The following is a 57,671-nucleotide window of genomic DNA, read 5'->3' on the forward strand; positions in this document are numbered from 1 at the left end:
TCGGCAGCATAATGAATGTCATCGCTAAAAGCATAAACGCCATAACTACCTGCATTGCATAAGATGAAAATACTACCATATCACTGAATAAACTGATTCTATCCACTCCACCTGCATTCATAATCAAATGAGCACCAATCCAATAGATAGAAAGAGTTAAACCTGACATAATTAGACTCATACCCGGTTGCATAATGGCCATCAGGCGATTCACCAAAAGATTTGTATCTGTTAAATCTTTATTTGCTTTTTCAAACTTTTCTTCCTGATACTCTTGTGCGTTATAGGCATGAACAACACGAATACCTGTTAAACCTTCTCTAGTCACTCGGTTAAGATTATCTGTCATTTTTTGGACTACTTTAAATTTTGGTAGTACAAAGATGATAATGCTACCTATCATAATTAGTAAAACAACTACAGCTACTCCTGTTGCCGCTGACCACTGCCAACTTTTCTCTGTAATCTTCAAAATAGCCCAAACTGCAAGGATAGGGGCTTTAATCATAACTTGAAGACCCATTGCAACAGTCTGCTGTATTTGCGTTATATCATTGGTAGAACGAGTAATAAGGCTTGCTGTTGAAAAACCATTAATTTCTTCCATTGAAAAAGATAATGTTTTTTCAAACACGCCCTTTCGTAATTCCTTTGAAAGAGACGTTGCAACTCTTGCCGCAAAATAACCAACAATAACTGACAATACCATACTACCAAGAGCACATAAAAGCATCTTTCCTCCAGCTACCCATATGTCGCTCGTTTCGCTCCCCTTTGTCTGCACAAGGGTAGTAATTTCAGACATAAAATCCGGTAGCTTCAAATCTAACCAGACTTGTCCTACAATGAACACGATGCTGGCTACAATAAGCATCCATTCTTTTTGTTTTAAGTATTTAAATATTTTTAACATATTTATATATCTCCTCATTTTCCGTTAGTATCCCAATGATATAGTGAAAAAATAATTCAATATAGGATCCTTTACGACCTTATGAATTTCAATTATTTATCCACCTTTTTATAGAGCCCTTTTTTAAGTAATGAAAGTTCTAAAGTATAGTTTTTCACCGACTCATCGAAGGATATTTCCTTCGCGAAATTTTGAATAAGATTGTGAAAAGTCACCGCCATGATAATCTTCATGACATGGAATATTTCTCGTTCATCTGCAATATTTAATTTTTCTTTATTTATTAGGGTAACGATTTCAGACCATCTATTTTTATGATCCTCCGCATTCATATTTCGAGTAAATGTATTTTCAACTTTATAATTCATATTCAAAAAGGCATTTCTAAAAAAGTTTCTTTTTTCTAAGTTTTGAAATTTCCTCAACAAATATTGGTACAACTCGATATACGAGTTAAATAAATCACCTTCATTTTCTTTTAATATTGAAATAAACTTTTCATTATCTCTTTTAGAGTGCTCATTTAATAAAAAGAAGAAGACATCTTCTTTATCCTCAAAGTATTGATAAAAACTTCCTCTCGGTATTCCAGCATCTTTAATAATATTGGAAATCGATGCTTCAAATAATGGAACTCTTGAAAATTCTTTCATCGCTGCCTGAATTAATACTTCTTTTTTTTCCCTTTCTAAATTAAAAAATGTTTGTTTAGGCATCCTTCTTCCTCCGATCAAATATGTGACAACGTGTTATGCCTTTTTATACATATTGCTCTTTTTCATTCGTACTATTCTAAAAACGCAAGAGATGATTTAGATAATCTTCATTATTCTATTGAATTCAGCTTTACAGCTTGAACACTGGCATAATTCCTTTTATCGCTATTAGCATGGACACGTAATTATCTTCTTTTTCCTTTGTAGGCAAATACATCATTCCCTCCAAGCTAAGCAGCATATGACAACGTGTCACAATCAAGTATAAGCCATTATCACATGACAACGTGTCATACGTCAAAGGAAAAATATGACACGTTGTCATACTTATTTAACTATTGTTTATTGGGAAGCGATCCAACTTTTTCTTGATACATGGAGTACAAAATGAAAAAGAGGTATATCCTAAAATATAATATCTGACACCACGAAGATTTAATGTATATATAAATGTAAACATTTCTAACTTAGTTCTGCGTTAAAAATTCTAATAAAAAAGAGGCCCCCCATATAGAGACAGCCCCTTTCCCACTTACGCTTCCACTTTCAAATCTTTTAATGCAACAACATCAGCAAACGCTCCAAACACTGCGTTATGATGCTTAACAATATCTTCAGCACGCAATACTTCTGTATCAAACGTACTATGCGCATCACTCACTAACGTTACTTTATATCCTTCACTAAATGCTCTGCGCGTTGTCGTATCTACACAATACTCTGTTTGCATTCCTGAAATCATAACGTGCTCAATTCCCATTTCTTGCAACACTTCGTTTAAGTTTGTTTTATGAAATGAATCTGGCGTCGTCTTTTCAACGATACTATCACCCTCTTGTGGTGCTATTGCCGCATGCACTTTCCAACCATCTGTACCTTTTTCCAAAGGATGATCTTTCGGCCCGTTATGTTGTACATAAATAATCGGAATATCATTTGAACGGCACTCCCCAATAAGTTCTTGTAATGTTTCTAAAAACTTTTCCCCATTATGTACTGGTATTCCCGCTGTATACATACCCGCTTGCACATCAATAACTATTAATGCTTTTTTCATTTCACACGGCTCCCTTGTAACTATTTATATTCCATCATCCAACAATCTTCTAATTTCCCCTCATGTAACTCATGTTCCTTTAAAATCTTCACCTTTTTAAATCCGCATTTTTCATAACACTTTATCGCACGTTCATTATTTACTTTCGGATCCATCGCAATTGCCTCTGCGCCTATTTTCTCCATAATGTATGTAATCGCTTTTTGAACGAGGTTTGTTCCAATCCCCTTTCCCCAATAAGTTGGTTCACCGATAAATTGATCCATTCCCCATACATTTTGTGATTCTTCATATCCATATAACGCTTTCCATTCAGAATCAACTGGATACATTTGAATGTAACCAATTGGCACTTCATCAAATTCTATTAAACATCTTTTTTCATGACCGTTTGGATTATGTATAAAATGATCCAGTACCATTTCTACAGACTGAGGATTATCTCGTCCTTCGTAATGCTGCAATACTTCTGGATCTGTCAACCATTTGGAAATGATCGGTGCATCGTTTTCTATTATGTATCTAACCAATAAACTGTCTTTTTGAAATAACATGTAGTACCTCTTTCTAATTAATTATTTATATTTTTTCTTAATGTTAAATCTTTAATTGCACCAATTAGTGCGTAAGGTAGTAATATTATCGTAAAAAAAGCTGTAAATACATTAAATTGAGGGACTTTATATGGAGTAAACCATTCCGTGAAAAATTGAGAATTTAAAACTCTACTGAAAAATTCTCCGCCAGGTCTAAAGTTTGGTGCCCATTCAGTAACATCACATATAACAAATAGCAGTTGAACAATTAAAAATACCCCTAAATAACGAAACCAATCCCGCTTCCAAATCGGCTGCGCCTTATTTAATTTATCTTCCATCTATCTCCCGCCTTTTTATTTCCATCAAATTGATTATACACTTTCCCTGCTTTATTTGTTAAAATTTTCTATATAATCAAAGGTGTTGGGGGAAATATATTATGTCTAATCCTATACAAAAATCAACTTTAATTATCCTTAGGGGAAACTCCGCAAGTGGAAAAACAACAATCGCAAAGGAACTGCAAGAACATTTCGGACAAGGAACACTTTTAGTCTCACAAGACGTTGTGCGCAGAGATATGCTAAAAGTACACGACACGATAGGTAATTTATCACATGATTTACTATTTGAAATTACGAAATACGGAAAAGGAAAATGTGAGTTTGTTATTTTAGAAGGTATACTGAACAGTTGTAGGTATGGTGATATGTTGAAAGAATTAATACATTACTTTGAAGGAAACTCGTATACATATTACTTTGATTTATCGTTAGACGAAACGATTCGACGACATAATACAAGGGAAAAGCGGCATGAATTTGGTGAGGATTCCCTACAAAAATGGTATAATCCGCACGATACAATCGAAGTGAAAAAAGAAACTGTTTTTACAGATGATTTCACACAAAAAGAAATATTTCATGCAATTCTTCATGATGTTACACCGTAAAAATAAGACTGACATTATGAGTCAGTCTTATTTTTATTATGTACTTTGTATTTCAGTTTTCATTACAGAACAATCTTTACACAAGTAAAAATAGATGTGCATATCCCCGAACTGAAAATCAACTACTGAAATAAGTTTCCGTTCCTCAATATCTTGTGTAACGGTAGCAACATACTTCATCTCTTTAGAACAAGTTGGACATGCCAAATCTTCTGGAAAATCATTATATAAAGGTGCTCCTAATAACCTACATACATATTCTGAACCGAACAAGTCAAAAGCTTCCCAGTAGCTATCTTCATCAGTAGGTATATCTTCATTTGTCATATTTATAAGCTTTACGTTTGTTTTTTGGAGGGGCACCGGTAGCTTATATTCTTCTTCCATTCCCCACTCTTCTGTATTATCTTGCCTTATAATTTGAACTGTTTTACCTCCGTCACTTAACTGAAAATATTGCGGTGCCCACACCATTGCACAGTTCAAGCATGAAACGAATGGTAAAATGTCCAGTGCACCACTTTTAAGTTCAGCAAGCCTCTCATCTTTCAAATCTAAACAAATGATTTGGTGCACCTTCTCACCGCATAGCTTACATATTGGTAAATTACAATCTTGGCCGCCAAAGTAATGAGTATATGAATCGCTTCCTTCAATTACTCTATAGCCTTTCCATTCATTGCAATGCGCACCATATAATTCTGTTGTCATATTCCACCCTCGCTTTATATGAATCTAATCCACCTTATTATAAGAAAGTTAACATTAAAAGCCGTCATCTTCCTGAGTGATTTCCATTTAAAAGCAAACTAATATTTAAATGTTTATTTTGTTTCACTAGTTCATTTATTGATAACTTGTTTAGGAATGTCCACAGTTATCTTTCTTGGTTATCATAATATGTTTTATCTGCGTATTTTTTATCGTTTCCTTTTAAATACGCTAAGATTATTTTTGGGTTTTTAAGCAAAGCCCAGTCACCATATGTATCAAATCTTCTGCATGAAGTTATCATTCCATTTTTAATTGTACCGAATTTCTTATTTTTTTGCTTGCCCCATTCTTTTAACCTTTTTGCAAAATCTGCGTCTTCTGCCATAAGCATGTTTTCATTAAATCCATTAATCGCCATAAAGTCTTTTCTATAGCACCAAAAAATCCCTACAGATATAGCTCCATACTTAAAAAGTATGGGGATTATTATTAACATTGCGGAAAGGAATATTCCTAAAGATATTCTTTCAAACTTCCCAGTTACCCCACCGCCAATGTATTTACCTGAAACTAAATATTTGTCTACATTAGTCAACATTGACTCTGTCATTTGGGTATCAGCGTCTATAGTAATGATGATGTCACCGCTAGCTATTTTGGCTCCCGTATTTCGGATTTTGGATAAGTTTTTATCATTATTTTTTAACGTAATACAGTTATACGATTTTGCTATTTCCTCTGTTTTATCTGTACAACGATTTAAAACAACTATAACTTCAGTTTGATCTTTATATGCCTCCGCTGCCTTTGAAATTGAATCTAAACATTTCCTAATGTACTTTTCTTCATTGTGCGCAGGGATTATAATAGAAAACTTTACATCTTTCTTTAAATCGACTCTTGAAGATTCATTTGTTTCAGTCATACTATTTCCCCCTTTTTATAAAGTGAAACATTATCTATTAATAGTTTGATTAAAACCACTTAAGATTCTTCAACCGAAAAGAAATAAAAAGAAAACTTTACATTTGGCGTTACATTCTTTTTAAAATTAAATAGTTGTCGCGATTCCTGCCAAAAATAAACTTACGATCGCTAAAAACAGAGTACCTACTATAGCCCCTCTTAAATGAAACTTGTAATCTTTATATCCCTTCATCCCTTCCGTGCTAGGAATAACAACAAACCTTGGGGTAATCCAGCAAAAAATAAGCCAATCCATTATAAATAAATCTACTAAATTAAAAATCATTAAAATACCTAAAGTATGTAAATAAGCATCCATGTACAATAGTTTTTCTTGTTGATGCAATATATACGTAGAAATAAAAGGAGTACCGAAGAGAATCGTATTGTATACAACATTAAAATAAATCGTTTGCTTTTTTTCATTGATTGTTTTCGGAAAAACTACCTTCTGGATATCTTTCGGATAATCAGTTAACGAAAGACGAGGATTATAATATAAAGATCCCAAAATCAATACGGATAACACAATAGACATGATGATACCAACATATATCATTTGCTCCAATGAACTCATAAGCATCATTCACCCTTTTCTGTATTTACTCCATAGTGCACGCACTTAATTACCAATTGTATGTACTCTTTCCACCAAAGATTAACAATTGTCTTTGTTAATCTTTTATAATTGAAATTATGATTTATCTTTTCTGAAGAACAATTAAAAATTAGTTTGGAGGAATATTATGAAGATGCTATATTTCAATAAATTTGAACCAACAGATTTCAACTTATATTTCCAGCTCGTTTCAAACGAAGAAGTAATGGCGCAAATTACAGAGCGTTCTATTCCGTTAGAAGAGGCGCAAGCTAACTTTCAACAATTGTTAAAGCGCAATAAAAAACATCAACTATTCGGCTCTTATAAAGTGTATGACTCTATTACAAATGAATACATTGGTCTTAGCCATGTAACGGTAAATGAGGAAAATGTAAAAGAAGCTGAAATTGGATATATGCTGTTGCCGAAGCACTGGGGGAAAAGATACGGAAGTACAATTGCCAAGGAATTAATGAATATTGCGAAACAGACAGATGTAAGCGTACTAAAAGCAATTATTGATCCGAACAATATCCCCTCTCGAAAAATTTTACTAAACGTCGGTTTTACATCTGAAATAGTTTGTGAGATTGATGGATTGCCTGGGGAGATTTTAAGTACATATATTTAACTATAAAAAAAAGAAATGCTACATTTGAACTAAAAGTAGTATTTCTTTACATATTAAGGCCTATTCAACCATCGAAAGTAAAACTTTCTCAAGCTCTTTTTTAGAAAGCATACTATCATTTATATAGATTTGATATGCATTTTCTCCCTTTTTTGCAGGTACCACTATTTTCATAGCCCTTACATTCGATTCTTTATACTCACCGAATGTAACGGCATAGCCATTTAATTTATATTTCTTTATATCTCCAGTAAAATTAGGTCCTCTTTCAGATGGTTTATCAAATGGTCTATCAATAAAGTAATCTTTATATTCTCCTTCAACAATTTCTAATTGATGAATTGTAAAACCTAATTCTGCCTCTGAAGTATGTGGCTCTTTTTTTACATTGCGATTTTCATATCTCATCGTAATAAGCGGCATAGGTTTTCCTAGTGTTGCTTCAGCTTTTACCTCTTCAAATACTAATTGATGTCCAACCGGAATATATGTTGGATGCTTGATTGGAAAATCAGTTATTTTTTCAGCTTGTTCAAATGTATAGGTAAAATGTTGATCTATTCTTTCTTCATATATATGTAATTGTTCCATTACTTCTCTATCTCTCGTTTCTTCATCAGCATTTAGACGATTAGTTACTGTATATTGTCTTTTTCCATTCTCTACGACACTTACTTTCTTATAAAAATGGTACGTTTCCTGTAATAAAGCTACATACTTTTCAAAGTCCTCTTCTGTAAATATACTTTTAGCAATTTCTATACGTTCCATTACGCCATTATAACCATCCTCAGTCATTCCCATATCTTGTCTTGCTTTTTCTGGTGTCCCTACAATTTTATCCATTATTGTTGTACCTGCAAAAGTACCAGTCGGTATTAAAATAGCCGCAGCTATAAAGCCAAGTAATAACTTTTTCTTCATAGAAATCTTCTCTTTATTTTTCATCTTTTGGTATTTATAAAAAGAGGCTTGTACTTTATCTTCCAGATTAGGAGAAGGCTCTATATTCGCTGCCTTTCTTTTCAATTCATTCGTTACACTTTTTTCAAAATCCATTTATTTCTCCCTCTCTTATATCTGGCATATGCTCCATTTCAGCTCTTAATCGTTTTAGCGCAGTATGTAATCGGGATTTCACTGTACCAATAGGAATTTGAAGAAGTGCAGCAATTTCCTCCATGCTATATTCATGGAAGTAACGCATAATTATTACTTCACGATGCTTATAAGATAATTTTTGTACAATCTCCACCAATTCATTACGTGTTTCCTTATGTAAAATATCTTCATGCATAATGTAAGGGCGATCTTGCTCATACATTTTTTTCCTTTCAAAAATTCGAAACCTTCGCCACGATTTACGACGCCAATCCTGTACTTGCTTCACAACTAGTCCATGTAACCAAAAACGAAAGGAACGATTCATATCATAGTTTGTTACGGACTTCCACATTTGTATGTACACTTCATTCACTATATCGTCTACATCTTCATTTTGACTTCCTACTAAAAATACTACTGTTTTATAAATATCTTTACATGTGTGCTCATAAATAAATCGAAAGGCTTCTTGCTCCCCAGATTCCATTTTATATAGCCATTCTTTTAATTGTACTTCATCCAAAATTACGTTCCCCTCTCATAATCTTTCACACTATATTCGCCCGTTTCTCACAAAAGGTTCATTTTACATGGAAATTTATTTATTACAATAAAAATATAAAGTATATTTTTAAGGAAAGGAGGATTTCATGAATGAATATAGAGAATAAAACTTACGCTGAAAACGTGTTAAAAAATCTCTTCATAGGAGCGCAAGTTGATGGATTGGAATTTGGGATTTCTCCAGACACTATAAAAATTGATTTTACAAACTTTTATGATTTTGTTCACTATGAGGGGCAATTATATATCAATATCGAAACGAAATGGTGTTTATTCAATAATCCCCCAAAAAAATACCCATCTAATGAAGATGAATTTGACGATTATACTGAGGATGAAGAATATAAGAGAATATTTGAAATGAGAAGACAAAAAGTTATAGATATACAACTCGGCATAGAAAGTCCTCATTTAATGATTACATTAGAGAACGGGCAAATTATTTATGTAAATGGGTTTCATGAAGATTACGAATGTTGGCAAGCTGGTGTTCAATGTGAGGCTTGGCTTGTTGTTGCTACACCTGGTAATGAAATTGCCACTTGGATTCCCGATGAATTTAATAAAAAATAGCTAATGGCATATTCCCATTAGCTATTTTTTATTTTGAAGAAACACTATCTAGCATAACGTCTCATTCCCAAGCTTCCAACTAAACCATCTACCATGACCTTCTGTTTCTCCAACCGTTTCACGATATTCTTTTCCGTTAATATAATAATCAATATGAAGGTCACGATCCCACATGTTGTTATAGAGGTGGAATACATCACGATTTGCGCCAATTTCTTGAATGTGTTTTTCTAACTTACGTTTTACTTGTTCAGGTATTTGATTTGCGACGTGTGTATGGAAAATGCAGATTACAGCATCTTCACTTATTTGTTCAATAATAGATGGCAACAGTTCTACACCGTCTCCTTCTATTAATTGGACAGATTCATTTTTTACTAATGATGTTGCTTGATCAAACATTTCAAGCCTTTCTTTATGCTCTGGCCAAATTAAAGCGCGTAACCATAAATAATCTTCCTCATTATGTAAATCATTTACATGTAAATCCAGTCCGATTCTTTCTGTGACAGATGGACTTTCTTTTAGAAAACGAGGTACATTCTCCCCTTTTATTTCAGTAGTTAAATGTACACTTGAATGTATATTTCCATACATTTCATCTGTTCCATACGAATAGCGATATTGATCCCAGAACAGTTGTAATCCAGAGCTTGTACCAATTTCAATTATCGCTAGCGGTTTCTTTACTTTGTTAAATATGTAGCAGAAACTTGGGTATAGGTACGCACATCGTCTTACTTCATTCGTTTGAACGAGTTTCGTTTGTAATAAAGTAATGATTTCTTCTCGATACTCCTTACAAAAATCTTTAAAGTGATCAAAAGCTTTATCTAAATTTGTAGTAACATTTTCAACTAAGCTACTATAATACGTTTTTAAATGATGGTCTTTACCGGCTAGCAATAAATAATGTACTGCGCCTAATAATAAGTTTGGGATTGGTTGGCCTGTTTGAGCATAAGAAGATAGTGTAAGTACTTCCTCATCTTCAGCAATGTTTATTGATAAATATTCGTATAAATCACTTGATCCTTTACATTCCTTTATTGAAAAGTTTCGAAATAAATTTGCGATTTGTTCTTGTTTAGGCATTGGTATCCCTCCTTTTTATTTTTCTGAATAATCTTATCATTCGTAGGAATAAAATTCTATTATAAGGTATCCCCCTAACCACTTAGAGGGATGTAAGCTTTTTTAAGATAATTTCAAACCGTGATTTTTTTCTATTCATTAACTGAAAAGTGCTTGTTAAATAAGAATTTTGGCAAATATAGCGTTAAATAGTTTAAAATTATCAGATAACACTAGATATTTTAGTCTATTAATTATTATAATAGAGTATGAGATGGTTATACAATTGAGACAAAAAAGGTAAATACCTAGGTGGGGCCTAGGCGGTGTTTCTTTTTTACGGCTTAGACATAGAAGACACCTACTCTTTTTTGCCAATATAGGGGATGGAGAGATTATCATGAGCAACATGCAGCAGAAAACAGACGTTATCTTAATTGGTGCAGGAATTATGAGTGCAACGTTAGGCTCATTACTAAAAGAATTAGCACCAGAATGGGAAATTAAAGTTTTTGAAAAACTCGCAAGTGCCGGGGAAGAAAGCTCAAACGAATGGAATAATGCAGGTACAGGGCATTCTGCGCTTTGCGAACTGAACTATACATCAGAAAAGGCTGACGGATCTGTAGATATTGCTAAAGCTATTAAAGTTAATGAACAATTCCAACTTTCAAGACAGTTTTGGGCATATCTTGTTAAAAGTAATTTAATTCGTAATCCGCAAGATTTTATTATGCCGATACCTCACATGAGTTTAGTACAAGGTGAAAAAAATGTTGAGTTTCTAAAAAATCGTTTTGAAGCGCTTTCAAAAAATCCGTTATTCCAAGGAATGGAATATTCTGATGCTCCTGAAACATTAAAAAAATGGCTTCCACTCATTATGGATGGCCGTGCATCTAATGAACCGATGGCTGCAACAAAAATTGATTCTGGAACAGATGTTAACTTCGGTGCGTTAACGCGCATGTTGTTTGATTACTTAAAAACTAAAAATGTCGAGCTAAACTACAAACATAGTGTTGAAAATATTAAACGCACAAAGAACGGTTTGTGGGATGTAAAAGTACATGATATGAACAGTGGAAAAATCGAGCATCATACTGCAAAATTCGTCTTTATTGGCGGCGGTGGCGGTAGTCTACCTCTACTACAAAAGACGGGTATTCCTGAATCAAAACATATCGGTGGATTCCCAGTAAGTGGACTATTTATGGTATGTAAAAATCAAAAAGTTGTTGAGCAACATCATGCAAAAGTATACGGTAAAGCTAAAGTTGGCGCTCCGCCAATGTCTGTTCCTCATCTGGATACGAGATATATAGACAATAAAAAAGCTTTACTGTTTGGACCGTTTGCAGGGTTCTCACCTAAATTCTTAAAAACTGGTTCAAACCTTGATTTAATTGGCTCTGTAAAGCCAAATAACGTCTTAACGATGTTAGCAGCTGGTGTAAAAGAAATGGGACTAACAAAATACTTAATCCAACAAGTTATGTTGTCACAAGAAAAACGTATGGAAGAATTACGTGAGTTTATTCCAAGTGCGAAAAGTGAAGATTGGGATATTGTAGTTGCTGGTCAACGTGTGCAAGTAATTAAAGATACTGATGCAGGTGGTAAAGGCACACTTCAATTCGGTACAGAAGTTGTTAGTGCGGCTGACGGATCAATCGCTGCGTTACTTGGCGCTTCTCCAGGTGCTTCTACTGCCGTTCACGTTATGCTTGAAGTATTAGAAAAATGCTTCCCAAGCCGTATGGTAGAATGGGAAACAAAAATAAAAGAAATGGTTCCTTCTTATGGCATTTCACTAACTGAAAATCCAAGATTGTTCCAAGATCTACACACTTCGACTGGACGTACACTTGGATTAAATGAAAAAGAAACTGTTCATAATTAATGAAGAGATCAAAAAACGTCCGATATATTCGGACGTTTTTTCGTTTCTAGAAATTATACTTATCAATATTATCCTTCGTAAATACGACTCGTTCTGGTAATACGATAATTCCGTTGCCTTCCGCTTCATAGTCATATCCTTGAATAGAGTTTGGTTCTACCTTCACTTTGCCGATTCCTTTTACTCCGAAGCTATCCCCTACTTTTAACTTCTTCCCTTTTACAACAATTTCATTTGCAACATACGTAGCGAGAGCACCTTGTTGTTTTACATCCCATAAAACGAACAGTCTTTTGGGTTCACATCAGAATTCCAAGTTAACACCGTCATTCTTTTTTTAATATCTAGAACACTTTTTTCTACGTACTATTAATCGTTTCAACTGGAATAAACAAAATATATGGCACATATGTTTAAGCAGTAGTCAATTGTTGAAAGGGATGAAGAGTATGACTCAGCTGTACTTTGAAGAGAATTTATTAACTAAAGTAGCTTGGTACTATTATCAACTACCCCCACTGAGATAAAGCGTTTCAGTGGGGCTTGAGTTAGAATGCTAGGTCTTTTCGTCTATCGTTAGACAGGTTGACGCTCTAGCATTCATGCCACATTCATCGGAATGATCCCATATCCGTTCTCATCCACTTTTGGCACTTGATAGATTTCAATAATTCGTTTGTCAGTGGAGCGAGAATAATTTGGAAACTTAGGACGACCTGTGAACTTCTCAGGATTTTTCTCCCACTGTTCCAACGCTTTAAAAAAGCTCTTCACTCCTGTAAATAAGGCTCTACGAATCGCTTGAACAGAGTTTGATTGAACTCCCAGGTAGTTTATATAGGCTTTCATGGCAGTGTCCACTTCTTTTACAGTAGCCATCCTGTTATTGTTCAAGTAAATTTGTTTCATCGTATACAATCCAGCATTTCGCAATGCTTTTGAACTATGTGACATGCGTTGCAGTAAGCGAAATTCTTTAGCTGTGAGACAAGCTCGTCCGATATGCTGTTTCTGAGTGAATCTTTGCATGTTTTCCCTTTTCTTTTGTTTACGCAATACTTTCATTATCCCTACCCCAATAGACGATTATGCCGCTTCTCTCGGAAAAGCTGCTGCACAATATTTAGAAACTCAGCTCCAGCAAGGCGATTTACTCGGTATTGGATGGGGTGAAACCATTAACAAAATGCTAGAAAACATTCATTTTGAAAGTTCTATAAACCTTTCAATCGTAACGCTAACAGGCGGAGTAAATCACTATCTTCCGAGAAAACAAAACTATTTACACTACATGCAAGGTGATCTGCACATTATTCCTACCCCTTTCCTAGCATCTACAACCGAAATGGCACAAAGTATTCTATCAGAACCGAGTGTAAAAGCTATGCTTCCTGTCGCTTCACTTGCTCATACGGCAGTTGTTGGTATTGGTGGACTATCTCAAGATGCAACTATTGTAAAAGAAGAAAAGTTAACGCTACGTGAAATGACATATATTCGTAGCCAAAACGGTGCTGGTGATATTTTAGGACAGTTTTATAATACGAACGGTGATTTATTACATCTTCCGCATCACAACCGCCTTATTGGCACGCCGCTCTCGATTCTGCGCAAAATGAAGCATGTCGTTGGTGTTGCTGGGGGAATAGAAAAAATTGATGCTATTTACGGTGCCTTAAAAGGAAAATACATTCATACATTAATTACTGATAAAGATACTGCGCTCTCTTTATTACAAAAGGACGGTGATTGTTAATGTCTACTTTATTAGCTTTCGATGCTGGTACAGGGAGCATTCGAGCAGTTCTTTTTGATTTACATGGCAATCAAATTGCAGTAAGTCAAAAAGAATGGATTCATAAATCGGATCCTCGTTACCCGGGTTCTATGAATTTTGATGTGAAAGAAAACTGGCAGCTTGTACAAGAGTGTACGAAAGAAGTTCTGCAAAAAGCTAATATACCCCCCTCTTCTATTCAAGCTATTAGCGCAACGAGTATGCGGGAAGGATTTGTTTTATACGATAAAAATGGGCAAGAAATATGGGCCTGTGCAAATGTTGATGGGCGCGCATCCGCTGAAGTTAGTGAACTAAAAGAAATCCGGACGCATCTTGAAGAAGATTTATATAGAAAGTCTGGTCAAACTTTTTCATTAGGTGCTTTACCTCGCCTACTTTGGATTAAAAAGCAAGAGCCAGACGTCTATAGCAATATTCATTCTTTTACGATGTTAAATGATTGGATTTTATATAAATTAAGCGGCGTACTGCAAATCGATCCTTCAAACGGATGTACGTCCGGTATTTTTGATTTACAAAATAGAAATTGGGATAACGATGTCGCTAAAGAGTGCGGGATAACTTTGCCATTTTCACCAAATGTAAATGAAGCTGGTACAGTGATCGGTAATGTTACAAAAGATTGCGCAGCATTAACTGGATTACGTGAAGGAATTCCTGTCGTTGCTGGTGGCGGAGATGCTCAAATGGCATCACTCGGAACTGGAGTCGTTAAGCCAAGTCAAACACTCATATGCGGAGGCAGCTTTTGGCAACAAGAAGTTAACATTACAGAGCCAATAACGGATTCACACGCTGCGATTCGCGTAAATTGTCACGTCGTTCCGAACCTATGGCAATATGAAACGATCGCCTTTTTCCCTGGTCTTGTTATGCGCTGGTTTCGCGATGCTTTTTGCCAAGAAGAAAAGAAATTCGCTGAAAAACTCGGTGTAGATGCATATGAATTATTAGAAGAACAAGCGAAAGACGTTCCGGTCGGATCACATGGCATTATCCCTACTTTTTCAAACGTCATGAACTACATTTCTTGGCGTCATGCTGCACCTTCTTTTTTAAATTTAAGTTTGGATGCTGACAAATGCGGAAAGAAAGAAATGTTCCGTGCTATTGAAGAAAATGCCGCCTTTGTTACACTTGGCAATTTAAAACTAATTGAAAATCTCACAGGTACATTCCCTTCTGAAATCGTTTTTGCTGGCGGTGCCGCTAAAGGAAAACTATGGCCTCAAATTCTTTCAGACGTACTCGGTATCCCTGTAAAAGTACCAGTTGTGAAAGAAGCAGCTGCTTTAGGAACTGCGATTGCTGCTGGAGTCGGGGCTGGCATATATTCATCTATGGAAGAAACTGCCGAACAGTTTGTACAGTGGGAAAATACATTCGAACCAGTTACTGAAAATCACGAACTATATAAAGAGTTCTATGAAACATGGAAAACTGTGTATGACAGTCAGCTCGCTTTAGCTGATAAAGGGCTCACCTCACATATGTGGATTGCGCCTGGTGCTCTGTAACATATTACATAGAGGAGTGAAATGTATGTTAAAAGCGAATGAAAATGACTTCTCCTATCGCTTCTGTGATAACGGGCCGAAATATTTAATACAAGGACCAAATATTGATTTAGGCCTTGTTGTTATTCAGCCTGGGCAAGAATTTCAAAATCACTACCATACAACGTGTGAAGAAGTCTTTTATGCATTAGAAGGCGAAATCGACTTCTATGTAAATAACGAAAGAGTTCCAATTAAACAAGGTGATGTCCTGCAAGTTCGCCCTCATGAATCTCACTATCTTATTAACCATTCTGACAAACCTTTTAAAGCTGTTTTTATCAAATCACCACATTTACCAAATAAAGATACTGTACAAACGGAAAATCCAACATTAACGAAGGAGTGATTTTGAATGACTTGGGGATTTAAAAATCGATTAAACACAATTTTACCTGATGGCAGAGCGGTAATGTTAGCCATCGATCACGGTTACTTCCTAGGACCCATTCACGGGCTAGAGCAACCACTTGAGACAGTTAAAAACTTACTTCCTTATACAGATTCCCTCTTTTTAACGCGAGGTGTACTTAGCTCCTGCATTCCTGAAAACTGCAGCACACCGATGGTAATGCGTATATCCGGCGGAGCTACTGTCGTCGGTAAAGATTTAGCGAATGAAACAATCGTTACACCTGTAAAAGAAGCAGTAAAACAAAACGCAATTGGCGTCGGCGTTTCTGTTTTCGTCGGATCAGACTATGAAACACAAACTGTTACGAATCTCGCAAACGTAGTTTCAGAAGCTCATGATTACGGATTACCAGTTCTCGGCATTACCGCAGTTGCCAAAGAACTACAAAAACGAGAGGCACGCTTCCTTGCACTTGCTTCCCGCGTATGTGTTGAAATGGGCGCTGACATTATTAAAACGTATTACTGCGAAGGATTCGAAAAAATAACGAGCACATGCCCTGCCCCAGTCGTCATCGCCGGTGGACCGAAACTAGATTCAATCGAAGACGCATTAAACATTACGTACAATGCACTGCAGGAAGGTGCAATTGGAGTAGATATGGGCCGAAACATATGGCAATCTGAACACCCAGCTGCGATGATTCAAGCGATACATGGTATTGTTAAAAATAGATTAAATGTGAAAGAAGCGCTGGAATTATATGATGATGTAAAGAACTAAGGTAAAAGTTAGACTATTACACTTAAATAAATACAAAATCAATATTTACTATAAGGAAAAGCCCATATCTAACATATGGGCTTTCTTTTACATTTTATTGTTCCTAATTTGGTCAGGTTTCTACAGATCGCGTACATTCCAAACAATCTCACCGCGTTCACCAAACGTACTGTGATGCCGCTTAAATCCTATCTTTTCTAATACCCGAAAAGACGCAGTATTCCAAGCGCCTACAGTAGACCAAAGTCTATGGCGACCCGTAGCAATCGCAGCCTCCAGCACAGCGGATGCTGCCTCAGTCGCATAGCCATTACCATGAACACTGCGGAACAACTCGTATGCAATCTCCGGCTCTTCAAGCGTGGAACGACCGATAATTAAGCCACAGTATCCGATGAAATCGCCTTCGTCTCGTCTACGAATAGTGAGCAGAGAAATACCATTTTCAGCTGCTTTCTTGCGCATCTTGATAAGATCGCTACCAACGGAGTCTAGGGATGGCATGTCCACACCACGTTCGGCAATTAATTTTCTCAGCCAGACTGCATCGGATTCCTCCCACATATTCAGGTCGAGTCGTTCCGTTTTTAGCTGGAACGCCATATCTTTAAATAAAGCTGTCATAGCGGCAACCTCCTAGTTATGTCACTGTACTACATATAATAGTTTCGTACTGTACCATATGGGAAACCTGCTTGATTCTCTTAATTTTCTAGCAACAATATACAAAAAAATAGAGTTCTTTTATGCATAAGCAATTCCTCTGCAAAATAGACCTTGTTATCACAACTTCATTTTACGTCTACAATATTTGATTTATGAATGATTTTAGATTTACACTTAATTTTTATATTAAAAAATGTATCTTCCTTTCTTTTTTGTTAAAATAAAGAAATTGAGGAACGATTATGCAACGAATGACTTTTGAACGCCCTACTGATTATTACGATGAAAGATTATATACTATCGATGAAAAAATTTGTGCACTATTAAAAGAACGAAAAGAACTTTCAGATGGTGACCCTGGTTTTCCACATGATGAAGCGATTTATAAATGGGCAAAGCAATACGGATTTTATCCAGACTATCTAAATTCACTATTCTCTTCGATGATGGACGAAGGTGAATTTAAACCTCGTGTCGAACCGACTAAATTCAAAAAACATATACCCGTTTTTAAAACTTATGAACATAAAGGCATCATGTATACTGTAACCTTTATTCGTCAATATTCTAATGCTAGTGTAGTTTATTTATATAGCGATTGGGATTCCACGAATGAAGCTTTTAATGAAGATAAGTCTCATACTTTCTTTCAATTATCAATAGATGATACATACGATTGCTGGCCGGAAGGTGGTGGCGGCACAGATGGACATATGAATCATCATTTTGTTGTATCTCCTGCCCTTCCTGATAATTTGTCTGGAATAAGCTTACGATTTAAAGAACACAATATGCCTTTTAGGAATGATCAAACTGTGCTTGAATTTGAAATTCAGATAGATTAATAAAGAAGCTATCTCACAAGTCATATTCCTGACTAAAATCCACTTGTTTTTTACTTTTTATGCTCCTTAAAAAAACAAATAAAATAATCAAGCCCCTTTCCAAACTGGATAAGGGGCTATATTACACCTTCAAACAATTACTCTTGTTAATTGCTATTGAATTTTCTTACCCTCTTTATAGTCAATACAAGACACTTCAATTAACAATCCATTAAACATTGTAAAATAAAAACCATAACTACTACCTCTCATTGAATACGGTTCCTTGTCTATTTCAATGCCGCCGGCTACTAAACGATTATATGCTTGATCAACTTCACTTGAAGTTTCTACTAAAAAGCCAATATGAAAAGCTTCCGGATACGTAACGTCATGTTTCCCCTTGAATACTTTCGGATCACTTAATACAAGTATAAATCCACTCTCATCACTCATCACTACAAGTGCCTTTCCTTTTTGCTCCAAAAATTGAAAATCAAAAAATGTTTCAAAGAAATGTCTCGCTTCTGATAAATCATCAACACATAGATTCAAATGATTCAACTTCATTCACTCATCTCCTTTTAACCATATGCTATATAGACTCATAATGAATACACTTAAATGTTTAAAGAAAGGGATTTAAGTGTTCAATCTAAGACTATTTTGTAATAGCCTAGAACGTTTTTGAAATTAATGTAATCATATGAACAATTCAACATGAAATATCGATTCACCTATATAAGTTGACAAATTTAATAGCTATATTATTTATTCTCCAAATGAATTCAAATCCACTCAATCAAGAAAACTGCTGAAGAAATGCGCTTTGTTGTATCACCTAAAAACAGTTTATTTATAAACTCCCCAAAATTAGTTGGTACTTTAGATAATGTTTCAATATACTTCAAAACAGATCCAGCTGGAGGTACTGGCTTATTATTAACAGCCCATATCCCTTCCAACAATGTCCAAGTTGACGTTTGGACTATGTATGAAGCTTTTAACTCTTCGTTTTCTTTCAATGCAGACTTAATTTTAATCAGCGAACTATTTAACCAATGAGAAATTCCTTTTACTTTATCACTAGAAACACGGTAGTTTTCAAATCCATGTTTAGCTATTTCCTTTAACTTTTTCAGCTCACCGCTTTTATCAAAAAAAATTTTACCCTCTAAAAAAGAATATAGTTCCATCGGATTGTTTTTAAAGTTTACTTGTATTTGATTAAAATCAGCATACTTATATTCAACTAAAATACCTGCTCTTGTTTCAGCATGAAACTCTTTCTTTTGTCCATCCGCTAAAAGAATATAAAAGTCTAAATCCGATTCAGGATATGCATCTCCTCTTGCGACAGATCCGATGAGCATGAATCCATTTACCTTATCCATAGATAAGGTTTCCGCTACTATTGTTTGCACTAATTTTTTATGTTGTTCATATGTAATGAATGCAAGGTTTTCTATCATTCCCATCCCCCAGTACTAAAAAAGAGGATACATGTTAGTTTCTACAACATGTATCCTCTACTTATATTTTACGACTGCTGATAAGCCGCTTTTGATGATTTCACATAATAAACACCATGTTCAACGTTAATAATATGATCCGGTTTTGGTTTACCACGGCCAGCTCTATGTCCAGCTAAATGTTCTTCACTCGTTTCCCAGTTTTTCCATGCTTCTTCAGATTCCCAGCGAATCATAACGACTACTTCTTCGTCTCCGCGTCTTACTTTTTTCACAAGAACACTTAAGTCGATGAAGCCTTCAAATTTTTCAATAATACCTTCTCCAGTGAAATGTTCTACAACTATATTTGATGTACCTTCTTTTACTGTAAATGTCTTCGTTTCGATAAACATATTTCCCACTCCTTCTTTGTAACACGAATACTAGTATTCTTCCATTATAATTGATTATGATAATTATTTTCAATTAAATAGTTTCAAATTTTTAGAATTATGCGGATTTCTCTTCGATTGGCTCATCCAAAAATTTAAAATACGGAAGTAATATCCCTATTAAAGAAGTGACACATATAATCGATCCTATGATAAAGTATAGTACTCTTACTCCCCACATTTCACTCAGTATTCCTCCTAATAACACACCTAACGGCATAGCAGATCGTATGAAAAATAACCGCACTGAAAATACTTTTCCTATCATATTGTTTGGAACTGATTGTTGGCATATCGTCGTATTATGGACATTGAAAAATGCAATACAAATACCTGCTATTACTTCAATTATTACGGCGATTATAATACTATGATTAAATCCTAGTGAAATGTATGTAAGTCCCCCTATAAACAATCCTCCGAGCATAAGTATGCGCCGACTTTTATATGTTACTTTTCCGACTAGTATTGATCCTACTACATAGCCAAGTGGGAACCCAGCCATGAAGTAACCGTACTCAGCATACCCCGCTGACAGCTCATCTTTTATATAAGGCAGGTTGGTAACCATCGTTACCCCAACTCCAAATTGCACGAAAATAAGAAAGACACCGAGCCAAACAATGATTGGTTTTGTGAAAAAATATGTAAAACCATGAAGAAACTGTTCTAGCCACGTTTTCCGAATATCTTGTGCTGTTCTCTTTTCTTTTATATAAAATAATAAAGCCCCGCTAACAAATAGACTAATACATACGAAAATTAATGTAAGTTCCGTTCCGATCAATTTAATAACTATTCCACCTAATACAGGAGCAAGAAACATCATGAGACGAGTCATTCCATCAATATACCCATTTGCGTCTTGAAGTTGTTCTTTGCTTACAATACTCGGCGTAATTGCTTGACTCGCCGGTGTATAAAGCGGCGTAATAAGTCCAACTACAATTTGAACAACGTAAACGTGCCAAACTTCTATACTGCCTACCACTAGCATCACCAAAGGCAGTAAGAATACGGACGCCCGTATCCATTGCGAAAAAATCATAATCCACTTTCGGCTCCATTTATCAATAAATGGTCCACTTATTAGTTGTAGTATGAGAGACGGGATAAAATATAATAGCCACATACTACTTAATGCTGTCTTCGATCCTGTTAACTCATATACAAGAATTGAATTACAAAACGTCCCGAAAGCCCCGCCTAGTTCCGAAATTGCACTACCTATCCACATAAAAAAGAATGAACGATTTTTCAATACATTTTTCACTATGACTCACCAACTTTTCTATTAAATTCCTCCCTTTTGTACATTCTCGTTGTTTATTATCTATTCAAAAAGACTTCTAATTCTTTCGCTAACGACTGCACTGCTTTCTTCCTCAATACATACTTTCCTTCATGTATATCAACTAACTTCGCTGCACGTAACAATTTCAAATGATGGTGTACTGTCGATTTACCAAGTTGCAGTCTTTCTGTAATTTCCTGCAATGTACGTTCTTTTTCGAACAACATTTTTACAATTCTTAATCTCGCTTCATCCCCAAGCGCCTTATGTTTTTGAACTAAAAAATAATTCGGTTCATACGGATCTTCAGGATGAATGCTTTCATTCGCGACTGGATAATGAAATACTTTCGTATCTTCAATATCCGCTTCTATATTCCACGGTCTGTACGTCATTTGCGGAATAAGAAGTACGTGGTGAACACTTGGTTCTGGCATATAGTTCACTCCACCTGTTGCCCATTCTACAAACTCCTCTGGTTTCATCTTTTGATTCATTTCATTTTTCGTCTGATAATCTCGCTCTAATATAGAAAGTATTTGCTTTTCCTCTTTCTTAATAACACTCTCATACCATCCTGTCATTACAGCGATTAAATGGGATTTTAGTTCTTGTACATCGACATCACATATAAAACCAATATACACAGAGAAAAACTGATGATCATGCGTCAGTTCCTTAAGTTCGTGTATTGCGCATACGTCCCCACTTGCGGCTAACCGTCTCTTATCTTGATACCTCTCTCCTAAAAACGGTAAACATATATACTTCAACTCTTCTTCTGAAAGCGAATCAATTTTAGAATTAAATTGCGATAAGTCCTGAAAATCACCTTCATACAATAACTGAAGCAACGCTTTCCACGTATTATGCTCTTCTACAAACTGTAAATACTTTTTCATCTCTACCGGTAATGATTGTCTTATTTCTTCCCATTCACTTTGACTCTTTTCAAGCGTTTCGATTAATCTCTTATGAGTAATTGCCGCAATGCCAAGCGCACATTCGAAAAGTATCGAATATCTCATATGAACGTTGTATGTTTCCCTTTTTCTACTCGTTACGTGAAAGACTTCCATTTTATCCCCTCCTTGTTTGCTATGTATTAAATTCTATATTTATCGAATGTTACCTTTTGTTTTTTTAGAATTTTAAAATATTCTCATATCTTTTATAGTTCTGTTGTAAATTAAAATACTTAAATAACTTGTTTCAAAAATGGATTGAACGTAAAAAAACGCAGTTTGATTGCAACCTGCGTTTTTTACCATTGAGTATGAATTTTTGACCGTAATGAAAATTCAACAACGAATGTTCAAATGAATATAAAATTCCTTCATCATTTATCCATTCTTTTGCGTATTGTTCAATAGCCCAATTATTTCACTCAACATTTCTTCTGTAAAAGCACCTGCGCTAAAGTTTACTAATGCTCGTAACGGCATATAGTTTAGCATAGCATCCATCATTTCAGAGGCATCACTATCCCCTTCAGCCATACTAGCAAACGGACTGTCTTTTAGTGCTTTTTCCATAAGTTCTTTTGCAATTGGCGCTAAAATTGGGTCTGTAAAAATGTCCCCTAGTAACGTATTACGATGTACTTGTTTTCGAACTATTGTCGTTGATTGAACAAAAATACTGTCATGTAAAACCACTTCTCTAGAAGATTTTCCTACTAAAATCTCGAATTCACCTGTTTCAACATGCCAGTCCTTCAGCTCGACATTATAATAAGCAAACGCTCTTTTATTTAAAGTAAAGCTAACCGTTTTCTCTTCTCCCGGTTGCAATTCCACTTTCTCAAACCCTTTTAATTCCTTCTCTGGACGAATCATACTGCTTTCAACATCTTTTATATAAAGCTGAACAATTTCCTTACCTGCTATACTACCTGTGTTTTTCACGTTTACAGTGACAGAAATATTTTCCGTATCCTTTATTTCCTTCTGATTTATGGACAGATTGCTATACTCAAAGTTTGTATAGCTTAATCCAAAACCAAATGGGAACAATGGTTCTATATTTTTCGTATCGTAATAACGGTATCCGACGAACACCCCTTCTTTGTATTCCACTTTGTCACCTTCACCTGGGAAGTTTAAGTAAGAAGGATTATCGCTTAAAACTTTCGGGAATGTTTCTGCTAATTTCCCGCTTGGATTCGCATCACCAAATAATAAATCAGCAATCGCTCCGCCTAATGCTTGTCCACCTAAATAGCCTTCAAATATTCCTTTAACTCTACCTATCCACGGCATTTCAATTGGAGCACCATTACTTAAAACTACAACAATATTACTTTGCACTTCAGCGATAGCCTCAATTAATTGCATGTGATTTCTTGGCATTTGTAAATGCTTTCGATCAAACCCTTCTGATTCATAACGATCTGGAAGTCCGACGAAAAGGACAGCTACATCGGCGTTTTCCGCTACTTTTTTCGCTTCATTTATCATGTTTTCATCTACATCGTCACTGGCAAGATCATAACCTTGGGCAAATAGTATGTTCGTTTTTTCCCCCGATACAGTTTCAATTTCCTCAAGAATACTTTCAAGTTTTGTTGGATTAATACGAGAGCTTCCGCCGCCTTGATAACGTGGTTGTTTTGCAAATTCTCCAATTACCGCTACTGTGCCCTCTTTTTTCAATGGAAGAATGGAGTCTTCATTTTTTAACATGGCCATACTTTCACTCGCAACTTCTCTTGCAAGCTGATGATGTGCATCTTTGCTATAAACGGCATTTTCCAATTGATTATCCGCTGCTTTAAAAATAATGTAAAGAAGACGTTCTACTGCTTGATCAAGCTTTTCTATAGCTAACCCACCACAGTTAACGGCATCCACAATCTTCTTCTCACCAATCCCAAAGCTTGAAGGCATTTCTAACTCCAAACCGTTCGATAGACTTTCAACACGTTCATTTACTGCACCCCAATCAGAAACGACAAAACCTTCAAAGCCCCATTCATCTTTCAAAATGTCATTTAACAAATAGGTATTTTCCGAAGCGTATTCCCCATTTATTTTGTTGTAAGCACTCATTACTGTCCATGGCTGTGCTTCCTTAACGACATCTTCAAAGCTAGCAAGATAGATTTCACGCAATGTTCTTTCATCCACAATTGTATCTACAGACATTCTGCGATGCTCTTGATTATTAGCAGCGAAATGTTTTAATGACGTCCCAATTCCTTGACTTTGTACACCTTTCACATGATTTACAGCCATTTGTGATGATAAATACGGGTCCTCTGAAAAATATTCAAAGTTTCTTCCGCATAGCGGCGAACGTTTAATATTTGCACCTGGTCCAAGGAGAACACCTACATTTTCAGCCTGACATTCTTCTCCCAATGCAACTCCTACTTGTTTTATTAATTCTTTATTCCATGTACTGGCTAACCCTACTGCTGATGGGAAACAAGTTGAGGGAATACTGTTATAAATCCCTAAATGATCTGCTCCCTCTGCCTGTTTTCTAAGCCCATGTGGCCCATCAGTTACCATAATTGAAGGTATTCCTAATCGCTCAATCCCCTTTGTATTCCAAAAGTCTAATCCAGAACATAGACTTGCCTTCTCTTCTAATGTCATTTGTGAAATAATTTTCTTAATATCTCTTTTCATAATAACCCTCCTAAAAAACATTTAAGTAAACGCTTTCTTACAGTTATTATAGTTATTATTTTTTAGATATTATGGTATATTTTTTAGAATACTTGTAAAAAATTTGGCTGATTTTTAAAGAATAGAGGTAAAAAAATGAATTGCTCCAAACTAGAAGATTTATATTATATTTGTAAGCTAGTCTTTGACATACATAAAACACCTATCTTTTTTATTGATAACAAAGGAGATTTAGCATTTGAAATCTCTCACAATTTTCAACATAACCCTTTCTATTCTTCAAAAGAGCAGTTTCTTACTCAATTATTTAGGGAAAATCCGCCCTATACTTTTCCGGTACTAGAAGAAACCGCTTTTCTCGAAAATTTCTTCTCAATTAACTTACGTTTGAACAACCAACTTAGTGGGAATATCATTGTTGGACCAGTCCTTTATTCCAGGCTATCAGAAACGTCAATTAAAGGGATCGTTAATGATCTTCAACTAAAAATAGGCAAAGATGAAATGATTCGATATTATCGTTCTCTACCCGTATTAAGTAATTTGAGTTTTTTAAATATGAGTTTGGTACTTTATTACATGCTGTACCAGAAACAATTAGACATTGCGGATATTCTGCAAAAAAACATGCTGGTAAAAAATGTTGAATTTGAAATTGAACAACCTGATATACATATATCGGAGCAACGTCAAAGTACATTAACTCATATCGATCCAATAGCTGAAAGAAAAATATTTGAGTGTATTAAGCAAGGGAAAAAGGATGATTTACTTAAAAATCTAAGGAGATTACCTGAATCAGGAGAACTTGGGGTGTTATCAAAGACGAGTCACCTTCGAAGCCAAAAGAACTCCGCCATTGCAGCCATTACACTTGCAACTAGAGCTGCTATAGATGGCGGACTATTCCCTGAAATCGCATATACTCTTAGTGATTTATTTATACAAAAACTCGAAGAAATAAATAAAAATGAAGCTATTTCCCCTTTTTTGGAAAATGCTTTACTTGAGTTTTCAGAACGTGTCAAAAATGGGACTATGAAAAAACATTCTAAACCAATAAATGAATGCCAAAATTATATATTCACTCATCTTTATGATGATATTACACTACCCACTCTTGCAAAAATAGTTACATTAAATCCCAGTTATCTATCTTCCCTTTTCAAAAAAGAAGTTGGAATTTCACTAAACGAATATATTCAGCGTGCTAAGGTAGATGAGTCAAAAAAGTTAATGACCTATACGAAACATTCTATATCCGAAATTTCTACACTTTTAAATTTTCACGACCAAAGTCATTTTACAAAGATCTTTAAAAAACATACTGGAATTTCACCTAAGCAATTTAAAAATGGAGACAGTTAATAGATTAGAAAAATTTATAAAGTTTCTCTTATTGCGCGAATTTAGTAACACTTTATTTTTAATATAAAAATTCTTTTACAGGAAACAACGATTTGGTAATGATTCAATATGCTCCTTTTATACAAGGTAAGAACCCCTTCTGGCTAGGAAAACAGGAGGGGTTCTTATCTAATGGTCAATTTGTTTAGATACAAAAACTTATTTACTAAAAAATATTACTGCATGAATTGCCTCCTTACTTCTGGTCATGTTCTAAATTAGGAAGAATAGGAGCTTTTTTATATACGAATAATAAACCTCAAGGAGTTGTTGACATGCATTTTATATTAAATATGTTAGGAATTTTCATTGTAATATTATTCGTTTTCCTATGTTCGCCTAATAAAAAACAAATAAAATGGAGACCAATCGTTATTCTTATCATATTGGAGCTTTTTATTACATGGTTTATGTTAGGCACGAAGCTCGGCAGTATTATCATTAATAAAATTGCGTCATTTTTCAGTTGGCTATTATCATGTGCAAATGAAGGTATTCGATTTGCATTTCCTTCAGCTATGGAAAATCAACACATTGATTTCTTCTTTAGTGCGTTACTTCCTATCATTTTTGTTATTACTTTTTTCGATATTCTTTCTTATTTCGGAATCTTAACTTGGATAATTGATAAAGTAGGTGCAGTTATTTCAAAGATTTCTCGTTTACCAAAGTTAGAAAGCTTCTTTTCCATTCAAATGATGTTTTTAGGAAACACGGAAGCACTTGCGGTTGTTCGTGATCAATTATCTGTGTTAAAAGAAAATCGTTTGTTGACTTTTGGAATTATGAGTATGAGTAGCGTCAGCGGATCCATTCTTGGCGCTTATCTATCAATGGTTCCAGCAACATATATTTTCAGTGCTATTCCTTTAAACTGTATTAACGCATTAATTTTAGCCAATGTTTTAAACCCTGTAGAAGTTACGAAAGAAGAAGATGTTATTTATTCACCTTCAAAACATGAAAAAAAAGATTTCTTTTCTACTATTTCAAACAGTATGTTAGTCGGGATGAATATGGTTATCGTTATTTTAGCGATGGTAATTGGTTATGTAGCATTAACAGCATGTTTAAATGGTATTTTAGGCTTTTTTGTAACAGGTTTAACAATTCAAAAAATCTTCTCCATTATCTTTAGTCCCTTCGCTTTTTTACTCGGTTTATCAGGAAAAGATGCTATGTATGTAGCTGAATTAATGGGGATCAAAATAACAACGAATGAATTTGTTGCCATGATGGATTTAAAATCAAATTTAAAGTCTTTACACCCTCATACGATTGCCGTTGCAACAACGTTTCTAGCTTCTTTTGCTAACTTTAGTACAGTAGGTATGATTTACGGAACTTTCAATTCATTATTTGGCGGGGAAAAATCAGCAATAATCGGTAAAAATGTTTGGAAACTTCTTGTGAGCGGGATGGCTGTTTCTTTATTAAGCGCTATGCTTGTAGGGCTTTTTGTGTGGTAAATAAATACTAGCTTCGTTTTCATAACAAAAGACACCCAAACTAAATTGGGTGTCTTCACATTATTACTTCTTCTTTTATCATTCTTATTTTCGAATCTGTCCATTTCCACGAATCACATATTTTGTGGAAGTCAATGCAGGAAGCCCCATTGGTCCCCTTGCGTGTAGCTTTTGTGTACTGATACCAATTTCTGCTCCGAATCCAAATTCAAATCCATCTGTAAAACGAGTTGATGCATTATGATAAAGTGCTGCCGCATCAACAGAAGTGAAAAATTTGCTGACATTTTCCTCGTTCTCTGTAATAATCGCTTCGGAATGCATAGATCCATACGTATTTATGTGATAAATCGCTTCTTCAACAGAAGAAACCACTTTCACTGCTAAAGTGAGAGATAAAAACTCTGTTTCCCAGTCTTCTTCTGTAGCAAGTATAATAGAAGAATCCATTGCTAATGCGTTCTTATCACCACGTATCTCCACGCCTCTTTCCTTCAAGGAAGAAAACAATTCGCTACCAAATTGCTGCGCCCAATTTTCATGAAGTAAAATCGTTTCAATTGCATTACATACAGATGGACGCTGTGTTTTTGCGTTTATAATAATATCAAATGCCATTTGTTTATCCGCTGTTTCATCAATAAAAACATGACAATTTCCTGCACCTGTTTCAAGTACTGGAACAGACGCTTCTCTTACTACCGTATCTATTAACTGCTTGCCACCTCTTGGGATCAGAACATCCAAATAGTCATTTAATGTAAACAACTGCTTTGCGCTATCTCGCGTTGTATCTTCTATAAGCTGTACGCTTTCTGGCGGTAAGCTTGTTTGTTTGAGCGCTCGGTGAATTACAGCAACGATCGCTTTATTAGAATGAATAGCAGAAGAACTACCACGCAATATTACTGCGTTTCCTGTTTTCAAACAAATTGTAGCAGCATCCACAGTTACATTCGGTCTTGCCTCGTATATCATTCCGACAACACCAAGTGGTACGCGCATCTCCTGAATAGATAGTCCATTTGGTCGTTCCCATGCACTTACACATTCTTGGGCAGGATCACGTAAATCAATTAGCTGCTTAATCCCCTCAGCCATATCAATAATACGCTGCTCGTTCAGCATAAGGCGATCAAGGAGAGAATCAGAAAATCCTTTTGCCTTACCTTCTTCGATGTCTCGTTTGTTTTCCTCTAAAATATAAGCTATTTCTACTATCAATTGATTCGCAATTGCGGCAAGTGCTTCGTTTTTTTGATCTGTAGATTTAAGCACAAGTTCTCTAGCAATTTCTTTTGCTCTTTTACCTTTTGCTAACACTTCATTCATTTTCATTTCCTCCTTTTTAAAGGTTAATCAGTATACAATTCGAGAGATGTTTAACTCTAGTAAGGCTCTACAATCTAATTCTTAAAGTGCAACCCAATGATCCCTATGAATGACTTCATAACTATGCCTTTCACCTCTTGCTTGAATATCTTGACTCTGCATACCTTTTAAATCCCTTAATTCCTCTGCACTATATGTGCATTGCCCTTTTCCTATTACACGCCCTTGTTGCGTGATTACCTCCACAACTTCGCCCACTTTGAAAAATCCTGAAACATTCGTAACACCAGCAGGAAGAAGACTCTTTCCATGCTGAATGATAGCAGTAGCTGCCCCGGCATCTATTTCAATTTGTCCGCTAATAATCGAATGCAATGCTATCCATTGCTTGTTCATCTTAATCACTTTTTGAGGCGCATTCCCGATATACGTCCCATCACCTTTTCCCTTCAACACATCTAAAAACTTCTCCTGTCCATGTCCTGTTCCGATAAATACACTCACACCAAGAGATAGTGCCGTTTTTGCAGCATCGATTTTTGATTTCATACCGCCAGTCCCAAGTTTTGAGCCAGCATCTCCTGCAAGAGCAGCAATTTCTTCTGTAACTTCAGGAAGGAAATAATATTTTTTCGCATCCGCATTTTTCTGAGGATTTTGATCATACAAACCGTTCACATCGGTAAAAATCATGAGCATATCTGCCGACACAAGTCCGCTTACTAAAGCTGATAGCATATCATTATCACCAAACGTCAGCTCCTCTAAAGAAATGGAATCATTTTCATTGATGATAGGAAGAGCGGAACGGTTTAGTAACTCTCCTAAAGTGGCGTACGCATTACTGTATTGTTCTTTTCTAGAAAAATCACTTCTCGTTAGTAAAAGTTGTGCAGTAACGATACCATATTTACGGAATTCCTCCGTGTACGCCTGCATTAATAAACTTTGTCCGACAGCTGCAGCAGCCTGTTTCCCTTTAATTGTCACAGGTCTGCTCGGATATCCTAAAGCAGAAAAGCCTGCAGCGACAGCCCCAGATGTAATTAACAAAACTTCGTGCCCTTCCTCTTTCAATCGAGCCAATGCGGCAACATGATCTGAAAGTTGTTCTTGAGAAATGTCTCCATGACTAGCTGCCAAAGAACTGCTCCCAATCTTTACAACAATTCGCTGTTTTTTCACTTTTGTATCCCCCAAGTCTAAAATCAAAGTTTTTTTAAAATTACACTTTTATTCATGCAGCTTGCAGCGATTTCTATTCTTATCAGCGCTGCACCTAGCCTATTAAAGAGCAAAATAAAAATGACCGCTTCGCCCTTAATAAAATAAAAAGGACGAAACGGTCATTGTTCCGCGGTACCACCTTAATTGATATACATAGATATCCACTTGGCGCCTATAACGCAGGCGAACGCCTAAACTTTCATTTAAGACTCAGGGATAGGTTCGATATATTCTATACGAGGAATCTTTCAGCCGGTGAATTCCACTCTCTTTCGCAAGAAGACATATGTACTATTTCCCTTCAACGATTTTCGGTTTAATTTTTTTATATTATGCGATATAGTTTGATTTTGTGTCAAGTAGTATTTTGAAAAATAAGTAGTACGACAAGTTTCGTGTATGAAATTATGAACATACTGGATGAACATCATCACATCTAGAAAAAGTGAATATTACTGTATCTATTCTCTTTTTCATAAACATAAAACTTTCTAAATATCTCTTAGCTAAAACACTTATATAATTGATTTTTATCTTTTTGTATTGCAAAAAGGAGTATATTCTCTTAGAATGTTTCTTTATATTGCACGAAAAGGATATTATTATTTTAGAATATCAATATCCAACTGATATAATTTATTATAAAAGGAGCAAGATCAAGTTATTATGGACAAACAAATTGGATTCATCGGATGCGGAAATATGGGGATGGCTATCATTGGCGGGATGCTAAACAAAAATATAGTGTCTTCAAATAAAATCATATGTTCAGATTTAAACACTACAAGTTTAAAAAATGCTAGTGAAAAGTATGGGCTAACTACAACTACTGATAACAATGAAGTAGCTAAAAATGCCGATATTTTAATTTTATCAATCAAACCTGACCTTTACTCAACAGTAATTAACGAAATAAAAGAAGTGATAAAAAACGACGTTATCATCGTAACGATCGCCGCAGGGAAAAGTATTAAAAGTACTGAAGATTCCTTTGGTAAAAAGGTAAAGGTTGTAAGAGTAATGCCTAATACTCCTGCTCTTGTTGGAGAAGGAATGTCTGCATTATGTCCAAATGAAATGGTGACAGAAAAAGATTTAGAGGATGTACTAAACATTTTTAATAGTTTTGGTCAAACAGAGATCGTAAGCGAAAAACTAATGGATGTTGTAACTTCTGTAAGTGGTTCTTCACCAGCTTATGTATATATGATTATAGAAGCGATGGCAGATGCTGCTGTACTAGATGGTATGCCAAGAAATCAAGCATATAAATTCGCAGCTCAAGCTGTATTAGGCTCTGCAAAAATGGTACTGGAAACCGGAATACATCCAGGTGCATTGAAAGATATGGTTTGTTCTCCAGGCGGAACAACAATAGAAGCTGTAGCAACATTAGAGGAAAAAGGCTTACGAACAGCAATTATTTCCGCTATGCAGCGTTGTACGCAAAAGTCTGTTGAACTGTCTAATCAAAGTGAAAAATAAAAACTAACTTTAAATCGTTTTTGACTATATACACATTTGGTTTACATACTCCCCCGTTGTTACTAAAAGATAAACGGACAAACTCATAAGTAATTGAGTTTGTCCGTTTTGTTTTTGTTATATTAAAATAACTCTTTCCATTTCTACTTACATCTTCTTTTTAGCTTCTAGTTTTATATTTCCCCTATTACCAGTAGAACATCCTATATTGGGTTAAGTAACTACATAACAGAACTTTACAGTTTTGATCCTTCTCCTCATATATAGGCCTTACTATGACTGTTTAATTTTATTAGGAACAAGTAATTTTTCAATGCATATCGGTAACATATCTAATAGTGTTTCAAATGCGTAATTTACGTCGAGACGTTCTGTCCATTGATGTGCATCTTTTCCTACTGGCCCCATATTTAATACTGGAACATCAAACTCCTCTAATTCCTGAAGTGGAATCGAATAACCTTTATCCCATAATGGCATATTGTCTACAAGAGAACTCATTGAATCTAGTGGATACTGCAGACCCACATAGCTTAAATCTGAAATTCCTCCAAAATAATTTTGATTTTCAAATGTAGTGCTATGGTTATAGTGAGCATACTGTTCCATTTCTTCAACTACTTCTTTAATTAAAGGGTTGTTGCGTGAACTTACAGCTGGGTAGTACGGCGGTGCAAAGAATAGCACAATCATCGGTGCTTTTTCTTTACATAAAATAGCTAGTTTATCTACTAAATCAATCGTTACCGCACGATCATCTTTATCTTCTCTATTTTTTATAATAGTAGATTGAATTTCATCTAGTTTCTCTTTCCCATGTTGTTCAATTGCATAAGCGATAAGCTCTTCATACGTTAATACATTTACTTTGAGGTTAGGTGGTATGAATGGATTATATTTAGAAAAACGATATGCATGCTTCTCATACGACTCTTCGATTTTCTCTGCTACTTTCGTTACCTTTTGACGTAACAACGAAACGACATCCGTCATTGATTTTTCTAATAAAAACAAATTAAATAATGTGACTGCACGATGCGGAATTTGTACAGAATAATCCTCCTTTAAGTCCCTTTGAAGTAAGTTAGTTGGCGGAGGACTCGCTTCCCCTTCTACAATATCACAAAGGTCTGTGTTTAACTCTAATTCTGCTGTTATTAATGAAGCCATATAACTCCCATTTAAGCCTGCAAAAGGTTCACCTACATGTGTCTCTTTTCCGTAGCAAAGAAAACCAGGTAACACTTTACCAATAGAACCAGTATAAATATACTTATTTTGGTCACCAGGATGTCGTGAAAACATAGGCTCTGAATTTAGGACTGTTTTATAATCTAAGTCATGTTCTCTTGCTAAATCTAATAATCTTGGAACAGCAGCTCTCATCCCTACAGAGTTCACTTCTTCATCTGGAACAGCTAATAAAAGGACATTCCCATCAAATCTTCCTTCACAAGCTTGCTCAATCATCGCCATTTGTAAAGCTAGACCACATTTCATATCCATTGTTCCCCTACCAAATAGCCAATCTCCTTGTTCTATATCTTCTCGTACATGATCTGGTAGTTCATCTTTATGAGAATAAAACATAGATGTTAACTTTTTAGGGTTAAATGCATCTTCTTTCCACACTCCATAATCTTGTACATCTACAACATCAAAGTGACTAACAAGAATTACGGTATTTTTCGTACTATCACTTTTCTTTACTAGGGCTGTAACAAAATATCGTCCATCCCCTGTCGGATTTTTTTGTAAATGATGTGGATTTTCTTTGAAGTAATGTAAGTCAGATAATTGTTCTACAACAAAGTCTGGCAAAATAACTTCAGCTTCTGAACCTGTAATACTAGGAATTTCAACAAGATTGCTTAATAATTGCACCAACTGTTCTTTTGATTGCCACTTTGACATTATAAATCCCCCTATTTTTCCACATTATGAAAATCAATTCCAATATATGAATAAAAAATGACGACAGCTATCAAAATTATAATTCTGATGTACTGCCGATTTTTATTGATATTTCATGAGCCGCTTGTTTTACCTTACGAATAAGAAAAGATAGTCGCTCATCATTAATACGATGACTAATTAACCCAACACTTAATGCTCCTACTACTTTATGATTAAACCCGATAATAGGTGCAGCTACTGACGCTGTCCCTTCTGTTTTTTCACCATAACTCACAGCATATCCTTCGATTTTTATTTGCTTTATTTGATCAAGAAGAATTTGCTTTTGTTCTGGTAAAGAAGAAAGTAAGTGGTCTACAATGTATTCCATTTCATTCGTTTTCATATTCGCAAGCATCGTTTTATTTGCGGCGCCAATGGAAAGCGGAATCTGTTCCCCTAAGTTATCGATAACTCGAATTTTTAAAGGACTATCAATTCTTTCAATGATAATAGAATGTGTTCCATTTGGAATGTTCAAATAAACACTTTCTTCAACTTCAGAGGCCACACGCTTCATCACTTCTCTTGCAACAGATCTGTAGTCTACCTTCTCCAATTGACGTAATCCTATTTCCATCCACATTGGTCCAATTTTATACTGTTTTGTTTCTGAAATTTGTGTAACCAATCCATGCTCCATTAGAGAGTTCAGTAACCTATGTACTGTACTAACCGGAAGATGTGTTCCATCAGCTATATCAGAAATAGCCCAATACTCTTTTTCATTTGTAGAATTCAATAGCTTAATAATACTTATCGCTCGATCAATGGACTGTACCATAACCCGCCTCAACTTTACTTGTAATATGTTAGTACGCTTAATTAACTATCAATTTAACAAAAATTTAAACTAAAATCAATTAATTTATTAAATTTTCTAAATAAACAAAAGATACACTTTTAATACTTTGAAAACGCAAACAAAAAAATATTGACTTTTCTTCTTAATTATCTGAAAATTATAACAAGATTTCACATCACGGAATACATTCCATAATACGGAAAAACATCAATTCTCATACTACCAATTATGAAAGTGAGGAAAACAATGACGCAAGTAAACAATACAAACAATGAATTAAAGCGCACGATGAAAAGTAGACATTTATTCATGATTGCACTCGGTGGTGTGATTGGAACGGGGTTATTTAACGGATCTGGTTATATTATAAGTCAAGCTGGACCTGGTGGATCTGTACTTGCCTTTATGGCCGGTGGATTATTAATGTATCTTGTTATGCTATGTCTTGGTGAGCTTGCTGTAGCAATGCCTGTTTCAGGTTCTTTCCAGGAATATGCAACCAAGTTTATTAACCCTGCAACTGGGTTTACAATCGGATGGTTATATTGGTTAAGCTGGGCAAACACGACCGGACTTGAATTTACAACTGCTGGCATTACAATGCAGCGCTGGTTTCCTGATATTCCCGTCTGGGTTTGGTGTTTAATATTTGGTGTTACGATATTCACTATTAACGCATTATCTGCTCGTAGTTATGCAGAAACAGAATTTTGGTTTTCAAGTATTAAAGTATCTGCCATTATTGCTTTTATTATCCTTGGCGGCGCCGCTATGTTCGGTTTTATTGACTTAAAAGGAGACGAACCAGCTCCGCTATTTTCAAATTTCGTAAATCATGGTGGTTTATTCCCAAATGGACTTGCCGCTATCCTATTAACAATGGTTACAGTCAATTATTCCTTCCAAGGTACAGAACTTGTTGGAATCGCAGCAGGTGAAAGTGAAGATCCAGCGAAGACTCTACCTCGTTCTATTAGAAATATTATATGGCGCACGATGTTTTTCTTCGTCTTAGCAATCTTTGTTCTCGTGGCTTTAATTCCATGGGAAGAAGCAGGATTAACAAAGAGTCCGTTTGTTGCTGTTTTTGATAATATGGGTATTCCATATGCAGCTGATATTATGAACTTTGTTATTCTTACTGCTGTTCTTTCTGTCGCAAATTCAGGACTATACGCCGCAACTCGAATGCTTTGGTCGTTATCACAACACGAAATGGCTCCAGCCTTTTTAAAGAAATTATCATCACGAGGAATACCTTTAAACGCTTTAATCTTAACGATCGCTATTTCTGCTTTTTCACTTTTGACAAGCGTTGTAGCTGCTGAAACGGTTTACTTATGGCTTATTTCAATTTCCGGAGTCATTACAATCATTGTTTGGATGTCAATTTGTGTTTCTCAATTCTTTTTCCGTAAACATTATTTAGCAGAGGGTGGAAAATTAGAAGACTTAAAATTCAAAACTCCACTTTACCCTCTTGTACCAATTCTTGGTTTTGGATTGTACGGCATTATCTTAATAAGTCTTATCTTTATCCCAGATCAAAGACTAGGAATCTATTGCACTGTACCATTTATTATCTTTTGCTACACTTACTATCACTTTAAGGTTAAGAAAAGGATCGCTGCTAAGACTCAAACAGAAACTAAAATTAGCAAAACTATGTAATGCAATATCTATACATAAAAGACCGCACATTACTTTTACTTCATGTGCGGTCTTTTATCATTGACGCTTGTTCTATTATCTTTTTATCGTTCCCTCATTCATTTCCCTAGGAACAGTTCCCCTGTTTTTTCTATACTATCGGAAGGGTTGTTTATACCAGTTGGAATATTGCTTTTCAAATTCTGCGAAAGATGATGTCGGTATTGTTAATGTAGTTAAAACTACATTACTAACAATTGTGATTTTTTACTGTTTATAAGTTAATAATTTTCCTTACTATTACTGTTTTGATATATTGAGTATATATTGCTTAAAAATTTAAAAATAGACAGGAGTTATCTACGATGATAAAAGGTTTCGGAGGAATATTTTGGAGAACTAAAAATATTGATGCTGTTAAGAAATGGTACAGTGAAGTGTTGAAAATTGAAATAGACAATTGGAATGGGACTGTAATTAAACCACAATTAGGAAATGAAACTATCTTTTCTTTCTTCACTGAAGATGACACTTATTTTCCAACAGAACAACAAGTGATGTTAAATTTCCAAGTACATAATCTAAACGAGACTATTCAGCATCTTGAGAATATTGGTGTACCTCTTGAAAAGAAAGAAGAGATTAGTGAATTTGGAAAGTTTATTTGGATTAAGGATCCTGAAGGTCGACTGATTGAGCTTTGGGAGAAATAGAGGGTGCTTTCGTTCATTCCTTATCAGGATTAGGCGTCCATTCTTTAAACAAAAACGTCCCTTAAATCAAAAATGATTAAGGGGCGTCTTGTATATATGATGAAATTATAGTTCAGATTTCACTCGAATATAAACATTGTTTTTCAGTAAGTTTTTGAGGTCTTTAAAGCTAACAAAATTGTTACTTTTCTCATCCCAAAGTCGGAAACGGAGTGACCGCAAGCTTGTAGCAAGAGTAATCGTTGGTACATTTTTTAAAGGAAGCGTATTATTGTGTGCCTCTTCTAATTTATAGTTAGGTACTCTTGGACTTAAATGGTGAACATGATGAAATCCAATATTACCAGTTAGAAATTGCAGGATTTTTGGAAGTTTATAAAAAGAACTTCCTTCCACTGCCGCTTTCACATATTCCCACTCTTTATCTTCTTCAAAATAAGAGTCCTCGAATGTGTGCTGTACGTAAAACAGCCAAATACCTATTGAACCTGCTATTAAGAATATGGAACCATGTACTAAAAGAAATGATTGCCATCCGATTGCCCAGCAAAGCAGCCCTACTAAAGCAACGATTAAAATATTCGTCAAATAAGTGTTCATACGTTCTTTCTTTCTAGCACCTTTTCGGTTAAATCTATTTTTAAGCAGGAAAACATAAATCGGACCTAACCCGAACATAACAAATGGGTTGCGATATAAACGATATGCTAAACGGCGTCTAAATGGCGCTGCTAAATATTCATTCACTGTAAGCGTCCAAATATCTCCTGTACCTCGCTTATCCAAATTACCACTTGTAGCATGATGAATGGAATGCTCATGCCCCCATTGATCAAACGGGAATAAAGTTAATACCCCCATACATGTCCCAACTATTCTATTTGCACGACGACTTTTAAAAAATGAATAATGGGTGCAATCATGAAAAATAATGAAAATCCTTGTCATAAATCCAGCGGCTAAAAGAGATGGAACTAATGATAACCAATAAGAAACAGATAAACTTTTATAAGCAAGGTACCATAAAATAATAAATGGCACGATTGTGTTGATAAGTTGCCACACACTTTTTTTAATCGTTGATTTTTCAAAAGGAGCAACTTGTTTTTTTAAATTTTTAGTATTTTGTACGGTCATTTTTTCTAATTCCTTTCTTTTTGTTGCTAATTCATATTATAGCATACTATTAGTAGTAGGTGTTAAGTGTAGATATAATAAATTTTATATACAGCAAAAATCTCTTTTTTAACTTACAGAAAGTATATTTAATACGCTATGATTCTCTTTAATATTTTTTCTAGCGTGTATTCTCATCTAGAAAGCTTTGCGGCAAAACAAAAAATTGCCAATCGCTTAGCTTAGCTGGAATAAGTGATTGGCAATTTTTTAATGAGAATACTTTTTAAATAAATGAATCGCTTCTTCTGGTACATAAACCTTTCCATTACTTTCTACAACAACACTTCCTAATTCATACTCTTTACCATTGATGCGAATTATATTTTTATTAACAAATAATTGAGCTTCTACTTTATTATGCTTTACTACAAGCACAGGGTTTATAACATTCGTTTTGTCAATCGTTACAGTTGCACCCATTCTCTTAAAGGCTGATTTACTCTCTACAAATAATTTATTTGTTAATTCTTCTAAGTTAAAACCCATTGCTTTCGCCATTGTCTTCGCAATGTCCGTATTTTGGACTAAACCTTTTGGTTTTTGAGGTCCATAAGAGTATAAAAATACATCCTCACCCGTATGCCCTCCTGTCGTAAAACCGATGTTAGTACGGTTAGCCAATAATGTAGTAAGTATTGGACCTACATCATTTTTCTTTTGAATTGCTTTTAACTTTTCTTTTTCAACGTTAGTTAGATCACCCAAACCATATAGTGCAGCGATCTCTTCTACATTAGATAAATCACCTTTTAGTTTATTTGTAGCACCTTCAAGTGTCATCTTTGCCTTTTTCAGTGGATCTATGTAAGCAGCTACCGGTGTCGTCTTATACTCTTTTGTTGTATTGATGTTCCCAATAGAAATACCACTATTACCATGGTCAGCTACAGCAATGAGCAGTGTATCTCCGTCTTTTTTTGCAAATTGTAACGCCTTTGCTACCGCATCATCAAATGCCAACACATCACTAATCATCCCAATTGGATCATTCGTATGAGCTGCCCAATCCGGCTTGCTACCTTCTATAAATAAAAAGAAGCCATCTTTATCTTTTGATAATGTATGAATTGCTTTTTCCGTCATTTGAGAAAGTGTTGGTTGTTCTGGATTGATTATTTCTCGATCCATATCGAACACAAGAGCTGTATGAGAGAAAGCTCCCCAAATTTTATCAGATTTAGAATTCAATAATGCATCATTTGTTTCAACAAAGTCGTATCCTTTGTCTTGAATCACTTTCACTAAATCTTCGTTATCTTTACGGATTCCATTGCTTTTCACAGGCAAAAGTGATGCTTTCCCCCCGCCTAATACGACATCTATATTTTGATACACTTGCTGCTTCGCAAGCACTTCAAAATGTTTACGGTTCGCATGGTGCGCCGAAAAACCCGCTGGGGTAGCATGCTGAATTTCAGATGTAGCAACAATTCCAGTTGCACGGCCAGAACGTTTTGCCCCTTCTAAAACGTTGGCAATTGGCCGTAACTTGTCCTCTTCTTTAATTTGCTTTAAACCAGGTGAATTTACAATAGAAGGTAATACGCCTACATATCCTGAATTTGATTTATTCCCTGTGGCTAATGCTGTAGCTGCTGGCGCTGAATCTGTAATAGCGGATTCAGCCGAATACGTGCGAACGCCCCCTGTTACAATTTGATCTAATGCAAGCGGTGCCCCTTTATACCAGCGAGCTAAAGTTGTAGCTGAAGAGCTAGTTCCATCCATAACCATCATAATTACATTTTTCGGTTGTCGCCTTCCTTTTTCTCCCTTAGCTTCGACCCTGTTATCGTTAAACATGCTTCCTGTAACTAATAAACCTAATGTTACTGTTCCTGCTAATGTTAACCCCATTATCTTTTTACGCAGATTCGTCATTGTTATTCCTCCATAGGCTGTTTTCGACATCCTCAATGTAACAATTCGTATGTAAATAAGGTCTTGACTTTTTATTACGTTTACGCAATTATATTTTCTTTTGTATTATTAGTCCCTCCTTGTCACAAAACTAACAATAACTAGTTTCCCCAAACAATAAAAAACAAATAACATGCATAAATGAAAGTAATGTTCACTCATTGCAACTGATTTTACTGGAACTGAATCTATTTCATAAAACACAGAAATTGACATACAAAAAACGCCATCCTTTCCTATGAATTCCACAGAAAGAATGGCACGTTTTTTCATTAAAGTTAGCATTTAATCCAAACTTGCTAATATCGCTTTTGTACGATTGTCAGTTACCTCATAATAAATTTCTAAACCTTTCCGAGTACCCGTAACGATTTTAGTAGCTTTTAGTTTTGATAAATGTTGACTAATTGTACTTTGGGGCATTTGTAATGTTTCATACATTGTTGTTACATTAGTAGGGCCTTTTTCAATCATTATTTTTACTAAAGATAAACGGACAGGATGCGCCAATACCTTTAATACTTCAGTGATTTCTTCATACATTTCTTTCATATTTATTTCTCCCCTTTTATGTAAATATTAATGATATCCATATATATAATTCGAAATGATATACGATTTTGTGTCCGTCATTTCAAAAAAATTTTAAAAAACTCTTCTGTCTGAAACTCAAGGGGGTCCTAAACATCCTCAATATTCTACGGATTTTTCTTTCCATCCCCTTGATGTTATATGGTAGGAACATTTCTCCCCTCATGTTTAGGCCCGTTATTTCCGTTTATATTACCTATATTTTCTTACTGTGACTCTTTATTTCCTTGGTTATATCCTCTACCGTTATTTTCTTGCTGGTTTCCATTATTTCCTTGCTGTGACCCCCTACTGTTGTTTTCTTGCTGGTGTCCATTATTTCCTTGCTGAGGACCTCTACCGTTGTTTTCTTGCTGATGTCCGTTATTTCCTTGTTGAGGCCCTCTACCGTTATTTTCTTGTTGGTTTCCATTATTTCCTTGTTGAGGCCCTCTACCGTTATTTTCTTGCTGGTGTCCATTATTTCCTTGCTGTGGCCCTCTACCGTTGTTTTCTTGCTGGTGTCCATTATTTCCTTGCTGTGGCCCTCTACCGTTGTTTTCTTGTTGGTTTCCATTATTTTCTTGTTGAGGCCCTCTACCGTTGTTTTCTTGCTGGTGTCCATTATTTCCTTGCTGTGGCCCTCTACCGTTGTTTTCTTGTTGGTGTCCATTATTTCCTTGTTGAGGCCCTCTACCGTTGTTCTCTTGCTGATGTCCATTATTTCCTTGCTGTGACCCTCTTCCGTTGTTTTCTTGTTGGTTTCCATTATTTTCTTTTATTTGCTTCGGTTGCTGTTTCTTAGATTGCTTTTGTTCTATATGCTCCTGCTTCTCATATTTTTCTTCTTTTACAGGAGACAAATCCAATGATGCATCAGGAGATTGCTTTGGTTGCGTTTGTATCTCCCCATCGTGTCCCTCCTGATCAGACGATGGTGCAGGAGGAATAAGCGATTTTCCCTTCTCATTCTCTTGCTTTATATAAACACCTGTGCCAATTCCTGCTTTCTTAGCATTCTCTCGCATTTGCATCGTACTGTTTTGATATTCGACTGTAACATGTTTTATCTCATACTCTTTCTTTAATTCTTGCATAGCTTTTTCCAACTGTGGTTCTATTGACTTTTCCTTTGTAACAGCTGTTAGCAAAACTTGCTTATCATTCGTTAAGTACTTATCCTCTTGACTCTGCTTTATAATAGTACGTATTACGTCTTGCAGGTGTTTATTTTCCCACCGTTTCATTTCTTTTAAAATGCGCTTTCCATCATCATTACAAGCTCGCAAATCTATAACACGAAGATCCTTTGTTACGCTCACCTCTAAACTCGGATTTATATCAACTGAGACATAAGCAAATACTTTTTCTTCCGGTTGGTTGTAGAAAAAAAGCAACACACATAGAAAACAAGCAAAAAGTAACGATGCAGGCTTTAAGAAAGAAGGGATTGAAAAACGAGGTGCTCTTTGCTTTTGTTCATTAAACGAGATTTCCTCTCCAATCATGTAAGAATGTGCTTTTCTTTTAAACGCAATAAACTCTCCACTTGGAGTTAAAACAACTACACTATGTTTTTTTATATCCATCACAATCCCTCTACTCATCATGCTGTCCCCCTCTTATATAATCCAGAATATATGTATAGTTGTTTGCAAAGATAATACACATTGCAATGATGTATTTTCTATGCCGCTCCAACGTTTTACGACTTACCCTAACACGCGGTTCAATATGTTTAAGCGGTAACTTTTTCTTTCGAAATAGCTCTTCCATCATTTCCTCTTCTTTTATAATAATCTTTACAATTTCTACTAAGTGTTCACGCGTATCACGATGCTTAGGAGATTCTTTAGCAAGCTCTGAAAATGTGATTTTAAACTCAGCTAGCACACTTTGAAAATGAAGAATTTCTTCCTTACGGTTACTATTTTCCATCTCTTTCATATACTCCGTAAGCGATACTTGCATTTCTAACATTTCCTCTTGCTTATCTTCTTTTAAAAAGACAAGATTATACTTAGACTCCTTGCGTATATAGTCAATTACATCTCTTTTTATAAGAAGATCAGCAAACGCTAAAAAAGATTTTCCTTTTTTATATGAATACTGTTCAATTGCTTCGTTAAACGCAAACAAGCCTATACTATATTCATCATCCTGTTCCGTAATATATCGGCGACAGACAGACGATATTGATTTTCTAATAAAAGGTTGATACTGTACGATAAAAGCTTCCTTATCTTCTTCGTTGTTTTGTATGTTAAATACGATATCTTCTATTTTCGTTTTTTTTAAGATCTTCATTACTAAACTCAACACTAGTAATCTCCCTGCCTCCTTCTACTTCAAATAGCAAAATGGTCACTAAATAAGTGACCATTTAACCACATCTTCTTAGTACTGTTCTTTAGACTTGTCTTATTGCTATTTCTCATATTTTTCACGACCGACTTTTTTCACTGTTTCTTAATGATTATTCTTTTCTGTTGGCGCTAGAGTTAAGTCTATATGTTGATCTACTTTCTTATTTTCTTTCGCAATAACGTCCGCTTGTTTTTCTTGCTCTATTTCTATTTTAGCTGTAATCTTTGAATAACTCTTCACTATATTTTTGGTAATTACAGTTTTGTCTTTCGGATTCCCCTAAGTCTTCTGTCGCTTTTTTCTAATATATCTTGTGTGAAATTGCTTTTCCCATCAGAAACGAGCTACAAACCAGCATAGGTCATAGTACCTTTTAATAGGCTTTTCCATGATTATTTCTCTTCCTTAATATATATTCGAAGGAAGAAATAATTTTATGGGGGTCGAAATAATATTTTTTATAAATACCTAAAATACACTACTAATTATTTAAATCACAGGGGGTTCATTCACTATAAAGATATAATTTTTCGTTTTGGGGCATTATAAAATTTCAACTTGATAGCGATGAAGCACTGCCAACAAAGATCGTTTTTCGTACGCTAAACGATCTTTTATATAAAAAAAGCCGATTTCCTGTAGTGGATAATCGGCCCTGTTACTATTCATTTAATTAAAAAGCTTTAAAAATATAATTACCTTAATTGTTATCTATAAAGTGAAACTTTAATCAGTGTTTTTTGTTCATCCCCACTGATTATTAGCCTTCACCAATCGGACGTTTATGGGCAGTGTCTTTGCTCCAGCCGAACTTTAAGATGGGAGTTTTACTGCCCGTTAATGCGGGATAAAACAATTCGTTTCTCAGTTTCTGAATCGAAATAATGAACTTTGTCCATGTTTAAACCAAGCTCTATATTTGATTGGCTTTGCACATCTAAAGAAGTGTCTACACGAGCTACAAAAGATTGTCCATTTAAGTTGGAATATAGATATGTTTCTGCCCCCATTAATTCTGCTACATCAATAGATACCGATACTTTTGCGTTGTACGGTAAAGCCTCGATTGCTTCTCCATAACAAAAGTCTTCTGGACGTATTCCTATTATGATTTCTTTATTCGTATAGCCCTTGTTTCGCAAATTATTCATCTTCTCTTCTGGCACTTCAATTTTCCACTTATCAATCATAAGCGTGTTATCTGTTAATACCCCTTTGAAAAAATTCATTCCAGGGGAGCCAATGAATCCTCCGACAAATACATTCTCAGGATTGTCATACACTTCTTTCGGTGTACCGACTTGTTGTACAATACCATCTTTTAACACAACAAGTCGAGTTGCCATCGTCATCGCTTCTATTTGATCGTGTGTGACATACACAGTTGTTGTTTGCAGCTGCTTGTGTAATTTTGTAATCTCAGCACGCATTTGAACACGTAGCTTTGCATCTAAATTTGATAAAGGCTCGTCCATTAAAAATACCTTTGCATTTCGAACAATCGCTCGGCCCAAGGCAACACGCTGGCGCTGTCCACCTGACAGTGCCTTTGGTTTTCGGCTTAAATACTGCTCAAGCCCAAGAATTTTTGCTGCATGTTGCACACGCTGGTCAATTTCTTCTTTACTATATTTTCGTAGTTTTAATCCAAATGCCATATTTTCATAAACACTCATATGCGGATAAAGTGCATAATTTTGAAACACCATTGCGATATCTCTATCTTTCGGCGAAATATCATTTACACGCTTTCCGTCAATATAAAAGTCGCCTTCTGAAATCTCTTCAAGTCCAGCAATCATACGTAATGTTGTAGATTTCCCACACCCTGAAGGGCCTACCAAAACAATAAATTCTCCATCATTTACTTCTAGGTTAAAATCTTTTACGATTGTCACATCATGATCATATTTTTTGTAAATGTTTTTGAATGATAGTTGAGCCATAATATCCTCCTAGAATTCGAGCTATATTTATAGATATTGTTAAAAATTATGATGACATGAATTATAAAACCTTCGAAATATCCTTCATACTGTCTAAAATATAATCTGCTTTTCCTTCTAAATCTTCTTTCCTACTCGCACCCGATAAGACGCCCACTACTTTAATGTTACTATTTCTCGCAAATGTAACGTCTGTTAATGTATCACCTACCATAAGCACATCTTCTTCAGTTAGTGAAAATTGTTCTTTAAACATATGATAAAAATCACTTTCAGGTTTTGTTCTATTCACACCGTCATCTGCACCTAAAAAATCTACGTAATCATATAACTCAGTCATTTTCAGAGAATGAATAGCTGCATCAACATCGTCTGCCGTAACAACCCCAATAATATATTCATTGTCTTTTAAATATCGTAACGTTTCCTTTGCACCTTCCACTTCTGTAAATACAAGATCGTCTGCTGTAGAGTACTTTTTGAATAGAAGACATACATTATGAATGAAATTCTCTTTATCTACATGTTGATTTTCTAACAACGAATACCATGCAGCCGCAATAAAGTAATTTGTGCGACATGCTAGTAAACTCGTACTCTCAAAATCGTTATCATTCATACCAATAATCGATAAGTAATCATCTCGTTTACTTTTTTCATTTGGATACGTTTGAAATATATCATCTAACACACGATGCACAATTTTGTACCAAACTGAATCTAACTGTATTAATGTTCCATCTTTATCAAAAATAATTGCTTTATTCACCTTTTATTCCCCCTATAACTTCATTCCATGTTTTCATATTTTTATTCTCAACTTTATTATGAATAGGATTAATAAACGCTACTAATTCGTCCTCTTCCCATCCCTCAACCCTAGCATACGCTCCTTCATTTAAGGAGAATGCAAAAGTTACGTTGCTGCCAGATTTTTGTTCAATTATTTGCCCATTTATTATTAGTCTCCACTCACACGGTTTATCAGTAGAAATGTTGTAAATAATATTTCCTTTAGCCTCATCACCAACATAAATCGTTTGACCTTCGTTTTGAATGTCTATCACTAATTTTCTAAATCGAGTGAAATAAATTCTTCCTTTTTGGATTGCACCGTTCAAATTCTTAATAGATAAACCGTTACATAATACATACGTTCCTGGGTCACCATAAATGGATGGGTCTTTTGATCCTGGGAATGTTTTAGACGGATGTAAATGAGAATCACTTCCTCCTATTCCCCAGATTTTAAGACCGTTTGACCACATTTGATCGAAACAACGTAAAGCTTCTAAAGTGGATGATTTACTTTTTTTATAAGTTGGATCACACATAATTTCCATCGTATGAACATTTTCTAAGTTAATATTCACTTGGTTCGCCCAAGGCTTCATAAACGGATGATTCACACTCATTAGGTACCCTTTTTCTTTCAAGAAAGCAAATAGTTCATCCATTGTTTCCGCGCTAAACGATTCATCTACATACTTTGTAAAATCAACGTATTCCTTTATCCCGAATATGTTGTAATGACCGTAAGGCGTTGTAAGTTCCATAGATGGTATAATTAATGTGTTTCCTTTTTGATACGACGGCATTACAATATTATGCTCTGTCGCATATAAAAAATCTAATTCTTGTTTTTCACATACTGTCATTCCAAGTTCATCATCTATCTCGCCGTCTGTTAAATCTGTGTGCTCATGAAATTCTCCTTTGTACCATCGATGTTCTTCATTTATTACCTTATTAAAACGGTCATCATCGATAAAAACATTTCCTTTACAAAAGTGCTCTCTATTATACTTTCGTTCCAATTGATCATTCACTACTATATTTACTGTGTAGTCAACTTTTTCTCCAGTAAATTTTACTGCTTTCTTTGCACAATGAGGAATATAGACAACTTCTAATTCCCAATTACCTGACTGTATTTCTCCTCCAATACAACCCGCAGAACAAAATATTGAATCTTTCGAAACGACTAGTTTTTCATTTGCAACTGGCGTTTGATATTGTATACGTACATAACCGTTAGGGTCTCGCAAGATTAATAATAGCGGGATTTTCCGGCTGTCCCCTTGATCAATCGTTAATGTAAAGTTTGTAATATCAGTTTCATCCATTTGGAAACAATGTTTATTTTTTACGAATGGAGAGAGTGTTATCGTACTTGTTATTTCGATCATCGTTCTCACACCTTTTTACGTTTTAATAAAGGAATTTTAGAGGCACTTCCTTCGTTCAAAAGCACCTCATGTTGGTAATATTACTTCTTCTTTTTCAGAACTTTATCTAACTCTTCTTGCGCAACTTTAGCTGCTTCATCTAATGCTTTTTTCGTTGGAACTCCTTCAATTTCTACTTTATCTTTCGCTACATTTAAGGCGTCATTAATTTTACCGCCCGTTGGATCTACAAATGGTCCCACTCCATAATTGTTAGCTTGTTCTAATGGAACTAATGCTTGTGGTTGTTTTTTAACGAATTCAGCATATGGACCATACTCTGTTACATTGTTGCGAACAGGGATATATCCTGTAGCCATGGACCATTCAGCCGTTTTCTCCGTACTTGTCGCAAACTTCATAAAGTCATACGCGCCTTTTGCTACTTCTGGATCAATATTTCTCGTTAATGTGAACAAATATGTTTCTAGTTTTGGTGCTGGTTTATTATTACCCCAAGCAGGCTGAGGTAATGCTTCAAATGTGTTAAGGCGTTCTTCTTCCGTCATTCCTTTTCCTAATGATTTAAAAACAAATCCTTGATCACCAGATGATCCTGTAAATCCTAATGTCCTACCTTCAACTAAATCAATTACAGTTTTATCCCAATATTCCCATCCAGTACCACCTGAATGTATTTTCATAATTTTATCTTCATGTAGCCATGTACGGAATTTCTCCCATACCGAAACCCAAGTGTCATCGTTAATTAATACTTTTGTACCATCTTCGCTTAATACGTTTCCACCAGCACTGCGAACCGCATCAATTAAATTGGAAGTTCCCCACATTGGCATCCAGCCCGCATATGTCACATTTCCATTTTCACCACGTTTTGCGACTGTTTTTGCTACCTTTTCTACACCTTCCCACGTCTTTAAATCATCTTTTGTAAAGCCATTCTCCGCTAATGCTTTTTTATTGTAATAAAAAATTTGCGTTGTACCGTAAAACGGAATGCCATATAACTTATTGTCAATTGTTGCTTGCTCCATAAACCCTTTCCCATAATCTTCTTTTTTGAAATTAGTATCATTTTTAACATATTCATCTATAGGTACGATTAACTGTTTTTTAGCATATTCTTGAATGACATCTGAACCTAGTAATGCAATTGCTTCTTGGTTATTCGCTGCAAATCCACTTTGTAGCTTTTGATATGACTCATCGTAGCTACCTGCTTTTGTCGTTTTCACTACATATTTGTCCTGACTTTTATTGTATTCTTCCACAATCTTATCTACACTATCTGCAAGAGAGCCCCCTACTCCATTAATGAATGGAACAACAACCTTCTCCCCTTCTTTACTCGCTTTAACCGTACTTCCTTTTCCGCCTGAACAACCCGCAAGTGCACTAACAAACAATGTTATAACTGTTAGAAGCATGAATAGTTTTTTCATCCCACAAATCTCCTTTAATATTTATTTACCCCTTTATTCCTGAATCAGTAACACCAGATAAGAACCATTTTTGCAGAATCAAAAATACGATTAAGAGCGGAACTGTTGCGATTGTACTTGCAACCATAATGTGTGACCAATCTCGCCCTAAGGAACTATTAATGAAATAATCAGCAATTCCATTCGTAATTAACTTTTGCGTATTATCTTTCAATATAAGAGCTGGCCACATGTAATTATTATAATTACCAATAAATGTGACCAATCCTAGTGTTACAAATGATGATCGTGTCATTGGAAAGATAATCTTCCAAAGAATACGCCAATCACTTGCTCCATCAATTTTGGCTGCTTCTACTATTTCAAAACCAACTTTGTGGAACGATTGTTTTAAATAGAAAATACCGAATACACTAACAGCCATAGAAATCATGTATCCAAAATGTGAATCAAGTAGCCCGAATTTCCCTAACATTACATATACAGGAACATATGATACAGCTCCAGGGATCATATAGGTTGCCATCACGACACTAAATGTAATATTTTTACCTTTAAACTTGTAAAATGCCAACATATAAGCAAACAGTGCAGATGAAACAAGCACATATATTGTAATGATGAAAGATGTATAAAAACTATTAAATAAATATGTGTTAAATGGTAGTATGTCTAATACTTGCTGATAATTTTCCCAGTGAAATTCTTTAGGCCAAAATCCCCCTTGTAATACTTCACTAGATGTTTTAAACGAACCAAGTACCATCCATATGAACGGAAAAACAAATAGTATACTTGATAATGCTAAAAAGAGATGCTTTACGATTAATGGACCTTTTTTCATATTATTCACCTTAATAGTTCACCCACTTATCACCTATTATTTTGTTAATAACAGATAGTAAAATTGTAATGATTAGTATGATAAATGCGATTGCCGTTGCAGATCCCATATCAAACTGTTCAAACCCTTGTTGGAAGAATAAATACAGTAACGTACGCGTTGAACCACTAGGCCCACCTTGTGTTAAAATTTTTATTTGATCGTAAGCCTGCACCGAAGAAATTGTATTAACGACAACTAAGAAGAAAGTTGTTGATGAAACCATTGGCAGTGTTACATATCGAAATTTCTGCCATGAATTTGCTCCATCAATACTAGCTGCTTCATATAAACTATCTGGAACTTTTTCTAATGCGCCGATATAGAAGATCATCGTCCAACCAACTAATTTCCAAACTGTCATTATAATGACTGCTAACATCGCTGTTTTACTACTTTGAAGCCAGTCCAAACCTGGTATTCCGAAAAAGTTTAGAACTTTATTAATAACTCCAAATTGAGGTTCATATAAGAGTGACCACACAATGGATACAGCTATTGTTGGCGTTACCCATGGTGAAAAGATCATTAATTGGTACAATGCGGAACCTTTGAATTTTTTTCGGAAGAATAATGCGAAACCTAAGCCCAATGCAATTGTTGGAATGACTGTTCCAATTCCGAAATAAAACGTATTGAGCAATGCTTGCATAAAAGAATCTTGTGTAAATAAATTAAAATAGTTTTCTAAACCAACAAAGTTAAAATCATTCGTCATAAAATCCCAATCAGTAAAACTAATACCTAAACTAATGAAATTCGGAATAATCCAAAACAAGATTAGAGGTATTCCAACTGGTAGTAAAAAGAACACAGCTTTTGATAGTTTTATTTGCATTCTTGCCACCTCCTAATTCATATTGTACGGGTACATTATTAACACAATGTTGTTAATTTGTTAACTAATTGTAAAAACAACAAATTAACAAAATAAAACAACATATAAACAATAAAAGAAGACTATTTCTCAACTTACTAAGAAATAGTCTTCTTTTAGCTTTTCTATACTGTTATTACTTCAACCCCATTACTTGTTAACATATTTTGCCACGATTCATCGAGCTTCGCATTCGTATATAACGCATCAATATCACTAAAACTCCCGCTTTTATAAAACTTTGTTAAATTAAACTTTGACTCATCAGCCATCATTACAACTTGTTTTGCATTATTCTTTAACTGCTTAAATATTTGTGCATCTTCAATATACGAACATGTCAGTTCTTTTTCTAATGAAATTCCATCACAAGAAGCAAATAATTTATTAACAGTGAAATGATCCAGATAGTTTAACGTCATTTCTCCAGACAATGCTAAGGAATTCGTATTCAATATTCCCCCAATGACTATTAACCTACAATCAAAGGAATCATGTTGTTCTTTCAGCTCAATAATTTTATTGACCGCTGGTATCGAGTTTGTTAAAATCGTCAAATTCTTTTTATCGTATATGTAATCTAAAATTTGCATTGTAGTTGTCCCAATTTCAATTGCGATAATATCATTATCTTCTACAATTTTACTTGCTACCATTGCAATTTTTCGCTTTTCTTCAATATTCTCAGATCGACGTTTATCAAAATGAAATTCTAGTGTTTGATCTTTTTTCTTAATTGCACCACCATGTATTTTCGTAAGCTGCCCTTCTTTGTCCAACATATCTAAATCTCTTCGAATCGTTTCTGTCGTAACATTTAATACCTTCGCTAAATCATTTACCATAACTCGGTTATACTTTTCTAACTCATCTAGTATGTGTTTTCTTCGTTCAAATTGTGTGTACGATTTCATTTCATTAACACCTCGTCAAATTACGCAAAATATTGATTTTCTAAAAACTCTTAATATACAAAAGGCTTAATCATTACTTTTAACATAACATCATTTACAGAAATAAGGAACGATTATATTCATTTAAATTCAAAATTTATTTAACAATAAAAACACGATTATAATAAATAAAAATTTATTGTTAAACGATAAATTTCATGTTAAATTAAAAGGATATTAAATAAATGAGGTGCTTTTTATGAAACAAGGATCCACACTCTTTTTAAAAACCGTTGTGATTCTGATTGGAATCCCAGTTCTAGCTATGTGTATATTTTTGGTCCCTAAAATTGGGAATTTTGCAGCAGAATTGTATCCTGATATTGCATTTATAAAATATCTTGTCTTTATCAATTTATATGCAACGGCTATACCTTTTTACTACGCCCTGTATCAAGCTTTTAAACTTTTAAGCTATATTGATAAAAATAATGCTTTCTCGGAATTGTCTGTTAGCGCTTTAAAAAATATAAAATACTGTGCTATGACAATCAGCGTCTTATACGTATTAGGCATGCCACTCTTTTATCTCATTGCGGAGAGAGATGACGCTCCAGGCTTTATCATTATTGGCATGATCATGGTTCTTGCATCAATGGTTATCGCAGTCTTTGCTGCCGTTCTCCAAAGACTATTACAAGATGCGATAGATATAAAATCAGAAAATGATTTAACGGTCTGAGGTGAATTATATGGCAATTATTATTAATATCGATGTAATGTTAGCGAAAAGAAAAATGAGCGTAACAGAGCTTTCGGAGAAGGTTGGAATTACAATGGCTAACCTTTCTATTTTAAAAAACGGAAAAGCAAAAGCCGTCCGTTTTTCAACTTTAGAAGCAATATGTAAAGCATTAGAATGCCAACCTGGGGATATTTTAGAATATCAACCTGAAGATACCGAATAAAAAAGAGTCCTTCTCGTATGAAGGACTCTTTTTTATTGCTCATTACGGCGCGAAGCTAATTTGACCAGTTAACACTAAAATAATTGCGATAATCCAAAATATAAAGAACGATGAGGACAGTATTAATGAGACAATTGCAATTGCCTTCTTTTCTGTTTTTTTCGTCATAGTGATTATTGAAAGTATGATGCCTACACCTGTTAGAGCAATTGTAATATAATCTCCCACTATATTACCTGCATTCGCTATCCTTGTCGGTGTTATAAAAACGAACAGAAAACACAAAATGCCGATGAGTAAAGATATATAGCTTATTATACTGTACTTCTTTTTGGGAACTATTTCGGTGTTCATCCTATCATCCCCCTTCTATATAATTATGAGATTATTTTAGCACAAATAACCAAAAATTGGATAAAAAAACAGATAAAGTGGACACTTCTACTTTATCTGTCACTATTTTTCTATTTAATATCGTTACATATTACTAAACCCGCCCTGTCTTTCGGAAATTCCGTTTCTAAGTAATAATCCTCTGCTTTCCAATACCTATTTTGAAACTTTGAAAGGTTCTTCTGCGTTTCCTCACTCTCGCGAAGAAACCTTGTCTCTCTTGTGCAATCCAAATACACCATAAAATGAAAGAAATCTCTCCATTCTTTTCGCTGTAGAAAAACTCCTTCAATTACAATTACACCTACTATAGGAATCTGTACTTTTTTCATTTCACATGTATCGGTATCATCGCGGTAGAAAGGCAATTTCAATTTTGTTTCATTTTGTAACTTTTGAAAGAATTTCTGCCGAAGCCATTCAATATCCCATTGTAAATAATAATACTCATACCATTCTTCAAACCCTGTATGATAACGTTTATTACGCTCCACTATATGATCATCCATATGGAAAATATGAAACGGAATACCTTCTCGTTTCATATTTTCCTTTAAATTTGTTACGAATGTTGTTTTACCCGAACGGCTTAAACCATCTATTCCTAAAATGAATCTATTTTCTTTATGCTTCTTCATAACATTTATAAGTTCACTTGTATTCATTACTTCTGCCACTCTTCTTTTAATAAAGAGTATAAAATTGTATCATGAGCAACTCCATTTTGAATCATATGTTTTCGAAGCAATCCTTCTTCTTGAAAACCTGCTTTTTTCAACAATTTTTGGGAAGCTTTATTTTCTACATATACGACAGCTGCGATTCTTATGAGCTGTAACGATTCAAATCCATAAGTTAAAATGGCCTGAAGTGCTTCAGATGCATATCCCTGTCCCCAATATGTATCATCTAACTCATAACCAATTTCGGCTCTTTTGTGGTGATTGTTAATTAAATGAAACCCACACGTTCCGATTAATTGGCCCGTCCCCTTTTTCTCGATTCCCCAGCGAAACACGCTTCCTTCTTCATAACGATTTTTAAACGTTTGAATCGTTGTTTTCGCTTGCTCAATATTTTCGAAAGAGTCCATTCCGAAATAACGTATAACAGATTCTTTCGAAAAATAACGGAACATCGCATCTGTATCTAATAGTGTAAGCTCTCTTAATAGTAAACGTTCTGTTTCTAATTTCGGAAACCCCATCCGCTTCTTCTCCTTCTATTCTAATGAACTACAAATTTCAATATAATTACCGTCTGGATCAGCGATATATGCAATGGTTTGTCCCCATGGCTTTACAATTGGTTCAACTAAAATTTTAATCCCTTGCTCTCTGAATTGCTCGATCGTTTCTTGTACATTCTCAACAACGAATCCTAATTCGAAATGAGATGACTGTAATTCACCTTCTGTAAGCGGGAGTCCTGTTAATTCTTTTACATCTTGCCGCGTATTCATCGCTAAAATTGTAGAGCCAGTATTAAATTCAATATATGTACCGTGCTCTGCTTTTATAGGTAACTGTAAAGTATCTTTATAGAACCTTAAACATTCCTCAAACTTTTCAACATATAAAATGATGTATTTCATTTTTAAATTCATGTTATATCCCCCTTTATCTACATCCCTAAAAATTCGACAAATGTTTCAAATAACCTTGTTTCATAAGGACAAAAAAATGAGGCCGATTTCTCGGCCCCCAGCTTATTGGCATAAAACAGGAGATTTGGTTTGAACATAACCAGTTCGTATTTTTATTATATTTTATTTTTTCTGAATTTTAAATGCATTAAACACCTATTTATATTGAGAAAGTTTTTTACTTGCATAAAATTATACTGTTTAAGAAATGCTACAAATGGAGGTGCATACATATGGAACCAATGCTTTGTCCAAGTTGTAAAACAAATCGTACTCGCTTTAATATTCTTGAGCAACAAGTAAAACCAGTAAAGTTAAATCCACAAACTGGTCAAGTAGAAGAAGAATACACAAATGAAACGATGAACGCTTTTCATATGGCTTATCAAGGTCCTACATACCGCGTCCAATGCGCTGTATGCGGGCTTGTTGAAAATCCAGAACAATTTATTAAACCTGCTCAAAACCAGTCTTTTTCATAAAATCGTTACGATCCCTTATAGAAATAGATTTTTCTATAAGGGATTTTTCGTTTAATACGGTAATATAAAACGTATTTCTTCCTTATTATACGTTAAACTTCAAAACGTTTTAGCCATCTATTATTTTCAGATCTTCGAAAATAGATTTTAGCTACTGCATGCGTTCTTTTACTTTATCACTATTTTAAACATCAAAATTCAAATAAAATAATATTAATGGGTAGTTCATTATTATGAATCGTTTCTTCTTCATTTATTACCTTCTGGTATTGTTGTTTTGGTTATTAATTATCAACTTAAATATACATCCTTTTATTATGTAAAAAATATCGAACAAAATAAACATATATATAAATTAAAGAAGATGATCCCGATATAAACACCGTTGTTTAACCGTTGTTACAATATTTCCTTTTTCAATTTATTAATCTTCCAATATAAATTAATAAGTATATACAAATATAAACAGCCAAAAAACCCTACCATACCTTTATATAATCCAGATTCTGATATTCCAAGAAAACATAAGTAAAGCGCTGGCATTAACGTTACGAACATAAATGCAAAGACCTGTAATAACTCAGTGAGTTTTTGTATCCTCGTTTCCTTATCTGAATATATATCAGGCAACTCATTTTCCTCTTCTACTTCTTTACAAAAGTAATTCCACTTCGCAAAACTCGTTACATGTTTCCAACCACACATTTCATATATTTCAATATATTCTTTTTGTTTTTCCTTTGAATCTTTATAATCCAATCTAAAATCCGCTTTATATATTACATCTTTCGGATCAGTTTTCTTAAACGTATACATCACATTATACTTTTGTAGCGCCCAGCCTTGTTGATGCATTTTTCTTAAAAAAGCTTCCTCTTTTTCTAAACTCCATCCAGCGAAAAATTTAAATATCTTCTTTGTCTCCATCATCCATTCACTCCCCTAATATACTGTTTCCATTCTTTACAGACCGCTGTAATCTGTTGTACTCCAGTTCTAGTACCTCTCTCCCAAACGTAGTTAATTCATAGCACTTCTTCCTGTCTGTAGAGGCAACTTCAACAATTAACTTCTCTTTAAGTAACTTCGTCGTATTCCCATATAAAGTACCAGGACCGAGCTTTACTTCCCCATTTGTCATCTCTTCTACCATTTGCATAATTCCGTAACCGTGCATTGGCTTTACTAGTGACAATAATATGTAATATGTCGCCTCAGTTAATGGAATATATTTTTGTGCTTTCGCATTCATTATAACTACCTCCGATACATCGCCTTATGATATATCGACTTACGATACATCGTATACCGATATTGTATAATCATATCCCAAAATATACAAGTATAATTTAATAATTAAATATCTATTTCTTTAAATCGAAAAATCGTATCAATTTTCAGAATAATTTGTTAAAATATAGGAATATTAACTCTTTTATTACGAAAGGAATGTTACATATGATTAATAAATTAAAAGAAAATATAGGTTCTGTTTTTGTTGGTAAGGAGAATGTGATCGATTTACTACTCGTTTCATTACTTGCTGACGGACATGTACTGCTTGAAGACGTGCCTGGTACTGGGAAAACGTTACTAGCGAAAACAATTTCAAAAAGTATTGGTGGTCATTTTTCGCGCGTTCAGTTTACCCCTGATGTACTCCCGAGTGATGTAACAGGTATTGAATATTTCAATCCGAAAACGAGCGAATTTGAGTTAAGACTTGGACCAGTCGTGACAAATATTTTACTTGCAGATGAAATTAACCGTGCAATGCCTAGAACACAGTCTAGTTTGCTAGAAGCGATGGAAGAACGACAAGTAACGCTTGAAAAGCATTCTACTCCTCTTCCGAAACCGTTCTTTGTTATTGCGACACAAAACCCAATTGAATCACAAGGAACATTCCCTCTTCCAGATGCACAGCTTGATCGCTTTTTAATGACGATTTCAATTGGGTATCCGGCTCCGGAAGATGAATTAAAAATGATGCGCCGTTTTCGTAATAATGCACCGTTAGAAAGCGTTACTTCTGTTATTTCTTTAGAAGACATTTTAGAAGCACAGAAACGTGTAAAAGAAGTGTTCGTATCAGAGCCGTTAGAACATTACATAATTAAACTTGCTCACGCTACAAGAAATCACGATTACATCGCTAATGGTGTAAGCCCACGTGCCACTTTAGCTTTAGTGCGTGCCGTTCAAGCATTAGCCTTTTTACGCGGCAGAGAATATTGCACGCCTGAAGATATACAATTTTTAGTTCCTTCTGTTTGGATTCACCGTATCGTCTTATCAATGGAAGGTGCCCTGCGCACGACAAAAAATGAAATTATGCAAAGGATATTAAAAGAAGTTGACGTACCAGTGGAGATTGAGCAAGCATGAATGGACAGCGCGTTGTAACTGTACCTTTATTTTTTCAACTTCATATTATTCAATTAACTGTTCCAGTCGCGTTACTTTTCACATTCTTTTTCCCGCAACGCATGCTTATGTTTCTCTTTTTCTTTTATTATTTATTTGCTATTTTCATTTATAAATATGTCGCTTACATAGAGAAAAGATTTCAAGTAATAAATGAGAAACAAACAACTCGGCTATTTCCTGATGAATCTGGACAGTTTTTTATTCATTTAAAAAATGGGGCAAATATACCACTTGTTAATGGCGTTTGTTATTTTCATTTAAATCCGTCCCTTATACCGCACAAAGAGCAAGGGATTGAACAAATATCAAAAACGTT

General features: G+C 34.8%; 58 protein-coding genes, 4 pseudogenes and 1 other annotated feature (2 of these 63 only partly in view). Of the genes and pseudogenes, 20 read left to right on the forward strand and 42 right to left on the reverse strand.

Annotated elements, in window-relative coordinates:
• From COI75_RS25615 to COI75_RS25635, 5 genes are all read right to left on the reverse strand, one after another.
• Window positions 1-913, reverse strand: partial view of an ABC transporter ATP-binding protein gene (locus tag COI75_RS25615; RefSeq protein WP_000912330.1) — the 5' portion only. 851 nt of this gene lie to the left of the window's left edge; 913 of the gene's 1,764 nt are visible here — the first part of the coding sequence; its start codon is at window positions 911-913; the stop codon falls past the left edge of the window.
• Window positions 914-1,005: 92 nt separating this feature from the next.
• The gene (locus COI75_RS25620) at window positions 1,006-1,629 is read right to left on the reverse strand and encodes a TetR/AcrR family transcriptional regulator (protein ID WP_001126047.1); all 624 of its coding nucleotides are present in this window, start codon (window positions 1,627-1,629) and stop codon (window positions 1,006-1,008) included.
• Window positions 1,630-2,161: 532 nt separating this feature from the next.
• A complete protein-coding gene (locus tag COI75_RS25625) occupies window positions 2,162-2,686 on the reverse strand; it encodes a cysteine hydrolase family protein (RefSeq protein WP_000709519.1) in 525 nt (174 codons plus the stop codon).
• Between the two features lie 20 nt (window positions 2,687-2,706).
• Complete coding sequence (locus COI75_RS25630) at window positions 2,707-3,240, reverse strand: GNAT family N-acetyltransferase (RefSeq protein ID WP_000898762.1); 534 nt, start codon at window positions 3,238-3,240, stop codon at window positions 2,707-2,709.
• Window positions 3,241-3,257: 17 nt separating this feature from the next.
• Complete coding sequence (locus tag COI75_RS25635; RefSeq protein WP_000389626.1) at window positions 3,258-3,563, reverse strand: YfzA family protein; 306 nt, start codon at window positions 3,561-3,563, stop codon at window positions 3,258-3,260.
• A gap of 101 nt (window positions 3,564-3,664) precedes the next feature.
• On the opposite strand from COI75_RS25635, the gene COI75_RS25640 reads away from it, so the two are divergent.
• Window positions 3,665-4,177 (forward strand): kinase, encoded by a 513-nt coding sequence (locus tag COI75_RS25640; protein ID WP_000070152.1) that lies wholly within the window; start codon window positions 3,665-3,667, stop codon window positions 4,175-4,177.
• 36 nt (window positions 4,178-4,213) lie between these two features.
• On the opposite strand, the gene COI75_RS26720 is transcribed toward COI75_RS25640, so the two are convergent.
• The 3 genes from COI75_RS26720 to COI75_RS25655 form a co-directional block, all read right to left on the reverse strand.
• Complete coding sequence (locus COI75_RS26720) at window positions 4,214-4,888, reverse strand: hypothetical protein (protein ID WP_000206090.1); 675 nt, start codon at window positions 4,886-4,888, stop codon at window positions 4,214-4,216.
• A gap of 166 nt (window positions 4,889-5,054) precedes the next feature.
• A complete protein-coding gene (locus COI75_RS25650; RefSeq protein WP_000141010.1) occupies window positions 5,055-5,816 on the reverse strand; it encodes a glycosyltransferase in 762 nt (253 codons plus the stop codon).
• Between the two features lie 126 nt (window positions 5,817-5,942).
• Window positions 5,943-6,434: a hypothetical protein gene (locus tag COI75_RS25655; RefSeq protein WP_033658001.1), complete on the reverse strand. Its 492-nt coding sequence runs from the start codon at window positions 6,432-6,434 to the stop codon at window positions 5,943-5,945.
• Window positions 6,435-6,603: 169 nt separating this feature from the next.
• Between COI75_RS25655 and COI75_RS25660 the strand changes: the two genes are divergently transcribed.
• Entirely contained in the window at window positions 6,604-7,089 is a 486-nt protein-coding gene (locus COI75_RS25660; RefSeq protein ID WP_000783236.1) for a GNAT family N-acetyltransferase, read from the forward strand.
• 60 nt (window positions 7,090-7,149) lie between these two features.
• Here COI75_RS25660 and COI75_RS25665 read toward each other — a convergent pair whose 3' ends face one another.
• Both COI75_RS25665 and COI75_RS25670 read right to left on the reverse strand, forming a co-directional pair.
• Window positions 7,150-8,148 (reverse strand): hypothetical protein, encoded by a 999-nt coding sequence (locus tag COI75_RS25665; protein WP_000345195.1) that lies wholly within the window; start codon window positions 8,146-8,148, stop codon window positions 7,150-7,152.
• Window positions 8,138-8,716 carry a sigma-70 family RNA polymerase sigma factor gene (locus tag COI75_RS25670; RefSeq protein ID WP_000344750.1) on the reverse strand — a complete coding sequence of 193 codons (579 nt, stop codon included), beginning with the start codon at window positions 8,714-8,716 and terminating at the stop codon, window positions 8,138-8,140. The genes COI75_RS25665 and COI75_RS25670 overlap by 11 nt, the downstream gene beginning before the upstream one ends.
• Window positions 8,717-8,847: 131 nt before the next feature.
• On the opposite strand from COI75_RS25670, the gene COI75_RS25675 reads away from it, so the two are divergent.
• On the forward strand, window positions 8,848-9,330 hold the full coding sequence (locus COI75_RS25675; RefSeq protein WP_001019600.1) for a hypothetical protein: 483 nt from the start codon (window positions 8,848-8,850) through the stop codon (window positions 9,328-9,330).
• Window positions 9,331-9,378: 48 nt separating this feature from the next.
• Here the strand turns inward: COI75_RS25675 and COI75_RS25680 are convergent, their stop codons facing one another.
• Entirely contained in the window at window positions 9,379-10,425 is a 1,047-nt protein-coding gene (locus COI75_RS25680) for a DUF2332 domain-containing protein (protein WP_001125907.1), read from the reverse strand.
• Between the two features lie 379 nt (window positions 10,426-10,804).
• On the opposite strand from COI75_RS25680, the gene COI75_RS25685 reads away from it, so the two are divergent.
• Window positions 10,805-12,307, forward strand: coding sequence for a malate:quinone oxidoreductase (locus COI75_RS25685; protein ID WP_000069143.1), 1,503 nt, complete (start codon window positions 10,805-10,807; stop codon window positions 12,305-12,307).
• Between the two features lie 46 nt (window positions 12,308-12,353).
• Here the strand turns inward: COI75_RS25685 and COI75_RS25690 are convergent.
• A pseudogene (locus COI75_RS25690) lies at window positions 12,354-12,593 on the reverse strand (autoinducer 2 ABC transporter substrate-binding protein LsrB); the annotation flags it as partial.
• Window positions 12,594-12,675: 82 nt separating this feature from the next.
• Here COI75_RS25690 and COI75_RS27525 point away from each other — a divergent pair.
• Window positions 12,676-12,816, forward strand: a pseudogene (locus COI75_RS27525) (sugar-binding transcriptional regulator); the annotation flags it as partial.
• A gap of 94 nt (window positions 12,817-12,910) precedes the next feature.
• On the opposite strand, the pseudogene COI75_RS25700 reads toward COI75_RS27525, so the two are convergent.
• A pseudogene (locus tag COI75_RS25700) lies at window positions 12,911-13,372 on the reverse strand (RNA-guided endonuclease TnpB family protein); the annotation flags it as partial.
• On the opposite strand from COI75_RS25700, the pseudogene COI75_RS25705 reads away from it, so the two are divergent.
• The 4 genes and pseudogenes from COI75_RS25705 to lsrF all read left to right on the forward strand — a co-directional run.
• Window positions 13,350-14,063, forward strand: a pseudogene (locus tag COI75_RS25705) (sugar-binding transcriptional regulator); the annotation flags it as partial. The pseudogenes COI75_RS25700 and COI75_RS25705 overlap by 23 nt on opposite strands.
• Window positions 14,063-15,625, forward strand: a complete 1,563-nt coding sequence (gene lsrK, locus COI75_RS25710; RefSeq protein ID WP_000105697.1) for an autoinducer-2 kinase — start codon at window positions 14,063-14,065, stop codon at window positions 15,623-15,625. The pseudogene COI75_RS25705 and the gene lsrK, both read left to right, overlap by 1 nt.
• A gap of 25 nt (window positions 15,626-15,650) precedes the next feature.
• On the forward strand, window positions 15,651-16,013 hold the full coding sequence (locus tag COI75_RS25715) for a cupin domain-containing protein (protein ID WP_000909978.1): 363 nt from the start codon (window positions 15,651-15,653) through the stop codon (window positions 16,011-16,013).
• A 6-nt stretch (window positions 16,014-16,019) separates the two neighbouring features.
• Window positions 16,020-16,802 (forward strand): 3-hydroxy-5-phosphonooxypentane-2,4-dione thiolase, encoded by a 783-nt coding sequence (lsrF, locus tag COI75_RS25720; protein ID WP_000219768.1) that lies wholly within the window; start codon window positions 16,020-16,022, stop codon window positions 16,800-16,802.
• 120 nt (window positions 16,803-16,922) lie between these two features.
• Here the strand turns inward: lsrF and COI75_RS25725 are convergent, their stop codons facing one another.
• Window positions 16,923-17,426, reverse strand: coding sequence for a GNAT family N-acetyltransferase (locus COI75_RS25725; RefSeq protein WP_000125696.1), 504 nt, complete (start codon window positions 17,424-17,426; stop codon window positions 16,923-16,925).
• 284 nt (window positions 17,427-17,710) lie between these two features.
• On the opposite strand from COI75_RS25725, the gene COI75_RS25730 reads away from it, so the two are divergent.
• Window positions 17,711-18,313 carry a chorismate mutase gene (locus COI75_RS25730; protein ID WP_098380662.1) on the forward strand — a complete coding sequence of 201 codons (603 nt, stop codon included), beginning with the start codon at window positions 17,711-17,713 and terminating at the stop codon, window positions 18,311-18,313.
• 153 nt (window positions 18,314-18,466) lie between these two features.
• Here the strand turns inward: COI75_RS25730 and COI75_RS25735 are convergent, their stop codons facing one another.
• From COI75_RS25735 to COI75_RS25760, 6 genes are all read right to left on the reverse strand, one after another.
• Window positions 18,467-18,862, reverse strand: a complete 396-nt coding sequence (locus tag COI75_RS25735) for a VOC family protein (protein ID WP_000773090.1) — start codon at window positions 18,860-18,862, stop codon at window positions 18,467-18,469.
• A gap of 218 nt (window positions 18,863-19,080) precedes the next feature.
• A complete protein-coding gene (locus COI75_RS25740) occupies window positions 19,081-19,764 on the reverse strand; it encodes a nucleotidyltransferase domain-containing protein (RefSeq protein ID WP_000572055.1) in 684 nt (227 codons plus the stop codon).
• A gap of 68 nt (window positions 19,765-19,832) precedes the next feature.
• Complete coding sequence (gene hmoA / locus COI75_RS25745; RefSeq protein ID WP_000469493.1) at window positions 19,833-20,159, reverse strand: heme-degrading monooxygenase HmoA; 327 nt, start codon at window positions 20,157-20,159, stop codon at window positions 19,833-19,835.
• Window positions 20,160-20,256: 97 nt separating this feature from the next.
• A complete protein-coding gene (locus COI75_RS25750) occupies window positions 20,257-21,471 on the reverse strand; it encodes an MFS transporter (protein ID WP_000800194.1) in 1,215 nt (404 codons plus the stop codon).
• 56 nt (window positions 21,472-21,527) lie between these two features.
• Window positions 21,528-22,571: an ArsR/SmtB family transcription factor gene (locus COI75_RS25755; RefSeq protein WP_000451634.1), complete on the reverse strand. Its 1,044-nt coding sequence runs from the start codon at window positions 22,569-22,571 to the stop codon at window positions 21,528-21,530.
• Between the two features lie 264 nt (window positions 22,572-22,835).
• The gene (locus COI75_RS25760; protein ID WP_098380663.1) at window positions 22,836-25,127 is read right to left on the reverse strand and encodes a glycoside hydrolase family 3 C-terminal domain-containing protein; all 2,292 of its coding nucleotides are present in this window, start codon (window positions 25,125-25,127) and stop codon (window positions 22,836-22,838) included.
• Between the two features lie 135 nt (window positions 25,128-25,262).
• On the opposite strand from COI75_RS25760, the gene COI75_RS25765 reads away from it, so the two are divergent.
• Together COI75_RS25765 and COI75_RS25770 are read left to right on the forward strand one after the other, a co-directional pair.
• Window positions 25,263-26,495 carry a helix-turn-helix domain-containing protein gene (locus COI75_RS25765; RefSeq protein ID WP_000995834.1) on the forward strand — a complete coding sequence of 411 codons (1,233 nt, stop codon included), beginning with the start codon at window positions 25,263-25,265 and terminating at the stop codon, window positions 26,493-26,495.
• Between the two features lie 314 nt (window positions 26,496-26,809).
• The gene (locus COI75_RS25770; protein ID WP_000545476.1) at window positions 26,810-28,003 is read left to right on the forward strand and encodes a NupC/NupG family nucleoside CNT transporter; all 1,194 of its coding nucleotides are present in this window, start codon (window positions 26,810-26,812) and stop codon (window positions 28,001-28,003) included.
• 84 nt (window positions 28,004-28,087) lie between these two features.
• On the opposite strand, the gene COI75_RS25775 is transcribed toward COI75_RS25770, so the two are convergent.
• Both COI75_RS25775 and proB read right to left on the reverse strand, forming a co-directional pair.
• Entirely contained in the window at window positions 28,088-29,335 is a 1,248-nt protein-coding gene (locus tag COI75_RS25775) for a glutamate-5-semialdehyde dehydrogenase (RefSeq protein WP_001006652.1), read from the reverse strand.
• Window positions 29,336-29,416: 81 nt separating this feature from the next.
• Window positions 29,417-30,520: a glutamate 5-kinase gene (proB, locus tag COI75_RS25780; RefSeq protein ID WP_000744707.1), complete on the reverse strand. Its 1,104-nt coding sequence runs from the start codon at window positions 30,518-30,520 to the stop codon at window positions 29,417-29,419.
• Window positions 30,521-30,665: 145 nt separating this feature from the next.
• Window positions 30,666-30,876, reverse strand: a binding site (T-box leader).
• Window positions 30,877-31,228: 352 nt separating this feature from the next.
• Between proB and proC the strand changes: the two genes are divergently transcribed.
• Window positions 31,229-32,047: a pyrroline-5-carboxylate reductase gene (proC, locus tag COI75_RS25790; RefSeq protein WP_000360714.1), complete on the forward strand. Its 819-nt coding sequence runs from the start codon at window positions 31,229-31,231 to the stop codon at window positions 32,045-32,047.
• A 273-nt stretch (window positions 32,048-32,320) separates the two neighbouring features.
• On the opposite strand, the gene COI75_RS25795 is transcribed toward proC, so the two are convergent.
• The gene (locus COI75_RS25795; RefSeq protein ID WP_000049562.1) at window positions 32,321-33,961 is read right to left on the reverse strand and encodes a M20/M25/M40 family metallo-hydrolase; all 1,641 of its coding nucleotides are present in this window, start codon (window positions 33,959-33,961) and stop codon (window positions 32,321-32,323) included.
• A 76-nt stretch (window positions 33,962-34,037) separates the two neighbouring features.
• Window positions 34,038-34,787: an IclR family transcriptional regulator gene (locus COI75_RS25800; protein WP_000250757.1), complete on the reverse strand. Its 750-nt coding sequence runs from the start codon at window positions 34,785-34,787 to the stop codon at window positions 34,038-34,040.
• Window positions 34,788-35,054: 267 nt separating this feature from the next.
• Here COI75_RS25800 and COI75_RS25810 point away from each other — a divergent pair, with 267 nt between their 5' ends.
• Window positions 35,055-36,479, forward strand: coding sequence for an amino acid permease (locus COI75_RS25810; protein WP_000195521.1), 1,425 nt, complete (start codon window positions 35,055-35,057; stop codon window positions 36,477-36,479).
• Between the two features lie 344 nt (window positions 36,480-36,823).
• Window positions 36,824-37,171 (forward strand): VOC family protein, encoded by a 348-nt coding sequence (locus COI75_RS25815; protein ID WP_000589577.1) that lies wholly within the window; start codon window positions 36,824-36,826, stop codon window positions 37,169-37,171.
• A 105-nt stretch (window positions 37,172-37,276) separates the two neighbouring features.
• Here the strand turns inward: COI75_RS25815 and COI75_RS25820 are convergent, their stop codons facing one another.
• From COI75_RS25820 to COI75_RS25875, 12 genes are all read right to left on the reverse strand, one after another.
• Complete coding sequence (locus COI75_RS25820; protein ID WP_000218069.1) at window positions 37,277-38,308, reverse strand: fatty acid desaturase; 1,032 nt, start codon at window positions 38,306-38,308, stop codon at window positions 37,277-37,279.
• Between the two features lie 249 nt (window positions 38,309-38,557).
• A complete protein-coding gene (locus COI75_RS25825; RefSeq protein WP_000183420.1) occupies window positions 38,558-40,231 on the reverse strand; it encodes an alkaline phosphatase in 1,674 nt (557 codons plus the stop codon).
• A 324-nt stretch (window positions 40,232-40,555) separates the two neighbouring features.
• A complete protein-coding gene (locus COI75_RS25830; protein ID WP_000661860.1) occupies window positions 40,556-40,822 on the reverse strand; it encodes an ArsR/SmtB family transcription factor in 267 nt (88 codons plus the stop codon).
• Window positions 40,823-41,067: 245 nt separating this feature from the next.
• Entirely contained in the window at window positions 41,068-42,447 is a 1,380-nt protein-coding gene (locus COI75_RS25835) for an anti-sigma-I factor RsgI family protein (RefSeq protein ID WP_430794632.1), read from the reverse strand.
• Window positions 42,440-43,162: an RNA polymerase sigma factor SigI gene (gene sigI / locus COI75_RS25840; RefSeq protein WP_002095566.1), complete on the reverse strand. Its 723-nt coding sequence runs from the start codon at window positions 43,160-43,162 to the stop codon at window positions 42,440-42,442. Before sigI ends, COI75_RS25835 begins: the two co-directional genes overlap by 8 nt.
• 872 nt (window positions 43,163-44,034) lie before the next feature.
• Window positions 44,035-45,153 carry an ABC transporter ATP-binding protein gene (locus COI75_RS25845; RefSeq protein ID WP_000057926.1) on the reverse strand — a complete coding sequence of 373 codons (1,119 nt, stop codon included), beginning with the start codon at window positions 45,151-45,153 and terminating at the stop codon, window positions 44,035-44,037.
• 61 nt (window positions 45,154-45,214) lie between these two features.
• Window positions 45,215-45,922, reverse strand: coding sequence for an HAD family hydrolase (locus tag COI75_RS25850; RefSeq protein ID WP_001030210.1), 708 nt, complete (start codon window positions 45,920-45,922; stop codon window positions 45,215-45,217).
• A complete protein-coding gene (locus COI75_RS25855) occupies window positions 45,915-47,342 on the reverse strand; it encodes a CehA/McbA family metallohydrolase (protein WP_000570212.1) in 1,428 nt (475 codons plus the stop codon). The genes COI75_RS25850 and COI75_RS25855 overlap by 8 nt, the downstream gene beginning before the upstream one ends.
• 80 nt (window positions 47,343-47,422) lie before the next feature.
• On the reverse strand, window positions 47,423-48,784 hold the full coding sequence (locus tag COI75_RS25860; protein WP_000732668.1) for an extracellular solute-binding protein: 1,362 nt from the start codon (window positions 48,782-48,784) through the stop codon (window positions 47,423-47,425).
• Between the two features lie 25 nt (window positions 48,785-48,809).
• Window positions 48,810-49,628 carry a carbohydrate ABC transporter permease gene (locus COI75_RS25865; RefSeq protein ID WP_000715649.1) on the reverse strand — a complete coding sequence of 273 codons (819 nt, stop codon included), beginning with the start codon at window positions 49,626-49,628 and terminating at the stop codon, window positions 48,810-48,812.
• Window positions 49,629-49,638: 10 nt separating this feature from the next.
• The gene (locus tag COI75_RS25870) at window positions 49,639-50,505 is read right to left on the reverse strand and encodes a carbohydrate ABC transporter permease (RefSeq protein ID WP_001165981.1); all 867 of its coding nucleotides are present in this window, start codon (window positions 50,503-50,505) and stop codon (window positions 49,639-49,641) included.
• A gap of 164 nt (window positions 50,506-50,669) precedes the next feature.
• The gene (locus tag COI75_RS25875) at window positions 50,670-51,458 is read right to left on the reverse strand and encodes a DeoR/GlpR family DNA-binding transcription regulator (RefSeq protein WP_000844586.1); all 789 of its coding nucleotides are present in this window, start codon (window positions 51,456-51,458) and stop codon (window positions 50,670-50,672) included.
• A 238-nt stretch (window positions 51,459-51,696) separates the two neighbouring features.
• On the opposite strand from COI75_RS25875, the gene COI75_RS25880 reads away from it, so the two are divergent.
• A complete protein-coding gene (locus COI75_RS25880) occupies window positions 51,697-52,179 on the forward strand; it encodes a DUF2975 domain-containing protein (RefSeq protein WP_000809115.1) in 483 nt (160 codons plus the stop codon).
• Window positions 52,180-52,189: 10 nt separating this feature from the next.
• Window positions 52,190-52,405 carry a helix-turn-helix domain-containing protein gene (locus COI75_RS25885; RefSeq protein WP_000974619.1) on the forward strand — a complete coding sequence of 72 codons (216 nt, stop codon included), beginning with the start codon at window positions 52,190-52,192 and terminating at the stop codon, window positions 52,403-52,405.
• A 42-nt stretch (window positions 52,406-52,447) separates the two neighbouring features.
• On the opposite strand, the gene COI75_RS25890 is transcribed toward COI75_RS25885, so the two are convergent.
• The 4 genes from COI75_RS25890 to COI75_RS25905 all read right to left on the reverse strand — a co-directional run bounded on the left by COI75_RS25890 (window position 52,448) and on the right by COI75_RS25905 (window position 54,404).
• Entirely contained in the window at window positions 52,448-52,759 is a 312-nt protein-coding gene (locus COI75_RS25890) for a hypothetical protein (RefSeq protein ID WP_001090966.1), read from the reverse strand.
• Window positions 52,760-52,869: 110 nt separating this feature from the next.
• Window positions 52,870-53,463, reverse strand: coding sequence for a kinase (locus COI75_RS25895; protein ID WP_001097690.1), 594 nt, complete (start codon window positions 53,461-53,463; stop codon window positions 52,870-52,872).
• Window positions 53,463-54,005 (reverse strand): GNAT family N-acetyltransferase, encoded by a 543-nt coding sequence (locus COI75_RS25900; protein ID WP_098380664.1) that lies wholly within the window; start codon window positions 54,003-54,005, stop codon window positions 53,463-53,465. The genes COI75_RS25895 and COI75_RS25900 overlap by 1 nt, the downstream gene beginning before the upstream one ends.
• 15 nt (window positions 54,006-54,020) lie before the next feature.
• Window positions 54,021-54,404: a VOC family protein gene (locus COI75_RS25905; protein ID WP_001049860.1), complete on the reverse strand. Its 384-nt coding sequence runs from the start codon at window positions 54,402-54,404 to the stop codon at window positions 54,021-54,023.
• Between the two features lie 272 nt (window positions 54,405-54,676).
• On the opposite strand from COI75_RS25905, the gene COI75_RS25910 reads away from it, so the two are divergent.
• Window positions 54,677-54,925 (forward strand): hypothetical protein, encoded by a 249-nt coding sequence (locus COI75_RS25910; RefSeq protein ID WP_000433610.1) that lies wholly within the window; start codon window positions 54,677-54,679, stop codon window positions 54,923-54,925.
• 399 nt (window positions 54,926-55,324) lie between these two features.
• Here COI75_RS25910 and COI75_RS25915 read toward each other — a convergent pair whose 3' ends face one another.
• Together COI75_RS25915 and COI75_RS25920 are read right to left on the reverse strand one after the other, a co-directional pair.
• On the reverse strand, window positions 55,325-55,852 hold the full coding sequence (locus COI75_RS25915) for a DUF2812 domain-containing protein (protein WP_002095561.1): 528 nt from the start codon (window positions 55,850-55,852) through the stop codon (window positions 55,325-55,327).
• Between the two features lie 7 nt (window positions 55,853-55,859).
• Window positions 55,860-56,177 (reverse strand): PadR family transcriptional regulator, encoded by a 318-nt coding sequence (locus COI75_RS25920; RefSeq protein ID WP_000991892.1) that lies wholly within the window; start codon window positions 56,175-56,177, stop codon window positions 55,860-55,862.
• 206 nt (window positions 56,178-56,383) lie between these two features.
• Here COI75_RS25920 and COI75_RS25925 point away from each other — a divergent pair, with 206 nt between their 5' ends.
• Both COI75_RS25925 and COI75_RS25930 read left to right on the forward strand, forming a co-directional pair.
• Window positions 56,384-57,313 carry an AAA family ATPase gene (locus tag COI75_RS25925; protein ID WP_000608778.1) on the forward strand — a complete coding sequence of 310 codons (930 nt, stop codon included), beginning with the start codon at window positions 56,384-56,386 and terminating at the stop codon, window positions 57,311-57,313.
• Window positions 57,310-57,671, forward strand: the start of a protein-coding gene (locus tag COI75_RS25930; RefSeq protein ID WP_001014411.1) for a DUF58 domain-containing protein. 805 nt of this gene lie beyond the right edge of the window; 362 of the gene's 1,167 nt are visible here — the first part of the coding sequence; it begins with the start codon at window positions 57,310-57,312; the stop codon falls past the right edge of the window. The genes COI75_RS25925 and COI75_RS25930 overlap by 4 nt, the downstream gene beginning before the upstream one ends.

Source organism: Bacillus cereus, from assembly GCF_002564555.1.
GTDB classification, from domain to species: Bacteria; Bacillota; Bacilli; order Bacillales; family Bacillaceae_G; genus Bacillus_A; species Bacillus_A cereus_K.

Bases quoted from the DNA above. Each gene is read 5' to 3' on its own strand.
- COI75_RS25620 (WP_001126047.1), bottom strand. From the start codon at position 1,629: ATGCCTAAACAAACATTTTTTAATTTAGAAAGGGAAAAAAAAGAAGTA.
- COI75_RS25625 (WP_000709519.1), bottom strand. From the start codon at position 2,686: ATGAAAAAAGCATTAATAGTTATTGATGTGCAAGCGGGTATGTATACA.
- COI75_RS25630 (WP_000898762.1), bottom strand. From the start codon at position 3,240: ATGTTATTTCAAAAAGACAGTTTATTGGTTAGATACATAATAGAAAAC.
- COI75_RS25635 (WP_000389626.1), bottom strand. From the start codon at position 3,563: ATGGAAGATAAATTAAATAAGGCGCAGCCGATTTGGAAGCGGGATTGG.
- COI75_RS25640 (WP_000070152.1), top strand. From the start codon at position 3,665: ATGTCTAATCCTATACAAAAATCAACTTTAATTATCCTTAGGGGAAAC.
- COI75_RS26720 (WP_000206090.1), bottom strand. From the start codon at position 4,888: ATGACAACAGAATTATATGGTGCGCATTGCAATGAATGGAAAGGCTAT.
- COI75_RS25650 (WP_000141010.1), bottom strand. From the start codon at position 5,816: ATGACTGAAACAAATGAATCTTCAAGAGTCGATTTAAAGAAAGATGTA.
- COI75_RS25655 (WP_033658001.1), bottom strand. From the start codon at position 6,434: ATGAGTTCATTGGAGCAAATGATATATGTTGGTATCATCATGTCTATT.
- COI75_RS25660 (WP_000783236.1), top strand. From the start codon at position 6,604: ATGAAGATGCTATATTTCAATAAATTTGAACCAACAGATTTCAACTTA.
- COI75_RS25665 (WP_000345195.1), bottom strand. From the start codon at position 8,148: ATGGATTTTGAAAAAAGTGTAACGAATGAATTGAAAAGAAAGGCAGCG.
- COI75_RS25675 (WP_001019600.1), top strand. From the start codon at position 8,848: ATGAATATAGAGAATAAAACTTACGCTGAAAACGTGTTAAAAAATCTC.
- COI75_RS25680 (WP_001125907.1), bottom strand. From the start codon at position 10,425: ATGCCTAAACAAGAACAAATCGCAAATTTATTTCGAAACTTTTCAATA.
- COI75_RS25685 (WP_000069143.1), top strand. From the start codon at position 10,805: ATGAGCAACATGCAGCAGAAAACAGACGTTATCTTAATTGGTGCAGGA.
- lsrK (WP_000105697.1), top strand. From the start codon at position 14,063: ATGTCTACTTTATTAGCTTTCGATGCTGGTACAGGGAGCATTCGAGCA.
- COI75_RS25715 (WP_000909978.1), top strand. From the start codon at position 15,651: ATGTTAAAAGCGAATGAAAATGACTTCTCCTATCGCTTCTGTGATAAC.
- lsrF (WP_000219768.1), top strand. From the start codon at position 16,020: ATGACTTGGGGATTTAAAAATCGATTAAACACAATTTTACCTGATGGC.
- COI75_RS25725 (WP_000125696.1), bottom strand. From the start codon at position 17,426: ATGACAGCTTTATTTAAAGATATGGCGTTCCAGCTAAAAACGGAACGA.
- COI75_RS25730 (WP_098380662.1), top strand. From the start codon at position 17,711: ATGCAACGAATGACTTTTGAACGCCCTACTGATTATTACGATGAAAGA.
- COI75_RS25735 (WP_000773090.1), bottom strand. From the start codon at position 18,862: ATGAAGTTGAATCATTTGAATCTATGTGTTGATGATTTATCAGAAGCG.
- COI75_RS25740 (WP_000572055.1), bottom strand. From the start codon at position 19,764: ATGATAGAAAACCTTGCATTCATTACATATGAACAACATAAAAAATTA.
- hmoA (WP_000469493.1), bottom strand. From the start codon at position 20,159: ATGTTTATCGAAACGAAGACATTTACAGTAAAAGAAGGTACATCAAAT.
- COI75_RS25755 (WP_000451634.1), bottom strand. From the start codon at position 22,571: ATGGAAGTCTTTCACGTAACGAGTAGAAAAAGGGAAACATACAACGTT.
- COI75_RS25760 (WP_098380663.1), bottom strand. From the start codon at position 25,127: ATGAAAAGAGATATTAAGAAAATTATTTCACAAATGACATTAGAAGAG.
- COI75_RS25765 (WP_000995834.1), top strand. From the start codon at position 25,263: ATGAATTGCTCCAAACTAGAAGATTTATATTATATTTGTAAGCTAGTC.
- COI75_RS25770 (WP_000545476.1), top strand. From the start codon at position 26,810: ATGCATTTTATATTAAATATGTTAGGAATTTTCATTGTAATATTATTC.
- COI75_RS25775 (WP_001006652.1), bottom strand. From the start codon at position 29,335: ATGAATGAAGTGTTAGCAAAAGGTAAAAGAGCAAAAGAAATTGCTAGA.
- proC (WP_000360714.1), top strand. From the start codon at position 31,229: ATGGACAAACAAATTGGATTCATCGGATGCGGAAATATGGGGATGGCT.
- COI75_RS25795 (WP_000049562.1), bottom strand. From the start codon at position 33,961: ATGTCAAAGTGGCAATCAAAAGAACAGTTGGTGCAATTATTAAGCAAT.
- COI75_RS25800 (WP_000250757.1), bottom strand. From the start codon at position 34,787: ATGGTACAGTCCATTGATCGAGCGATAAGTATTATTAAGCTATTGAAT.
- COI75_RS25810 (WP_000195521.1), top strand. From the start codon at position 35,055: ATGACGCAAGTAAACAATACAAACAATGAATTAAAGCGCACGATGAAA.
- COI75_RS25815 (WP_000589577.1), top strand. From the start codon at position 36,824: ATGATAAAAGGTTTCGGAGGAATATTTTGGAGAACTAAAAATATTGAT.
- COI75_RS25820 (WP_000218069.1), bottom strand. From the start codon at position 38,308: ATGACCGTACAAAATACTAAAAATTTAAAAAAACAAGTTGCTCCTTTT.
- COI75_RS25825 (WP_000183420.1), bottom strand. From the start codon at position 40,231: ATGACGAATCTGCGTAAAAAGATAATGGGGTTAACATTAGCAGGAACA.
- COI75_RS25830 (WP_000661860.1), bottom strand. From the start codon at position 40,822: ATGAAAGAAATGTATGAAGAAATCACTGAAGTATTAAAGGTATTGGCG.
- COI75_RS25835 (WP_430794632.1), bottom strand. From the start codon at position 42,447: ATGAGTAGAGGGATTGTGATGGATATAAAAAAACATAGTGTAGTTGTT.
- COI75_RS25845 (WP_000057926.1), bottom strand. From the start codon at position 45,153: ATGGCTCAACTATCATTCAAAAACATTTACAAAAAATATGATCATGAT.
- COI75_RS25855 (WP_000570212.1), bottom strand. From the start codon at position 47,342: ATGATCGAAATAACAAGTACGATAACACTCTCTCCATTCGTAAAAAAT.
- COI75_RS25860 (WP_000732668.1), bottom strand. From the start codon at position 48,784: ATGAAAAAACTATTCATGCTTCTAACAGTTATAACATTGTTTGTTAGT.
- COI75_RS25865 (WP_000715649.1), bottom strand. From the start codon at position 49,628: ATGAAAAAAGGTCCATTAATCGTAAAGCATCTCTTTTTAGCATTATCA.
- COI75_RS25870 (WP_001165981.1), bottom strand. From the start codon at position 50,505: ATGCAAATAAAACTATCAAAAGCTGTGTTCTTTTTACTACCAGTTGGA.
- COI75_RS25875 (WP_000844586.1), bottom strand. From the start codon at position 51,458: ATGAAATCGTACACACAATTTGAACGAAGAAAACACATACTAGATGAG.
- COI75_RS25880 (WP_000809115.1), top strand. From the start codon at position 51,697: ATGAAACAAGGATCCACACTCTTTTTAAAAACCGTTGTGATTCTGATT.
- COI75_RS25885 (WP_000974619.1), top strand. From the start codon at position 52,190: ATGGCAATTATTATTAATATCGATGTAATGTTAGCGAAAAGAAAAATG.
- COI75_RS25890 (WP_001090966.1), bottom strand. From the start codon at position 52,759: ATGAACACCGAAATAGTTCCCAAAAAGAAGTACAGTATAATAAGCTAT.
- COI75_RS25895 (WP_001097690.1), bottom strand. From the start codon at position 53,463: ATGAATACAAGTGAACTTATAAATGTTATGAAGAAGCATAAAGAAAAT.
- COI75_RS25900 (WP_098380664.1), bottom strand. From the start codon at position 54,005: ATGGGGTTTCCGAAATTAGAAACAGAACGTTTACTATTAAGAGAGCTT.
- COI75_RS25905 (WP_001049860.1), bottom strand. From the start codon at position 54,404: ATGAATTTAAAAATGAAATACATCATTTTATATGTTGAAAAGTTTGAG.
- COI75_RS25910 (WP_000433610.1), top strand. From the start codon at position 54,677: ATGGAACCAATGCTTTGTCCAAGTTGTAAAACAAATCGTACTCGCTTT.
- COI75_RS25915 (WP_002095561.1), bottom strand. From the start codon at position 55,852: ATGGAGACAAAGAAGATATTTAAATTTTTCGCTGGATGGAGTTTAGAA.
- COI75_RS25920 (WP_000991892.1), bottom strand. From the start codon at position 56,177: ATGAATGCGAAAGCACAAAAATATATTCCATTAACTGAGGCGACATAT.
- COI75_RS25925 (WP_000608778.1), top strand. From the start codon at position 56,384: ATGATTAATAAATTAAAAGAAAATATAGGTTCTGTTTTTGTTGGTAAG.